Source organism: Collinsella aerofaciens (assembly GCF_015554145.1).
Classification (GTDB): domain Bacteria; phylum Actinomycetota; class Coriobacteriia; order Coriobacteriales; family Coriobacteriaceae; genus Collinsella; species Collinsella aerofaciens_AA.
In genome coordinates this window covers 1-56565 of the sequence record NZ_JADNHZ010000020.1, presented here as the reverse complement: position 1 = coordinate 56565, position 56565 = coordinate 1, and the positions used below count along the sequence as shown (strand labels likewise).

The following is a 56565-nucleotide window of genomic DNA, read 5'->3' as shown; positions in this document are numbered from 1 at the left end:
GCCCGTTCGTCTAGCGGTTTAGGACGCCGCCCTCTCAAGGCGGAGATCACCAGTTCGAATCTGGTACGGGCTACCACTTCTTTTCTGCTGAGGCTTATGGCCCGTTCGTCTAGCGGTTTAGGACGCCGCCCTCTCAAGGCGGAGATCACCAGTTCGAATCTGGTACGGGCTACCACGCATCTGATACCCGGACTTCCTATGGAAGCCCGGGTTTTTATTTTCAAACAACCGTCTGCAATTCCCGTTTGAACCAGAGCTTTGCGTTCTGCCTATGGCCCTTACGGGTACAATATCCAAGATACTTTGACTGTTAGAAGGAGTCTCATGACGGAGTCCTCTCAGCATACGTCTAAGCCCCAGGTCGAGGTTGAGGCCTCGGGCGGCGATGACAATAAGAGCGCACGCCGCGGCGCAATCTTTATCGGCGTTGTGCTGGTGGGTTATATCGTCTATCTGGTGGTAACCGGGCAGATGGGGCAGTTCTGGGCTGCTATGTCGAGCGTCCAGGCGCCCTGGCTCCTCGCTGCATGCTTCTGCATGTTTCTATACCTCTTTTTTGGTATCGTGGCGTACGCGATTGCCGTTTGGCTCGATCCCAATTCGCCCGTCGGTATCCGCGACCTCATTTCGGTCGAGGCGAGTGGCATCTTCTTTGGTAATCTGACACCCATGATGATGGGCTCTACGCCTGCCCAGATCTACCGCCTGACCAAAGCGGGCCAAAATGTCGGCGAGGCCGGCGCCACGCAGTTCACGCGTTTTATCGTGTATCAGTTTGGCCTTGTTGCCTGGGGCGCTATCCTATTGCTTGCTCGCATGCCGTTTTTTGCCGAGCGCTATGGCGACATGACGCTGCTGTGCGTCTTTAGCTTTGGTGGGCACTGCTGCATCTTGCTGGGCATCTTCGCCGTCGCGCTCATGCCTAAGACCGTCACGCGCGTCGCCCATTGCATCATCAATTGGCTCGAGCGCATAGGTGTCTCGGCCACTAAGATCGAGGGATGGCGCACGTTTGTCGACGGCGAGATCTACTCCTTCTCCGAGAAGTTCAAGCTTTCGGCCGGACATTTTTCTTCCATGCTGCTCACCGTGTTTATCACCATGCTGCAGCTCGCGTTTTTCTATCTGGTGCCGTATTTCCTGATGCTTGCCTTTGGCCATCACGAGGTCGACTTTTTCTCGGTCATGGCCGCGAGTGCCTTTGTCCAGCTGCTGAGCTCTGCGGTTCCCTTGCCCGGTGGAACTGGTGGCGCTGAGGGCGGCTTTGCATTGTTCTTGGGTCATTTCTTTGGGTCGGCTTCGACCGCCGGCTATCTGCTGTGGCGCCTCATTACGTTTATTGCGCCGACCATTTTGGCTGCGCCCCTGCTGGGACTTAAGAGCGCCCACAACGAGAGCATCCATGCGCGCTGGGATCGCGTGATGCGCAAACTCGGCCGCACGTCTCAGACGCCCTCTGCGCCCACTAAGCCGCACCCCACGAATGCGGTTACCGTTGATCCCAAGAAGCACGCTCAGAAGGCTTCTGGGACCGCTAAGCCGGCTCATAAAGCCTATGTGCGCCAGACAGGCGACGGTATTCGCGTATCTCCGTCGGCACTCAATAAGAAGAAGCACCCTAAGTCGCAGTAGGGCAGTCGTGCGTTCTTCATGATGCGGGGCATATTTGTGCTGTATGGGGGATAATCCTCTTACGTAGATTATCTCTCATCTGTTGATGAATGCCCGCATATCGAAGGGACGCGCCCATGGCCACCAGCAAACCGCGTATTGATCGCCGCATCGTTCGCAGCCGCAATGCCATCCTTTCCGCTTTCGAGCGCCTGCTCATGGAAAAGCCGCTGGCAGACATTACGGTGAGTGCCATCGCGCGCGAGGCCAATGTCGACCGCAAGACCTTTTACGTTCACTTTGGTACGGTTGACGGCCTGCTCGATGCCATTGCCGTCGATGTGGTGGAGATGATTGTCGACTCGGTCGAGAAAACGCTTGCTTCCATGAACGGCGACACCAACGAGCGCGCCCTGGGCGCGGCGGCGACCTTCTTTAAAACCATTAACGAGGCGCTATGCAACAACCTGGTGCTCAATCGTCAGCTGATCGAGAATATTCCGCTCGATGATTTTATGGCTCGTCTTCGTGTGCCGCTCGAGCATGAGATTGCCGAGCGCGACTTGCTGCCCCACGGCCTCAAGGACGAGATGTTCGATTACTATCTGGCGTTTTTGCTGTCCGGTATTATCGGTATCTATCGCACGTGGGCGCTGTCTGACGGTTCGGTTCCTATCGAGCGTGTCTCGGAGGTCGCCAACGACCTGACTCTCAATGGCCTTTCGAGTTTGGAATCTCGCTTGGATTAGGCGCAGGCTCGAGTTCGCGAGGCGCTTGTCGGGGTGCAGCCCGATCGACCAGGCGACGAGCATCCCGCCGAAGCAGTCGATGACCGGGCTCAGGTAGACCTTCTCGCCGCCCGGGAGCCTGAACTCGGTGATGTCGGTGAGCCACAGCAGGTTGGGCTCGTCGGCGTGGAAATTCCTGTTTACGAGGTTCTCCGGCGCCTTGTAGACCTCGCCGGCGTAGGAGCTGTAGCCTGAGGATCCTTAAAAGAAAGTCCAGTTTATCCTTTCCACCCCAATTGGGAATCCTCCGATGCGCCTTCGCACGCTCGCATGACCTCGATACCGTGCGAGCGTGCGAACTCGACGAGCTCTGCGTTGCGGGCGTTAATGGTGCCGAAGGCGGCGGGGCACACGATAAGGCGCGCGCAGTGGACGAGGAGCTCTTTGGCGCGGGCTATGGTTTTATCCCCGATCGGCTCGAAGGCGCGCTCGGCCACGCATTCCGCCGCCAGGTCGCGCGCGAGCTCGCAGTCGATGTCCCCTTCGTGCAGAACGCCCGTGTAGAACGCCTTGCCCTGCCGGATGAGCTGGCGAAACACAGCCGACCCCGTACCTGCGCCGGCGATGACGAACGTGTGCGCATCGCCGTGCGGGCGCCCAATTTCCACGCTGCCGAAGCGCTCGTTGAAGGTGCCATGCTGAAGGCCGTAGAGCTCGCCAATCGTCTCGCGCGTGAATATGTCCTCGGGTACGCCGGCGCGGAAGACCCGGCCGTCCTTCACGCAAATCACCTTGTCGGCGCTTTTCTGCGCGAGCTCGAGTTCGTGGATGGACATGATGACAGCCACATTCCGCGATTTCGCAAGGTGTCGAAGTATTCGCAGCAGGTCGATCTGGTAGCGGATATCGAGATACGACGTGGGCTCGTCGAGCACGAGCACACGCGGATCCTGCGCGATGGCGCGTGCGAGCATGACGCGCTGGCGTTGCCCGTCGCTTATCTGCATGAAGTCGCGCTCGGCGAGCTCTTCCACATGTGCGGTTTTCATGGCCTCGTCGACCCGACTATGGTCGTCGGGCGAGAGTGTGCCCATTCGCCCGGTGTAGGGATGCCTTCCCGCCTCTACGATATCGCGGCAGGTGAGGAGCTCGGTCCGGGGGCGATCTGTCAGCATAACGGCAAGGTTCCTTGCGAACTCCGCCGTCTTCCATCGGGAAATCTCCCGCCCGTCGAGCTCGACCGCGCCGGCAAGCGGTGCCAGATGGCGTGTGATGGTTTTCAAGATGGTCGACTTGCCCGAGCCGTTCGGCCCGATGAGCGCCACAACGTCGCCCGCGCGAACCTCCAGATCGACGCCTCCGACTACGACCTTCTTGTCGTAGCCCGCCGACAGGTCGCTTATGCGGAAAAGCGGAACCCCGTCAGCCTGCGTTTCGACCGGGGCTTCGAGGTTCGACTCCGCTCGGAGGAGTCGTTCCGCGCGCAGTTCCGCACGAGCCGAAAGTGCCTTCTGGCGCTTTCGTGCGAGCTCAGGACTGTCTAAGCATGGAATGTTCCCTCCGAGCTTTTTGGGCCGCGGCACGAATTCCCCCATCTACCTCACCCGCTTCTTCAACATGAGCGCGATAACCACCGGCGCGCCGAAGATGGCGGTGACGGCGCTGATGGAAAGCTCAACGGGAGAGAACAGCGTACGTGCGATCAAATCGCAGCCCGCGCAGAAGATGGCGCCTCCCAAGAAGCACGCAGGAATCACGCGGATGGGTTTCGACGACTTTAGCGCCGACTTCACGAGATGCGGAACCGCGATGCCTACGAACGACACCGGACCAGCGAACGCGGTCACGCAGGCGGAGAGCATGCTCGCTAGAAGGACGAGCACCACGCGGAAGCGTGCGACGTTCACGCCGACGCTTTTCGCGTAGGCTTCTCCCAGCTGGAAGGCGGAAAGGGGCTTCGATATCGCGAATACGCATGCGCTCACGGTGATCACCACGACCGCGATGACCGCAACGTCGTCCCAGCTCGAACCCGAGAAGCTACCCAAAGACCAGTTGTGCAGGTTCACGATGGACTGGTCGTCGGCGAAGGCGATGAGGAAGTTCGTCGCCGCCGAGCAGATGTATCCCACCATGACGCCCGCCACGATGAGCATGGCCATGGAACTTATGCGCCGTGCGATGAGGAGCACGAAGCCGATGGTGATAAGCGAGCCCAGAAACGCTGCGGCCACCATGGCCGGCGAGGACATGGCCTGGTTCGCGCCTAGAAGCACGATCATCGTAAGCGCGACAACGAACTTTGCGCCCGAGGAGACGCCCAAGATGAACGGGTCGGCGATGGGGTTGTTGAAAAACGTCTGCAGCAGGAACCCGGAAAGCGAAAGTGCCCCGCCGAGAAGCACGGCTGAAAGCACGCGCGGCAGGCGAATCTCCCAGATGACCTGGCTTTCCATGGAATTGGCCGCGCCGCCCGAAAGGATGCCGGGGATGTGGTCTGCGGGCACGAGCACGCTCCCGATGCACAGGTTGGCCCCGACGAGCACGATGAGGGCAACAGCGAGCAGCGCCGTCACGACGCGACACCGCGCGGCGCGCCCCGATTCGTCGTATGCCATGGAAAACCGGCTTCTCATGGCGCTAACCGAGCTTCCTCAGATAATGGAAGTCGCTCGCGTCATTGCCGGTGAACGCCCCGTGCAGCTCGTCGATAATGTCGGCGGTAGAAGTCATCTGCTGGTACATGTCGGCGCTTGTGACCCAGACGTTGCCGTTCTTCACGGCTTTGAACTGCGACAATAGCGCGTTTTTGCCTACGAAGTCGTTCAAGGTGGTAACTGACTCGTCGATGGTGCCGTTGTAGACGATAATGTCGGCATCCTTCGCCGTCGCGTAGAAGCGCTCCATTTCGAGCGTTACTGACGAACCTGACGTCGACGACGCCTGCGCGTCATCGAGCGCGTAGCTGCCGCCTGCAAGCTCGATCATCTGCGCCACGTAGTCGCCCGCCCGCCGCGTGACGGCGGCCCCGTTCGAGTTAATGTAGAAATACGCCACGGTTTTACCTGACGACGCGAGCCCCGACGTTTGCTCGACGCGGGCCTTCTGCTCGTTGAACAGGTGCGCGGCCTCGTCTTCCTTGTCGAACAGGACGCCGAAAAGCTTAATCCACTCGACGCGCCCGAGTGCTTCGGGCTCGCTCGACGACTGTTCGGTGAGCACGACGAGCCCGAGCTTCTGCAGCTTTTCCTTCACATCGGGCGTGTGGTTGATCATGGTGTTCTCGATGGCGAGCGTGCAGCCCGAGGCCGATATTCGCTCGTAGTCGGGCGCGCTGTACTTGCCGCCGTAGGCGATCGCCCCACTTTCGAGCGCGCTTTTGAAGCCTGCGACCGAGCAATCGTCGGCCTTCGTGCCCGACATGATGATATTGTCGTTCGCATCGAGCGCGTCGACCAGGCACATCGTCGCCGACGACACGAGGTACACCTTGTCGGCGGGGCGCCTTATGACCGCGATGTCGGAGCTCAACCCATCAGGTACCTTCGCATCTTGCGGCACTACGAGGAAACGCTCCCCATTCGAAACGCAGATAAGCCGCAGACCGCCTTCGAACTCGTCGACAGTGAAGTGCTCGGCGTATTCAAGCTGAAGCGCTCCCGTCGGCTCCCAGCCGCAGCCCAAATCGGCGTTGTGGAAGTCGGCCGCGGCGCTTGAAGCCGTTCCCGCAGGGGAGCCGCCGCTTGCATCGTCGCCCGATTTCTCCTTCATGGTGGATGAGTCGAAGTGGAGCGTGTAGTCGATGGTGTGCGGCGTCGACATGGCGACGGTCTCGGCCGACACGGCGATGTCCTCGTCGAGCGTGACGGGTATCTCGAACGTGGAGTTGCCGCCGTCGTTTACGGGCGCGTAGTCCACGCCGTCGACGGTCATCTTGTCGTAGTTTGAACTCGACCAGGTGATGGTCGCGGTGTAGGTGTCGCCATCCTTCACAATTGTGGTGGGTGAGGCGATGCTTGCGCGCCCTGACCCGCCGGAAAGCGAGACGCTCACCGTGTATTCCTGAGAGCCCGCCGTGCCACCGGTCGCGTTCGGGCTCGCACTGCACCCCGCGAAGGGAAGCGCGAGCAGGGCGACGAGAACGCAGGCGATCGCGCGCGCCGCGATGCTGTGGAGCTTCCTGTTTTCCCCCTTGGGAAGAATCGACCGCATGGCGTTACTTCAGTGCGTCGGCGCGCAGATCGACGCCGGCGGATTCGAACACAAGTGTGCGGTCGTACCACTGCTCTTTTCTAATACTCCACGCGGCACAGGCGGTGTCCTCGTCGAGCGCATCAACGGGCACGTCGTAGGTGTACTTGCCTTCCGCGTTTTCCACATAGGGGATGAAGTCGGCCTCGCTCGCGGCGGCAGCCTCGTCGCCCGTGCCCATGAAGAGCTTGCCGTAGCCCGTGCCGGAAAGCGTCATCACGCAGTGCATGGAGCCGTTTTCCACGATGAGCTGGGCGTCCACGATCCTGAACATGTTCGAGCTGGAATCTACGGTGATTGGATAGGTGCCGTCGGCCACCTTGTCGGCGGTGATGGGGGCAGCGCTTGCGCCCGCGGGCGCATCGGCCGCCTGTTCGGTCTTTTCCTGGGAATCGGCATCGCTTGCCTTTGCGCTGTCGATTGAATTTCCGGCGCAGCCGGCGAGCGAGAACGCGAAAAGCGCCGCCGACAGGGCGAAGACGAGGGTTTTCTTCAACATGGAGGGGGTTCCTTTCAATCGCTTCGACCGCCCGTGCCGTGCGGTGGGCGGTCGGGATGCGAATGCAACGGGCATGCGTCGTCAGTCGGGGAAAGGCGCATGCCCGTTGCACGGGGACGCGACCGGCGCCCCCGTGCGCGGCGAGTTTACAGCTTGGCGATGGCGTCGTCCACGTGCGAGACGTAGATGTCGTCGACCGCGACGTTCTGTCCCAGACCCTGGAGCAGGCACGTCACTTCGAAGCCGGCGGCCACGAACTTCGCAGCCCAGCTGTCGGGGTCGGTCTCGTCTGCCATGTCGTTGTTCGCGTGGTCGCCCGCGACCACCATGAACGGCGCGAGCACGGCCTTCTTGTAGCCTGCGGCGCTCGCGGCGGCGATAACATCCTCGCAGGTCGGTTCAGCCTCGACGGTGCCGACGAAGAACTGCGTCAAACCCTCGTTCTTGAACACTTCCTGCATCTTGGCATAGTCGGCGTTGGAATCGGCTTCGGTGCCGTGGCCCATGAGGCACAGCGCCGTCTCGCCGTCGTCGAAGGACGCCATGTTCTCCTTAATGGCTGCGGCCACCTTTTTGTAGTCGTCGTCGGAGGTGAGCAGCGGGTCGCCGAGCGAGATCTTGTCGAACTTGTCGGCGTACTTGTCGAGCTCGTCTTTCACGTCGGCGTATTCCAGGCCAGCCATGAGATGCGTCGGCTGCACGACGATTTCCTTCACGCCGTCTTCCACGCAGCGGTCAAGCGCCTCGGTCATGTTGTCGATCGTGATGCCGTCGCGCTTCTTCAGCTTGTCGATGATGATCTGCGCGGTGAAGGCGCGGCGGATGTCGTAGTCCTGCCAGTACTTCTCGCGGATAGCGTCTTCGATGGCGCCGATGGTGATGTGGCGCGAGTCGTTGTAGCTCGTGCCGAAGCTCGTGACGAGGATGACCGGCTTCGCGGCCTTCTCCTTTTCACTAGATTTCTCGGAACTCGCGGAGGTGTTGGAGCAGCCCGCGAGCGCGACTCCGGCGAGCGCGACGGCTCCGGTTGCTGCGGCGCCCATGAAGCCGCGGCGTGACATCTGGTCGGACATGGTTTTTCCTTTCCTCGGTTTGCCGGTCCCCCGGCGACAGTTGCTTGTCGGCACAAGCGAAAGAAAAGCGCACCCCTCGGGGTTCACAAGGAGCTAACGCCACGGCGATGCCGTGAGGAAAAGGCGAAGCAGTCTGGCTTGGGGCGCGAGGCGGTTCGCTCGCGCGTCCTATACAGTAATGTCCCTTGCCCAGGATTCCCACCTGGTTCCCTCCGCAAGCCAGCGCGGGCTGTGCAGGCGCCGCGCCGGTCATTTCCTTTTATCCGATTGTCATATGCTCGTTGCCGAAACTTTTACTATGATAGTGGGCACTTGTGAACGTGTCAAAGCCAGCGCGGGCGGCATTGCGCCTCCTGCCTGCGTATTTGCGCCGATTGCTGCCGCAGGCGCCGTGTTTTGCCCGCTGCGCGAATGGCGGCGTAAACGGTTGCGATGAGAAACGGGAAGGGAAGGCTCGGATGATTCATATCGTTGGCGCAGGTTCGGGCGCCGCCGACCTTATCACGCTGCGCGGGGCGCGTCTTCTACGCGCGGCCGACGTGGTCGTTTGGGCGGGGAGCCTTGTGAACCCCGAGCTGCTCGCCGAGTGCAAGGAATCCTGCGTCGTCTACGACAGCGCGCACATGACCTTGGAGGAAGTGCTCGACGTGATGTGCGCGGCGGATGCGCGGGGCGAGGAAGTGGTGCGCCTGCACACGGGCGACCCGTGCCTGTACGGCGCCATCCAGGAGCAGATGGACGCGCTCGACGCGCGCGGCGTGGTCTACGAGGTGGTGCCCGGCGTGTCGAGCTTTTGCGGTGCCGCGGCGGCGCTTCGCCAGGAATACACGCTGCCGGGAATCAGCCAGTCGGTCGTGATCACGCGGCTTTCCGGGCGCACCCCCATGCCCGCGGGCGAGGGCATGCGCACCATGGCGGAAAGCGGCTCGACTATGGTCATCTTCCTGAGCTCGGGTATGCTCGCCGAGCTTTCCGCCGAGCTTTTGGCCGCGGGCCGCAGCTCCGACGAGCCGGCCGCGCTCGTGTACAAGGCGACCTGGCCTGAGGAGCGCGTGGTGCGATGCACAGTGGGCACGCTCGCCGACGCGGGCGCGCGAGAGGGCATCGACCGCACGGCGCTCGTGGTGGTGGGCCGCGTGCTCGGAGCTCGCGGCGGGCTTTCGCACAACGGCGCGCAAACGGAGTCGTACGAGCGCAGCAAGCTTTACGACCCTTCGTTTGCCACGGGGTATCGGAAGGCGAGCAGCTAGCGTGGCCTTCGAGCATTACATATATACCGGGACGACCCGCCTGCGCTGCGGCTACACCACGGGGAGCTGCGCCGCGCTCGCGGCGAAGGCAGCCTGCGAGATGCTCTTGTCACGAAAGCCTGTCGGCCTCGTGTCGATCGTCACCCCCGGCGGGCTGCCCGTCGAGGCGAACGTGATCGACGCATGCATCGGCGAGGGGTGCGCCCAGTGCGCCGTGCGAAAGGACGCAGGCGACGATGCCGATGTGACCGACGGCGTGCTTGTGTACGCGCGCGTGGAACATGCGGGGTCGGGCACGGGTGCTGCGGGCGGCAAGGACGTGCCCGCGCGCGAATCGGAAGTTTCCGTCGATGGCGGCGTGGGCGTGGGGCGCGTGACGTTGCCCGGGCTCGAGCAGCCGGTTGGGGCGGCCGCCATCAACGCGACGCCGCGCGCGATGATCACTTCGGCGGTGCGCGAGGTGTGCGCCGCGCACGGCTTTTCTGGAAATATTGCTGTGACGATTTCGGTACCCGAGGGCGTTTCCCTTGCCGAAAAGACCTTCAACCCGCACCTGGGGATAGAGGGCGGCATCTCCATCCTGGGCACGACGGGCATCGTCGAGCCGCGCAGCCTCGCTGCCTTGCGCGACAGCATCGAGCTCGAGATCCGGCAGCATGCGGCTATGGGGCGGCGCGGAGTCGTGCTCACGCCCGGCAACTACGGCGGGCAGTTCATCTCGGGGCATTTCCACCTAAACGGTGCGCCGGTGGTCTTCATCTCCAACTTTGTGGGCGATGCGATTGATTGCTGCGTTCGCGAGGGATTCACCAATGTCCTTCTTGTGGGACACATCGGCAAGCTGGTGAAGGTCGCTGGCGGCATCATGGACACCCATTCGCGTACCGCCGACTGCCGCGCGGAGATTCTGGCCGCCCACGCGGCCTTGGTCGGCGCGGGCGCGAAGACCGTGCGCGAGATCATGTCGTCGGTCACGACCACGGCGGCGCTCGAGGTAATCGAGGCCGCCGGCGTGGGGGACGCTGCGCGCGCCTCGCTCGCCGCGGCAATCGAGGACAGGTTGCGCCGCCGCGCGGCGGGCGCATGCGACATCGCCGCGGTCGTGTTCGACGCCGAGCGCCGCGAGCTTTTCCGCACGTCGGGCGCCGATGCAGTCATCGGGGAATTGGGGGCGACGTATGAGTAAAGGCGTGCTGCACGGGGTGGGTACGGGGCCTGGCGACCCCGAGCTTCTCACGATCAAGGCCGTCCGCACAATCGAATCGTGTCCGGTCATCGCCGCACCGCAGACGGCGGACGGGGCCATGGTCGCGCTCGACATCGTGCGCGGCGCCGTCGACTTTACAGGCAAGACGGTGATCCCCGTGCGATTCTCGATGACGCGCGATCTCGAGCGCCGCGCGGCCGAGCATGCCTCGCTTGTTCGCGAGCTTGTCGCGCACCTGGATGCGGCCCGCGACGTCGCGCTGCTGAACCTGGGGGACCCGAGCATCTACGCCACCTTCCAGCGCATAGCGCCCGACGTGCGCGCCCACGGGTTCGAGGCGCGCGCCATTCCCGGCGTGCCGAGCTTCTGCGCGGTCGCCGCGGCGCTCGAGCGCGACCTCACGCCCGAGATGTCGTCGCCTCTGCACATCGTGCCCGGCGGCTACGACGACGTGCGCCGCGCAATCGGCTGGCCGGGGACGAAGGTGGTCATGAAGGCGCGCCGCTCGCTTGCGGACACGAAGCGCATCCTTCGCGAGGAGGGCGCCTTCGACGGTGCCGAGCTCGTAGAGGATTGTGGGCTTCCGGGCGAGCGCGTGTACCGCTCGCTCGACGATGTGCCCGATCGGGGTAGCTACTTCTCGACGATGGTGGTGCGCTAGATGAGGGTTTCCTGCATAGCGTTCACTGAGAGGGGGTATGCGTTGGCTGAGCGCACCGCACGCGCGCTTTCCGATTGCGCGCAGACAGGTGAAGATGACCCTGGCTGGGACGTTTCCGTTTCGCGCGGATTCGGCGAGGGGAAGGCCGACCTGCGCGCATGGACGGCGCACGCGTGGGAAGCGTCGGACGCGCTTCTGTTCGTGGGCGCGGCGGGCATCGCCGTGCGGGCGATCGCGCCGCATGTCGCCTCGAAGACAAACGATCCCGCGGTTGTGGCGATCGACGAGGCGGGGCGCTTTGCCGTCCCGCTTTTGTCGGGGCATTTGGGTGGTGCGAACGAGCTTGCGCAAACTGTGGCACGCGCGGTAGGCGCCATCCCCGTCATCACCACGGCGACCGACGTCCGCGGCGTGTGGGCGGTAGATACGTGGGCGCGCCGTGCGGGGCTCGCCGTTTCGAATCCCGAGGCCATCAAGCGAGTGTCGGCGCGGCTGCTTTCGGGCGGGCGCGTGACGCTCTATTCCGACATGCCGATTTCGGGACAGCCGCCTGAGGGGGTTGACATTGCGTCCGACCGCGCTCGGGCCGATATCGTCGTTTCGCCGTTTGCTGGCGCGAATGCAGGTGCGTCCGTTCGCGCGGCGGAGACAACGGGCAAGGTTGTGCCCGCCGCTGAGACGGGGAAGCCGGCGGGCGTGCGGGCGCAGGCGCCTGCGCCCGAGCCACTTCGCCTTGTCGTGCCCTGCATCGTTGCGGGTATAGGGTGCCGTCGCGGTGCGTGCGCCGAAGCGATTGAGGAGGCGTTTTTTCTCGCGTGCGGGCAGGCGGATATCTCGCCTTCGGCCGTGCGCGAGGCGGCGACGATCGACGTGAAGGCGCACGAGGAGGGTCTGCTCGCTTTCTGCCGCGCGCGGAATATCCCGCTCGCGACGTATTCCGCAGAGGAGTTGTCGCAGGTCGAAGGCAGCGTTTCGCCATCTGATTTCGTGCGCGCGACGGTGGGGGTCGACAACGTGTGCGAGCGTGCGGCGCTCGCGGACGGGGGCAAACTTATCTTCCCGAAGCTCGCTCACGGCGGCGTGACCGTCGCGTTTTCCAAGGTAACTATCAAACTTTCGTTTAAGGAGCGGTGATGGGAAAGCTCTTCGTGGTGGGGATCGGCCCGGGCGGCCCCGACGGCATGACGATTGCGGCTCGGCGCGCGCTCGAGGCGGCCGACATCGTTGTGGGGTACACGAAATACGTGGAGCTCGCGCTCGCCGCCGTGCCCGACGCGGCGCATCTCGCGACGCCGATGATGCACGAGGTCGAACGGTGCCGCCTGGCGCTTTCGCGCGCGCAGAGCGGAGAAGCCGTGGCACTTGTGTGCAGCGGTGACGCGGGCGTGTACGGCATGGCGAGCCCCGTGCTGGAGCTTGCGGAGGACTACCCCGATGTAGACGTGGAAGTTATCGCCGGGGCCACCGCGGCTCAGAGCGGGTCGGCGGTGCTCGGCGCCCCGCTTGCCCACGACTTCGCGGTCGTGTCGCTCTCCGACTTGCTCACGCCGTGGGAGGTCATCGAGCGCAGACTCGCCGCCGTGGCGAGCGCCGACTTCTGCATCTGTTTGTACAACCCACGCAGCAGAAAGCGCGCTGACAGGCTCTCGCGCGCGGCGAAGATTATGCTCGAATGGAAGGCCCCCGACACGCTCTGCGGCTGGGTACGCAACATCGGGCGCGAGGGGCAGCAGTCGGGCATGTGCAGGCTCTCCGAGCTGGGGGAGCTCGATGCTGACATGTTCACCACCGTGTTCGTCGGCAACGCGGGCACGAAGCGCGTAGGCGGCCGTATGGTCACGCCGCGCGGGTATCGGGAGATTCCATGCGAAAGGTAACGATCATCGGGGCGGGTCCCGGAAACCCCGACTTGCTCTCGCGCGCGGCGCTCGACGCGATCGACATCGCCGACGTGGTCATCGGCGCTCATCGCGCGCTTGTCGGCATCGACGTGCCGCCCGACGTGGTGAGATGCGAGCTCGTGAAGACGGCGGACATCGTCGCCGCGCTCACCGATGCGGCGTCGTGGCAGCGCGCCGTGGTCGTGATGACGGGCGATGTGGGGCTGTTCAGCGGCGCGCGCCGCCTGGTGGAGGCGCTCTCCGGCGGCGCGCAGGTGGACGTGCGCATCATTCCCGGCATAAGCTCAGCGTCGTATCTCGCCGCGCGCCTCGCGCGTCCATGGCAGGATTGGCGCTTCGCGAGCGCTCACGGCGTGGCGTGCGACATCGTGGCCGAGGCCGAGCGCGCAGGTGAGCTCTTTCTCGTCACGTCGGGCGGGGAAGACCCCTCGCGGCTTTCGGGCGAGCTTGTGCAGGCGGGCTTCGGGGACGCGCGCGTGACGGTGGCCGAGCGCCTGTCGTACCCCGACGAGCGCATCACCTGCGCGACCGCAAGTGAAATTGCAGGTCAGACGTTCGACGACTTGAACGTGATGCTTATCGAGTTCGCAGGCGGCGCCGCGAGCTCCCGCTGGCCGTACGCTTCCTCGGGCATTCCCGACGAGCTCTTCATCCGCGGCGACGTTCCCATGACCAAGCTGGAGGTGCGCGCCGTCGCGCTCGCAAAGCTGCGCCTTACCGCAACCGACACCGTGTGGGACGTCGGCGCCGGCACGGGGAGCGTGTCGATCGAGGCGGCGCTCGTCGCGCGAGCGGGGTCGGTATGGGCGGTCGAGCGCAACGCGGCCGGCGTGCGGCTCATCCGAGAGAACGCGGATGCATTCGGGTGCGGCAACGTGCATGCTGTCCCCGGTGTCGCCCCCGAAGCGCTCGCGAAACTGCCCGTCCCCGACGCCGTGTTCGTCGGCGGGAGCGCGGGCGAGCTTCCCTCCATCGTGGAGGCGGCGCTCGAGAAGAACTCGCAGGTTCGCCTGTGCGTGCCATGCGTCACCGTTGAGACGCTCACCGAGGCGTGCGCGCTCCTCTCGGGTTCGCGCTTTAAGGGGTTCGAGGCGTGCCAGGTGTCGGCCGCCCGTGCCGAGGCTGTAGGCTCGCACCATCTTATGAAGGCGCAAAACCCCGTGTTCCTCGTCAGTGCGCATGGTACAGGTTGGGAAGGCGGCGCCCGGTGAGCACGTCCATCCCGCGCTTCATGATCGCTGCGCCCTCGAGCGGGAGCGGCAAGACGGTCGTTACGTGCGCGCTCCTGCGCGCGCTCGCGCGCCGCGACCTCGCATGCGCGGCCTTCAAATGCGGCCCCGACTACATCGACCCGCTCTTTCACCGCCGCGTCGTGGGTGCGCGCTCGGGCAACTTAGACGGCTTCTTCACCGACGCCCCGACGCTGCGCGCCCTGCTCGCACGCGGCGCCGCGGGCGCGGATGTCGCGGTACTCGAGGGGGTTATGGGCTTCTACGACGGCATGGCGCCCGGCGTGGCCGACGCGAGTAGCTACCAGGTTGCGCGCGACACGGAAACGCCGGTCGTTTTAGTGGTGAACGGGCGCGGGGCGTCTTTATCGCTCGCCGCCGTAATCCACGGCATCGCCGAGTTCCTGCCTTGTGCGAACGTGCGCGGCGTCGTGCTGAACAAGACGAGCGCCGCTGCCTGCGCCTACGCGGCGCCTGCGATCGAGAAGCACACGGGCGTCGCGGTTTTGGGGAATATCCCCGCCGCCGAGGCGTTCTCGCTCGAAAGCCGGCATCTGGGGCTTGTGACCGCCGACGAGGTCGAGCAGCTCTCCGCGCGCATCGACAAGATGGCCGAGCTGGTGGAAAAGAGCGTCGACGTCGACCGCTTGCTCGAAATAGCTGCGACGGCCCCCGATATCCGCGAGGAACCTTACCGGTTGGAGCCGATCGCGGGAGCGCGGCCCATCGTCGGCGTCGCGCGTGACGAGGCGTTCTCGTTCTACTACGAGGAGAACCTGCGCGCGCTCGAGGACCTTGGTTGCGAGCTGGCCTTTTTCAGCCCCCTGTGTGATAGCGAGTTGCCCCGGGGGACAAGCGCCCTCTATCTGGGGGGCGGCTACCCGGAGCTCCATGCGCGGCAGCTCTCCGAGAACGCGCCGATGCGCGAGGCGGTGCGGCGCGCGGTGGAATCCGGCATGCCGACGGTCGCCGAATGCGGTGGGTTTCTGTACCTGCAGCGCGAAATCGCCGATAGCGAGGGGCGGCGCTGGCCTGTTGCGGGCGCCCTTGAGGGCGCAAGCGAGAACGGGGGAAGGCTGTCCCATTTCGGGTACGTGGAGCTCACTTCCCAACGCGACGGGCTCTACGGGCCGCGCGGCACACGCATCCGCGCGCACGAGTTCCACTACTGGCAGTCCACCTGCCCGGGCGGCGACTTCTGGGCGCAGAAGCCCCGGCGCGACAAGGGCTGGCCGTGCATGACGACCATCCCGTCCCTGGTGGCGGGCTTCCCGCATGTGTACTATCCCGCGAACCCCGACGTTGTGCGCGCGTTCGCATCTGCCGCGGCGTCGTTCGCAGAGAGGAGACGGCATGGCTGAAACAATCGAAACCGCGCTTGCCTGCATTCGCGAGGAAGTTGAGCGCGCGTTCTCGTCGGCGCCGGGCGCCGTGCTCGAAGCCGCGCTTTCCCGGATCGCGCCTGCAGACGAATGCGCCCGCGCCGCCGCGTACGCCGCGTGGGACTCCATCGCGCACCCCTTGGGGGGATTGGGCGACTTTGAAGACGCCGTCGCGCGTATCGCCGCAGCTCAGGGGAGCGCCGAGGTGGCCGAGTTCCCCCGCGCGCTCGCGGTATTCTTCTCCGACAACGGGGTCGTTGCCGAAGGCGTGTCGCAAAGCGGGCAAGACGTGACGCGAGCCGTCGCGCACAACATGTGCGAGGGGGCCACGAGCGCCTGCCGCATGGCGGCGTTCGCGGGTGCCGAGGTCGTGCCCGTCGACGTGGGTATGGCCCGGGGCATAGAAGACGCGCGCATGGTGCGCGCGAACGTGCGGCGGGGGAGCGGCAACATCGCGCACGGCACCGCTATGTCTCGCGATGGGGCCGTGCGCGCGATCGAGGTCGGAATCGCCGTCGCGTGCGGGCTCGCCCGCGCCGGCGTGCGCCTTCTCGCCGCGGGCGAGATGGGCATCGGCAACACAACCACCTCGGCGGCGGTGGCCGCAGTGCTCATCCGGGCGGACGCGCGGAGCCTCGTCGGGCGCGGCGCGGGGCTCTCGGACGCCTCGCTCGCGCGCAAGCGCGACGTGGTCGAGTGCGCTATCGACGCGAACTCGCCCGATCCCGCCGACCCGATCGACGTGCTCTCGAAGGTGGGCGGCTTCGACATCGCGGCGATGTGCGGCTTCTACCTGGGGGCCGCGGCCTCGAAGGCGCCGGCGCTCCTCGACGGGGTCATATCCTGCACGGCGGCCCTGTGCGCGGCGCGCCTGTGCCCCAACGCCTTGGGCTACCTTGTGGGCACCCACGCATCAAGCGAACCCGCTAGCCAGGAGCTCCTTCGCGAGCTCGGCATAAAGGCACCCCTCGTCGCAGGCATGCACTTGGGCGAGGGCGCGGGCGCCATGGCGTATCTGCCCCTTCTGGATTCGGCGCTGCGCGTGTACCGGGATGGGAAGACGTTCACGGCGACTGGCATGGCTGCTTACGAACATTTCGAGGCCGGGATATGACGGTGACGCTCGTTATCGGCGCCGCCGCGAGCGGCAAGAGCGCCTACGCTGAGTCCCTGTGCCTCGGGCACGACGGCCCTCGCGTGTACCTGGCAACGATGGAGTCCTTCGGGGAAGAGGGCGCCCGCCGCATCGCGCGCCATCGGGCGCTGCGCGAGGGCAAGGGGTTTTCCACCCTCGAGCGCACGCGTGACGTGGGCGCCGCAGCGCCCGGGCTTCCGCGCGGCTGCACGCTTCTTTTGGAGGACGTGGGCAACCTGGTTGCGAACGAGCTCTTCGCGGAAGGCGGCTTGTCCCCACATGACCCCGACGCTGCGGCGCGCGAGGTGCTCGGAGGCATCGAACGGCTCGCTCAGGCCGCTGCGTATACGGTGGTGGTCACCGTCGACGTGTTCGCCGATGGGATGCGCTACGATGAAGGGACCGAGGCATGGAGGCGCGCGCTCGCGCGCGTGAACGCGGGCGTGGCGGCGCTGGCAGACCGCGCAGTCGAAGTGGTATGCGGGATTCCCGTGTGGATGAAAGGCGAAGGACCTACAAGGTGAAGATAGTAGAGGCAATCTGCGCGGCGTTCGGAACGTTCTCGCGCATCCCCGTCCCGAAATCGGCTTGGACCGATTTCGGGTCAACCCATGCTCTTGCCGCGTTTCCCCTGGTGGGCCTTGCGGAAGGCTTACTCATGACGGCGTGGGGGCACGTGGCGAACCTGCTCGGCGTGCCCGCGACCATCGTCGCGGCTGTGCTCGTGGCGCTGCCTGTGGCGGTGACGGGAGGCATCCACCTAGACGGGCTCTGCGACACCTCCGATGCGCTTGCAAGTTGGGCCCCGCGCGAACGAAAGCTCGAGATCATGCACGACCCGCGGGCGGGCGCCTTCGGGGTCATCGGTGTTGTCGTGTACCTTATTCTGCAGTTTTCCCTGTTCACCGCGCTGCCGCTTACGGCGGGGACGTTCCTCGCGCTTCTGTGCTCGCTCGTGTTCTCCCGCGCGCTTTCGGGGCTCGCCGTTGAATGCTGGCCTGCCGCGCGGGCGGACGGCATGGCCGCGGGGCTCTCGCCTTCGAAGAAGCGCGCGGCGATCGTTGTGCCGCTTTGCGCTTTCGCTGCGGCTTCGGCTGCAGGGATGGTCGCGTGCGCTCAGGCCGTCGGCGCCCTTATGGCGGTGGCGGGGCTTTTGGCGCTCGCGTGGTACCGCCATGTTGCCCTGTCCCGCTTCGGCGGGGTGACGGGGGATTTGGCCGGATGGTTTCTGCAATGGGCCGAGCTCGCGATGCTTGCCATGCTGGTGGCGGGGGGCATGCTCCTATGATGCTCGTGGTAGGTGGCGCGCATTCGGGGAAGAGGACCTTCGTGCGCGAAAAGCTCGGGTTCGCGTCGGACGATTTCGTCGACGCGGCGCAGTTTGCGGAGGGCGGCGTGCCTGCGGCTTTTGCCGGCCGTGTCGCGTACCGTGTTGAGGATCTCGTACGCGCGCTCGACGCTGACCGGGCCCTCGAGCGGCTGATCGGCTTCGACGTAGTGATTCTGCCCTTGGTCGGCTCGGGGGTCGTCCCTATGCGTGCGGAAGACGCCCAATGGCGCGAGCGCGCGGGGCGCCTGGGATGCGCGCTCGCTGCGCGCGCCGACGTCGTCGTGCGCATGACGTGCGGGATACCCCAGGTCATCAAAGGAAACCTTGCCGATGCGCCTCGAGGGACGCAGGGCGCGGGCGCGCCTTTGGAAGTCGTCTTCGTGCGCCATGGTGCCACGGCGGGCACGGAAGACCATCGCTACAGCGGGGCGGGCACCGACGAGCCCCTGTCGAGCGCGGGCGAGCGCGCTTTGCGCGACCTCGCGTGCTATCGTGACGTGTTCCGTGTTATCACGAGCGGCATGGCCCGCACCGACCAGACGGCGCGCATCCTCTTCCCGAACGCGGAGCTTATGGCGTGCCCCGGTCTGCGCGAGATGGATTTCGGCGACTTCGAGGGGCGAAGCGCCGCCGAGCTTAAAGAGGATGCGCGCTATCGCGCCTGGGTAGACTCCTGGTGCGAGACGCGCTGCCCGCATGGCGAGGGCAAGAGCGATTTCACCCGCCGCGTCATCGCGGCGTTTCGGGAGGCGTGCGAATCGGAGCGCGCCCAGGGGAGTGGGCGCGCCGTCTTCGTCGTTCACGCGGGTACCGTGAAAGCGCTGCTCTCTGAGCTAGCTGTCCCGAAAATGGGATACTTCGACGTGCATACCGAGCCGGGCGGCGCATGGGCCGCCACTTGGGATGGGCGCTGCCTTCGCGACGTTCGCCCCGCTTGGGGGGGCGATGCCCGGTGATGACGATTCTTGCCGTCGCCGCCGGGTTCGCGGCCGACCTTGCCTTCGGCGACCCGCGCTGGCTTCCCCATCCCGTCGTCGCCATGGGGCGCGCGATCACGTGGGCCGAAGGCCGCCTGCGGGGCGCATTCCCGCAAACGTCCGCGGGCACGCGCGCCGCAGGGCTTGTGCTCGCCGTGGCGCTTCCGCTTGCGTGTGGGCTTTTGACCTGGGGAATCCTGCATCTTTGCGGCATGGTTCACTCCGGCTTGCGCTTCGTGGCCGAGGCATGGGCGAGCTATCAGATTCTCGCGGCATGCGAGCTGCGCCGCCAGAGCCTGGCCGTTGCCCGCGCGTTCTCGAAGGGCGGACTTGTCGCGGCGCGCGAAGCCGTCGGGCTCATCGTGGGACGTGACACGTCTGTTCTCGACGAGCAGGGCGTCGCGCGCGCCGCCGTGGAAACGGTGGCGGAGAACGCGAGCGACGGTGTCATCGCGCCGCTTTTCTACCTTATGATCGGGGGTGCGCCCTTGGGCATGGCGTACAAGGCGGTGAACACGCTCGACAGCATGGTGGTCTACAAAAACGAGCGCTACATCGACTTCGGCTGCGCCTCGGCGCGCCTCGACGATGCTGTGAACTGGATTCCCTCGCGGTTATCGGCCCTGTTCATGATCGCCGTGTGCCCGATCGTCGGGCTCGACGCGCGCGGGGCGGCGCGCATCTGGCGCCGCGACAGGCGTCGCCATGCGAGCCCGAACGCGGCGCAGACCGAGTCGGCGTGCGCGGGTGCGCTCGGACTGCGCCTGGCAGGACCCGCGGTGTATTTCGGCAAGCTCGTTGAGAAACCGACGATAGGCGACGCGTCCCGCGAAATCGAGTGGGGCGACATCGCCCGGGCGACAAGGCTCATGCTCGCCGCGTCCGTATGCGCGCTCGTCGTCTTCGGCGCCGCGCGCGCGGCGGTCGTGCTCGCCGTGGGGGCGATGGCATGAGGAAAGACCACGCCGCGCCCCGGGCTGCCGGGGGAATCCTGCGCGCCCGCACGCATGGGGGCAGCGCGCAATCGCTCGGCATCGCTTGCGAGGGGGGTGCCTCCGACCTCATTGACTTCTCGGTGAACGTGAATCCGGCAGGCCCCTCGCCGCGCGCCGTCGCCGCAGCTTGCAAGGCGCTTTCTCGAATCGACGCCTACCCCGATAGGGAAAGCCTCGCCCTCGTTCGCGCGCTAGCGCGCGACCAGGGCATTCCCGAAGATACTATCGTCTGCGGCGCGGGCGCGTCCGACATCATCTGGCGGCTCGCCACGGCGGTGCGCCCGAAACGCATCGTCGTGTGCGCGCCGACGTTCTCTGAATATGCGGAGGCGGCATCGTACTACGGCGCATGCGTGCAGGAGTTCCCGCTCTCCGAAGCGGACGACTTCGACGTGCCCGCCTCCTTCGCCCGCGCGATCGAGGGGCCGGGAGACGTGGCGTACCTCTGCAATCCGAACAACCCGACGGGGCGCCTCGTCGACCCCAGCGTGATCGAGGCCGCGGCTTGCCGCTGCGAGCAGGTGGGCGCGCTGCTCGTCGTGGACGAGTGCTTCCTCGGATTTGCGCCCGACGCCCGCGAAAGGAGCGTGGCCGCACGCGCCGCGTGTTCGCGCCATGTGGCCGTGCTCTCCGCGTTCACCAAGCTCTACGGAATGGCGGGGTTGCGGTTGGGATATCTGATCAGCGGAAACGCCCAACTCATCGAGGGGATTCGCCGGGCGGGGCAGGCGTGGCCCGTCTCCTCGGTCGCCGAGGCCGCGGGCATCGCCGCCTTGGAAGACGTTGAATACGTCTCGCGCACGCGCGACGTATTGGCGGGCGAGCGAGCGTGGCTTTCCCACGAGCTCTCCTCGCTCGGGCTTTCCGTCGTGCCGTCGGATGCGAACTTCCTTTTAGTCCGCACGCCGGCGAAAGACATCCCCGAGCGCCTGTATAATCAGGGTGTTTTGGTCCGCACGTGCGACTCGTTTTCGGTACTGTCCCGTTTCTGGTGCCGCGTCGCGGTGCGCACGCACAGGGAGAACGCCCGGCTTGCGATGGCGTTCAGCCGCGTGCTTCGGGCGGAAGGTGCGTCGGGCGAAGGCGAACCCGACGAACGGGGCGGCGCTTCTTGCGGCGGCGCTATGGCGGGCGCGGATGGCCGAGGCTTGGCGAAGGAGGTCGATACCCGTGGGTAGGGCCAAGCCCATCATGATCCAGGGCACCATGTCGAACGCGGGGAAGAGCCTGCTTGCGGCGGGGCTGTGCCGCGTGCTTTCGCAGGACGGCCTGCGCGTGGCTCCCTTCAAGAGCCAGAACATGGCACTCAACAGCGGTGTCACGGCCGACGGGCTCGAGATGGGGCGCGCCCAGATCATGCAGGCCGAGGCGTGCGGCATCCCGCCCGACGTGCGCATGAACCCCATCCTGCTCAAGCCTGAAAGCGGCCACCGAAGCCAGCTCATCGTGGCCGGCAAGGCGCAGGGAGCCTTCGCTGCGAGGGACTACTTCGCGCGAAAGAAGGCGCTCATGCCGCAGATTTTGGAGGCGTTCGATTCGCTCGCGGAGGAAAACGACGTCATCGTCATCGAGGGCGCCGGCAGCCCCGCCGAAATCAACCTTGCCGAAAATGACATCGTCAACATGGGGGTCGCGCGCGCCGTGTCCTCCCCCGTGCTGCTTGCGGGCGACATCGACCCGGGCGGGGTATTTGCCCAGCTCTACGGCACGGTCGCGCTCCTTGCGCCCGAGGACCGCGCGCTTTTGCGGGGGCTTGTGGTGAACAAGTTCCGCGGCGATGTGGAAATCCTGCGCCCGGGTTTGGCCCCGCTCGAGAAGATGTGCGGGGTTCCCGTCGTGGGGGTCGTGCCGTATCTTACGCTCGACCTGGACGACGAGGACTCGCTCGCGCCGCGCCTATCTGCCCGCGAGGCGCGCGGCGTCATCGACGTCGCCGTCGTGCGTCTTCCGCATCTTTCGAACTTCACCGACTTCGACCCGCTTTCGCGCGTGCCCGGCGTGGGCGTGCGCTACGTTTCCTCGACGACCGATCTGGGCCGACCCGACCTGGTGGTGCTCCCCGGCTCGAAGACCACGCTCGACGACGCGCGCTGGCTTGCGGCTAGCGGCATCGGAGCCTGTGTACGCGCGCTTTCGGGCGCGGGCACGCCGGTGCTCGGCATATGCGGAGGCTACCAGCTTTTGGGAGACGAGCTTTCCGACCCGCACGGCAGGGAAGGCGCTGGCACCGCGCGCGGGCTCGGGCTCATCCCTGCAAGTACGGTGTTCAAGGAGGAAAAGCGCCTCGCCCAGTCGGCACTGCGCATCACGGGCGCCCAAGGCGCGTTCTCGGTGTGGAACGGCATGACGGCGCGCGGGTACGAGATTCACGACGGCGAAACGACCGTCTCCTGCGCTCCTGCGGGCACGATTGGCGGCAAACCAGAAGGCGCGGCCTGCGGAAACGTGTTCGGAACCTATCTCCACGGCCTGTTCGACGAACCGGGGGTGGCGCTCGCCCTCGCGCGCTCGCTCGCGCGCATGCGCGGCCTGCCCGAGAACGTCGTGGGTGCTGCGGGCGCGGCGTCCGCGGCCGATCACCGTGCGCGCGAGTTCGACCGCCTGGCCGACGTCGTGCGCGGGGCGCTCGACATGGAGTATGTCTACCGCATTATCGAGGAGGGCGTATGATCCACGTGTATCATGGCGACGGCAAAGGCAAGACCACGGCGGCGATGGGCCTCGCCCTTCGCATGCTCGCTGCAGGCCGCCGCGTCGTCGTCGTGCAGTTCCTGAAAGACGGCGAAAGCGGGGAGGTGCGCCTGCTCGCCGAGCATTTCGGCGTGCCCGTGTTCGCGGGGAAGGTGTCGGACAAGTTTACCTGGTCGATGACGTCGGAAGAACTTGCCGCGACGTGCGAGCTGCACGATGGGAACCTCGCTTCCGCGCTCGCCGAGCTCGAGGGCGCGCAAGAGGGACTGCTCGTGCTCGACGAGGCGCTCGACGCGCTTTCGAAGGGGCTTGTCGACGAGGCGCTCGTGGACCGTGCGCTCGATATGTCCGCGCGCGGCGTCGAAGTAGCGCTCACCGGGCGCGCGCCTTCCCACAAGATCGTGGAGAAGGCCGACTACATAACCGAGATGCGGTGCAAGAAACATCCCTACGAGCAGGGGATATGTGCAAGGGAAGGAGTGGAGTACTAGATGGATTCCAAGGAGATGGCGCCCGGCGACATCGAGCGGCGCAGCTTCGAGATCATCACCGAAGAGCTCGGCGGCCGCACGTTCCCGCCGCTCGAAGAGCCCGTCGTGAAGCGCGTCATCCACACCACTGCCGACTTCTCGTACGCCGATTCCCTCGTGTTTACCCATGACGCCGCGCACTGTGCGCTCGACGCACTGCGCGCAGGGGCCACGGTGCTCACCGACACGAACATGGCGCTCGCAGGCATAAGCAAGCCCGCGCTCGAGAAGCTCGGCTGCAAGGCCGTGTGCTTCATGGCCGCCCCTGATGTCGCCGCGGCTGCGCGCGCCGCGGGCACGACTCGCGCCGTTGCGAGCATGGACAAAGCTTGCGGCATCGAGGGTCCGCTCATCGTGGCCGTCGGCAACGCTCCCACAGCACTTCTGCGCCTCGCCGAGCTCATGGACGCGGGGAAGATCGCGCCCGCGCTCGTCGTTGGGGTGCCGGTCGGGTTTGTGAACGTGGTCGAGGCGAAAGAGGAGCTACTCGCACGACGCGTTCCGGCCATCGTCGCGAGGGGTCGCAAGGGCGGTTCGACCGTGGCGGCCGCCATTATGAACGCGCTGCTCTACCAGATCACGCGCACAGGCGGCCCGAAGTGACGGCCCCCGCATCCGCGCTGGCGCTGCGCATCTTCGCCGGCACCACCGAGGGCCGCCTTCTGTGCGAATGGGCGAGCAGGGCGGGCATCCCCGCCCGTGCCTACGCGGCAACCGAGTACGGAGGCGAGCTTTTGGGCGAGCTTCCGGGCATCGAGGTGCATGCGGGCAGGCTCGACGATGCCGACATGGAGCGCGAGCTTTCCGGCGCGTACATCGTTGTCGACGCCACGCACCCCTTCGCTACGCTCGCAAGCGGCAACATCCGGGCCGCTTCGCTCGCCGTGGGTGCACGATGCCTGCGCCTTGCGCGCCCGGTCGAGGCGCTGCCCAAAGGCGTCGTGCCGGTCGCGTCGATCGCCCGCGCGGCGCGCTTTCTCTCCGAGAACCCGGGTCGCGCGCTTCTCACGACGGGGAGCAAGGAGCTTGCTCCCTACACGCGCGTCGCCGATTTCGCGGAGCGCTTCTTCGTGCGTGTGCTCCCGCTGCCCGGTGCTATAACGAAGTGCATCGACGCGGGGTTTTCGCCGTCGCACGTCATCGGCATGCAGGGGCCCTTCACCCGCGAGCTCAACGAGGCGATGCTTCGGCAGGTGGGCGCCCAGTGGCTTGTGACTAAGGACTCGGGAACCGTAGGCGGCACGGCCGAGAAGCTCGCCGCCGCGCGCGACGTGGGAGCGCGCTGCATCGTGGTCACCCGTCCCGCCGAGGGAAGCGGGGCCCTTTCGCTTCGGGAAGTGGAAGACGCGCTCTTACGGGAGTTCGCGCGCTAGGCGCTTGCCGCGCCTGCGCGCCCTCCCGCCCGCGAGGAGGAGCGTCCCGAGCAAGCTCGACCCGTACAAGCCCGTCATCCATCAATAGCTCGAGGACGACGCCCAGAACTGGCGCAAACAGCCCTTCAATAAGTTGCGGTGAAATAGTGTCTGTTTTTGCTGCTAGATAGCATATTCAGTCCCTAATTCACCGCAACTTGTTGGTGGTGGCTTACTGGTAGCTGGTGGTGGCTTACTGGTAGCTGGTGGTGGCTTACTGGTAGCGTAGGCACTCCACCGGGTTGAGCTTTGCCGCGCGGCGAGCGGGGTAGAAGCCAAAGATTACGCCGATGCCGACGGAGACGGCGAAGGCCAGCAGCACCGTGGCGATTGAAAAGCTCGGTGTGATTTGCCCGCTGGCGCCGAGCTCGCTGAGAACCCCTGATCCTGCGGCAAACATCGCGAGGCCCCAGGCCAGCAGATAGCCAATCAGGATACCCAGCAGGCCACCGGTGACGCACAGCGCCGAGGACTCGGCCAAAAACTGCGCGGTGATATCGCGGCGACTGGCGCCCAGGGCACGGCGAATACCGATCTCGCGGATGCGCTCAGTCACGTTGGTGAGCATCATATTCATAATGCCGATACCGGCGACAAGCAGCGAGATACTGGCGACAGCGCCCATGATGAGCGAGAAGGCGCCCATAAACGAGTTGAGTGCATCGATGGCGCTTTTCATGGAGGTCGCCGATACGCTGTCGTACTCATCATCCTCCGAGATGCCCTTCATCGCGCGCACCTTAGACTCGATGGTCTTGCAGAGCTCGTCCATGTCTGTGCCCTCGGCGGCAAGTGCCGTCACGCTGGGGAATGAAGGATTCTCGTCGCCAAACAGGCCGGAGATGGTTTCGCGTGGCATATACAGCGTGAGCGAGCCCATGGAGTCGCTGCCGCCATCAATCACGCCTACAATCTGCACCTCGCCGTTGGACACCTTGATGGTTTTCCCCAGTGCGTCCTGTTCGTTGCCGTAAAGCTGATCGGCGCCGCCGCGGCTGATGAGCGCCACGCGCGAGCCTGATTGAGACTCTGCCTGTGAATAAACACGTCCCGCAACGAGCTTGCTGGCGCACACGGCATCGAGCATGTCGCTATCGACGCCGTGTGCCATGACGGTATAGCTTTTATCCCCGACCTTGTACTCGGAATAGGCGCTATCGACGATGCCGATCTGCTCAATCTGCGGCACCAGTTTGCGAAGCTTTTCCACATCCGAATCGGTGAGTTCTTGGGACGAATAGATCTCTACCATGCGGGCTGCATTGAGGCCCAGGCTTTTGACCAGGCTGTTTTGGATGCCGCCGATGAGCGAAGTCATGGCGATGACCGAGGCGATGCCAATGACGATGCCAAGGATGGTGAGCAGGCTGCGTCCCTTGTTGGCCTCGAGCGAGTGAAGGGCTTCTTGGACAAGATCGCGGGTGCTCATGCCTTCGCTCCTTTCGGCTGATTGGTGGTTGCAGAAATCGCGGGCAGGTTTTTGACGGCCCCGCGTAACGTATTCGGTGTATGCGCGACATATGCGCCGTCATGGATTCGCCCGTCACGGATGGTTACGGCTCGATCGGCCTCGGCGGCGATGCCGGGGTCATGCGTGATGAGTACGATGGTCTTGCCGCGTTTCTGGAGCTTGTGGAAGGTTTCCATGACGAGCGCCCCGGTTGTCGAGTCTAGATTTCCCGTTGGCTCGTCGGCCAAAATGATGGGCGGGTCGTTGACGAGGGCGCGCGCGATGGCGACGCGCTGCATCTGTCCGCCCGAGAGTTCCGATATGCGGTGGTCCCAATGGTCGACCGGCAGTGTGACGGCTTGCAGCGCGTGCACGGCGCGCATCTCGCGCTGGCTACGCGGCACATTGGTGTAGGACAGCGGCAGCATGACGTTTTCGATCACCGTCAGACGCGGCAGCAAGTTAAAACTCTGAAAGACAAAGCCGATGCTCAGCGCGCGCACCTCGGTGAGCTCATCATCGTCGAGCTCGGCGACGTTGAGCCCTTGCAGGAAATAATCACCCGCCGTCGGCTTGTCCAGGCAGCCCAGGATGTTCATGAGCGTCGACTTGCCCGAGCCCGAGGGGCCGGTGATGGCGACGAACTCACCGGGGTTCACCGCCAGGCTCACGTTGTGCAGGATGTGGGCGCAACCGGCCTCGCTCTCAAAGATGCGGTGCACGTTGCGGATGTCGATGACGGGACGCATTACTTGCCCTCGTCGGCAGACATATTGTCGCCGCCGTCTGCCGTCATGCCTGTGCCGGTATCCGTCACGATGGTGTCGCCGTCGCGTAACTTGGTAACCGGGACGTCTGGGTTGATCTCGTTGCCCTGGTCGTCGCGCTTGACCTGCGTCTTACCGACTACAGCCTCGTTGTCGTTTTGCGTCACGACGGTCACCTTCACGCGGCGCGTCTTCTTGCCTTCCGAATCGGTGGCCTGATTGACGTAATAGTGCTCGCCATCTTCGGTCATCAGCGCCATGGTCGGCACCATAACCACGTCGTCGAGCTTCTCGGTCACTACCGAGACCTCGGCAGTCATACCCGGCTTAAGGCGACTGTCGGGTGCTTCGATGAGGATGTCGACGTTAAAGGTCACGCTGCCGCCGCTACCGGAGCCGGAGTCAGAGTTTGCCACCGAGGCGATAGCCGTGACGGTGCCCTGGCTCACGATATCGGGAAACGCGGGATAGGTCACGTTGGCGCTTTGGCCCACGGCAATTTTGGCGATATCCTTTTCGCCCACCTGAACCGTCACCTTCATCTTGGACAGGTCGGCGATTTGCATGCACTGCTTGCCGCCGCTCGTGTCGCTTTCACCCATGATCATGCCGCCTGTTACCGTAGCGCCCACCTTGGCGTTGAGCTCCACGATGCTGCCCGAGCTGGGGGCCTTTACGGTGCGCTCGGCCGCCTTTGCAGTTGCCTGTTCCAGCGCTGCCTGGGCCGAGGCGAGGTTGCGCTGGGCGGTCGAGACGGCATTTGCGTTGGCGTTTGCGTCCGATGGACCGGTCGATCCGTCACTGTCCGTTGTCGGTGCGGCCTGTGCGGCCGCGAGTGCCACCTTTGCATTGTTCAGGTCTTCCTGGGCGGCCGCGACCGCGCGCTGCGCCTCGGAAACAGCGCTATCGAGCGCGTCGTTCTTAATGGTCATGAGTACGTCGCCCTCGTTGACGCTCTGTCCGGCCTGCACGTTGATCTTTTCAACTGTACCGTCGACAGAAGGGGAGACGACCGATGCCGAGATGGGCTTAAGCTGCCCCTTGGCTTCGACTGTGGTGGTAAACGTGCCTTCGGTGACCATGTCGGTCACCGGTCCGTTGGTGCCTGCGGGTTGCGCGTTGATGACCAGCGTTGCGATGATGGCAATGAGCGCGATGGTAACAACGACACCGACGGCGATACCGCGTCGGATGAGCTTTTTGCGCCGACGCTCGGCACGCTTTGCCTTGAGCTTTGCATAGGCTTCTTCATCGGAGATATCGGTCGAATCGTCGAGACTCGTTTGGGGCTGCTTGGTGCCTGCAGCGCTGATAATCGGCAGGGTCTCGGTGGCATCTTGGGGCATGCGATCGGAATCGTCAGGACCCGGATTGATCGTGGGGACCTTGGACATAGCGTCTCCTTTATTGATATGGCTCCGATAAGTATATACGCCCGTCGCGATAGGCGGGCGTATAGAAGTTGCGGATGACGGTACTGTAAGTTTTGTCGCCGTGCTGTTTACTTGTTGTAGACGTTAGCTGCGTTACGAGTGCACGACCACGCAGAGGCCGACTTTGATGCGCTCGTGGAGCGACTTGGCATCGGCCAGACGCAGGTTGATACAACCGTGGCTACCGCACCACTTGTACGATTCGGCGTTATCGAAACTCGAATCGTTTTGCCAGGTGGCGTCGTGGAATCCGACCATATTGCCCTCGAACGGCATCCAGTAGCTTACCGGGCTCTCGTATTTGGGCTTGCCGGTCTCGGGGTCCTTGGCACCGATGAGTTTGCTGGCGCCATCGTTGCTGTTGATCTGCCATACGCCCTCGGGGGTGGCGTCTTCGCCCGGTTTGCCAGAAATAAAGTTGGCCTCCCACACGATGTTGCCGCTCTCGTCGTAGTAGCGCGCATGCTGCTCGGACAGGTCGACGTCGATATAGGCCTTCCAGTCGGGCTCGCCCTTGGCGGTAAATGTGTCGGCCTTCTGGGAGTACTTGATCTCGATTTCGCCGGTCTGCTTGTTGTTAATGGCGTCTTCGACCTGCTTGGCGAGCGAGCTGCTGTCGATGGACCAACCAAAGTCGCCGCCTTCGACGGCGCACTGCTTGCCATCGGCGCGCGTCCACCAGCGAGTGGAGCCCACGGTATTAAAGCCGTTGGCGAGCTCGGCTGCCCAGCTGCTGATCTGCGACGTATCGAGCGTGGGGTTGGCCGGATCGGCAAAGCTGATCCACTGCAACACGGAGCTGCCATCAACCTTGCCGGCATCCTCGCCGTTGAGCTTGAGGGTCACGTTGACGCCCAAGAAGTTGTTGGCGGCATCGCATGCAGACTGAATCTGATCATCGGTCAGCGTTCCATTGAGCGGCTCATAGGCATCGTTGCCGAGCTTGGAAAGATCTACGGTCTCGGCCAGCGAGGCAAGCTCGAGCTCGGCATACTTAATGACATGCTCGCGGTTGAGTTTTTCGTTGGAGCGCGCCTTCTCGACGGTAAACTTGCCGGCCTGCTCGTCATAGGAGCTATTGGCCTCGAACGCGCCCGAACGCCCCTCGTTAAACTCGTCGATGGCGGCGCCCAGATCCTTCTCAAACTGCTTTTGGTCAAAGGTGTCGGAGAGCATGGACAGGTCGACGTCTTGATCAAGATCGACTTCGTTGGAGCTAGCGGTTGTTTTGGTCTTGCCGCTTAAGGATTCTACAAGGCGAACCGGCCATACAATGGCTTCGTTGCGGCTGATAATCTCTTTTGCGGCAGCTTCGCCGTCGACAATGGGCTCATCGGACTCGGGCTGATAGGTCCAGCTAAAGTCATCGCCTGTCACGGTGAGCTTATAGTGCTTCCAAGCCGAGTTGACCTTGGTGGCGGCAGACGAAGCGTTGGAGAACGAGACATCGACGCCGGCGATAGTGGTGTTGGGGTAGGCTACCTGCGAAAACGCTACAACGCCTACGATATAGACAATGACGATAAGACCCAGAACGACAAAGAGCGTCGTCTTTTTGCCCGACTTATTGTTCTCGGCGGGTTTGCGTGCGGGGCCGCGATCGCCTCGAGCGTGCGTGGGGGGCTGCTTGGGCGCATTGCCATTTGCCTGGCGCTGCTGATGCTGCTTGTTCGGACGTTGGGAAACGTTTGCCGCACCTCGCTGCTGACCGCGGCTCGGCGCGATAGGACGCGGCGACTGAACGCCGCCGGTGTGCCTGCTCGGCTGCTGCGGATCGGGAATCAGTTGAGTTCGATCGTTTTGCGACATCGTATGCATATCCTTCGGATTTCGCCTTGCGGCTCATCGTGTTTTTACTGGGCTTGCATTATAGCGATTACCCAGTTGTTTGTGGTATGGAAACGGTGGCATTCAAAAGAGGTGGGACATTTGTCCCACCTTCGAGTCTTTCTTTGTCGCTATCCGCACACACCGCATTTTGCACAGGCCGAAAGTGCGGCCGGAGCCTGCGCGATGCCACCCTTTGCCGTCTCGCGCAGCGTGGCCGGCAACGCGTGGCCCACGGAGAGCATGACGTGCGCCATCTGGTCAAACGGCACCAGGCTCTTGATACCGGCAAGTGCAAGCTGCGCCGAGCTAAAGGCGGCTGCCACGCCGATGGCATTGCGGTTTTGGCACGGCACCTCCACGAGGCCGCCCACCGGGTCGCAGACCAGGCCCAGCAGGTTGCTCAGGGCGATGGAGCTGGCGTCGAGTGCCTGCTCAGGCGTGCCTCCGAGCATCTGCACCAGCGCGGCGGCGGCCATGGCGGCCGCGCTTCCCACCTCGGCTTGGCATCCGCCCTCGGCGCCGGCGACGCAGGCGCTCGTGGTGAGGTTGAGGCCGATGGCGGCGGCGCAGTAGAGGGCGTCCATGACTTGCTCATCGTCCAGTTGCAGATGGTCGGCGAGCGCCAGCACGCAGCCGGGCACGACGCCTGCGGAGCCGGCCGTGGGGGCGGCGACGATCACTCCCATTGTGGCGGAGCGCTCAAGGACGGCCATGGCGCGGGCCACGGCATCGGTCTGGACGGCGCCCATCAGGCTTACGCTCAAGTCGTTGCGGCCGGTGGCATCAACGAGCTTGGCCTCGCCGCCGATAAGCCCGCCGAGCGAGCGCTGAGGATTGGCGATGGGGGCTGTGGTCTCCTCGCGCATGACGTCGAGCACGCGGCGCATGGCGGCGACGGCGTGGGCCTCGCCGGTCAGGCGCGCCTCGCGAACGGCCATGACGGCGCCGATGTTGAGGCCGAGTTCGGCGCAGGCGTCGAGCAACTGCGCACCATCGTCAAAGATTTCCTTGGCCGAAACGCCGGGGGAGAGCGACGAGGCCGAGCCCGGGAGCTCGATAAAGGTGGCGTAGTTTACATTGTCGAGCTTGCGCAGCATGGGGATGACGGTGTCGTCGGGGGCGCCATCGGTTTCAAAGACGGAGTATGCCTGGCCGCCCACCTCGGTGCGGTAGGTGCGGCAGAAAGCGATGTTTACATGTGCGTAGGCGAGCAGGTTCGTGAGCGCGGCGAGCACACCGGGGACGTCCTGGTGTGCCACGAAGAGCGTGGAATACATGCCCGAGATATCGACGCCGACGCCGTTGATGCGGCTGATGCGCATCTTGCCGCCGCCGAGGCTCTCGCCGCGGACCTGCGCCGTGGCGCCCGTATCGTCGGCCATGTCGATGTCGACGGTGTTGGGATGGATGGAGGCGTCGTCGCCCTTAATTTCAAAGTGGTAGTCGAGGCCCTGCTCGCGTGCGAGGTCGAAGGCCTGCTTGATGTTCTCGTCGTCGGTGTCGAGGCCCAGGATGCCCGCGACGAGCGCACGATCGGTGCCGTGGCCGCGGTAGGTGTGGGCAAAGGAGTTCCACAGGCCAAAGGTGACCTTAGTGATGCGGCCTTCCAGCAGGCTGGCGGCAACTTGGGCGCACCGCAGGGCGCCGGCGGTGTGCGATGAGCTGGGGCCGACCATGACGGGCCCCAAGATCTCGAATGCCGAGGTCGTAGCTAGTGTTTGCGGCTTGCCTGCCATATGCGCTCCTGTTCTATCCCGTCGTTCCGAGGGCTTTGGTATTTGGTCGCCTGCTCTACAGTCCTGACTCGCACGGAGGCCACATTAAGTGGCCTCCGGCTCGTGCGGAACTCGCGATCGACCAAATACCAAAGCCCTCGGAACTTAGGATACATGGTAGGGGCACGCTTGCTGCAAAATTCATCAGCTGGGAACCTATTCTGCGTCCCATGTCGACTCATCTTCGCCACCGGTTAATAAAAAAGAGGTACCGGTTGTTCCGGTACCTCTTTTTGGCGTGTTTCTATTTGGCTGTGGCTTTTCTCGTAAGCCTACAGGCCACAGGCTGCTTTGAGTTCTTCGACTCGGTCGGTCTTCTCCCAGGTAAAGTCGGCGTCTTCTCGGCCGAAGTGGCCGTAGGCTGCCGTCTTTTCGTAGATCGGTCGACGCAGGTCTAGGTCGCGGATGATTGCGCCCGGGCGCAGGTCGAAGGTCTTCTCGACGGCCTCGACGATCTTGTCCTCGGCAACATGCGCGGTACCGAAGGTGTCGACCATGATTGAGAGGGGCTTGGAAACGCCGATGGCGTAGGCAAGCTCGACTTCGCAGCGGTCGGCCAGACCGGCGGCGACCACGTTCTTAGCGACCCAGCGCGCGGCATACGCGGCGGAACGGTCGACCTTGGTGCAGTCCTTGCCGCTAAAGGCGCCGCCGCCGTGACGGCCGTAGCCGCCATAGGTGTCGACGATGATCTTGCGGCCGGTGAGGCCCGTGTCGCCCATGGGGCCGCCTACGACAAAGCGACCGGTGGGGTTCACATAGATGTCCGCGTTGTCCCACGGCATGTTCTCAGCGGCCATGACCGGGGTGATGACGTGTTCGATGAGGTCGGCCTTGATCTTGCCCATGTCCTCGATCTCGGCGGCGTGCTGCGTGGAGATGACGATGGTCGTGACCTCGACTGGCTTGCCTTCCTCGTAGCGCACGGTGACCTGGGTTTTGCCGTCGGGACGCAGATAGGCGAGGGTACCGTCGTGACGCACGGCGGCCAGGCGCTCGGCCAGGCGGCTTGCCAGGTAGTGTGGCATGGGCATGAGGGTCTTGGTCTCGTTGGAGGCATAACCGAACATCATGCCCTGGTCGCCGGCACCGATCAGGTCGATCGGGTCGGTGGTAGCGCCGGTCTGTGTCTCGAAGGACTCGTCGACGCCCTGGGCGATATCGGGCGACTGCTCGTGGATGAGGCTCATAACGCCGCAGGTGTCGCAGTCAAAACCGAACTTGGCACGGTTGTAGCCAATGCGGCGGATGACGCCGCGGGCGATTTCCTGTACGTCGACGTAGGCCTGGGTGCGAATCTCGCCGGCGACGATGACCGTGCCGGTGGTCACGAGGGTCTCGCAGGCGCAGCGGACGTTCTCCACGTTGGCAGGCACGCCGTTGGGGGCGATGTAGCCCTGCTCCTGGAGCTCTATTTCTTTGGCGAGGATTGCGTCGAGGACGGCGTCGCTGATCTGGTCAGCGATCTTATCGGGATGACCTTCGGTCACCGACTCCGACGTAAAAACAAAGGACCCGTGTTGGGGTGGGATGGAACGAAGTTCTTCTGACATGATTGTCCTTTCAAAAACGTGTCCCGGCGACCGTTACCATTCCGCCGGGCTCTCTATGCTAGGGCACATCATAGCGCGTAAATCAAACATTCACACCCTTTCCGCACCCTTGCGGCACTTTACTCATTGGGGACAGACTTAAATGACCAGTCTTAAACCAAGAATGTCCCCAATGACTACAACGATTGGTCATTTAAGTCTGTCCCCAATGAGTAGTCCCCAATGAGTGGGTCGGTGCCCTTTGTGCGGAGGTTGCTTTGATGCTTTATACTGGTGCGGTTAGACATCCATCCTGCAACCGAGGAGATTTCCATGGCATCAGACGTTCGCGTCCGCTTTGCACCCTCACCGACGGGCAAGCTGCACATCGGCGGCGCCCGCACCGCTATCTATAACTGGGCTTTCGCCCGTGCTAACGGCGGCACGTTCATCCTGCGCATCGACGACACCGATCCCACCCGCTCCACCGACGAGAACACGCAGATCATCCTGCGTGCCATGCGTTGGCTGGGCCTGGACTGGGACGAGGGTCCCGAGGTAGGCGGCGACTTTGGCCCCTACGCCCAGACCGAGCGCCTGGACCTGTACAAGCAGGCCGCCCAGAAACTTTGGGACGAGGGCAAGGCCTATCCCTGCTTCTGCACCAAGGAGCAGCTCGACGCCGACCGCAAGGCCGCGCAGGAGCGCAAGGACCCCTTCCAGGGCTATCAGCGTCGTTGCCGCGATCTTGATCCCGAGGAGGCCCGCCGCCGCATCGAGGCCGGCGAGTCCTACGTCCTGCGCATCAAGGTGCCCGAGGACCGCGGCGACGTCGTCATCCACGACGCCGTTCACGGCGAGGTGACCTTCGACGCCAAGGAGCTCGACGACTTTGTCATCTTCCGCTCCGATGGCACGCCCACGTACAACTTCGCGACCGTCGTCGACGACGCCATGATGAAGATCACCCATGTCATCCGCGGCGACGACCACCTGTCCAACACCCCGCGCCAGGTCATGGTCTACGAGGCCCTCGGCGCGCCCGTGCCCACGTTCGCCCACATCTCCATGATCCTGGGCGCCGACGGTAAGAAGCTCTCCAAGCGCCACGGCGCAACTTCGGTGGAGGAGTACCGCGACGCCGGCTACCTTTCCGACGCCTTCGTCAACTACCTGGCGCTGCTCGGCTGGTCGCTCGACGGCGAGACCACGATCATCCCGCGCGATGTTCTTGCTAGCAAGTTCTCGCTCGACCGCATCTCCAAGAACCCGGCGACCTTCGACCCCAAGAAGCTCGACTGGGTCAATGCCGAGTACATCAACGGCATGTCCGATGCCCAGTTTGCCGACGAGATCATGGTCCCCGAGCTGCACGAGGCGGGTCTCATCGAGGGCAACGTCGAGTACGGCGAGGACTGGATCGACGCGCTTGCCGCCATCGTCAAGCCGCGCACCAAGATGCCGGCCGACGCCGTGACCGTCGCCGCTCCCATCTTCGCTACGGCCGAGACGCTCGAGTATGACGAGAAATCCGTCAACAAGGGCCTGGCTAAGGAAGGCATGGGCGCCATTCTGGATGCCGCCAAGGCCGCGCTCGAGGGCGTGGACAAGTGGACTGCCGAGGCCATCGACGCCGCGCTTGAGCCGCTGCCCGAGCAGATGGACCTTAAGAAGCGCGTGGTGTTCCAGGCCGTGCGCGTCGCCGTCTGCGGCAACATGGTGAGCCCTCCGCTGGGCGAGACCATGGCGCTCGTCGGCCGCGACGACTGCCTGGCGCGCATCGACCGCGCCCGCACGATGGCGCTGTAGTAGACGCGCAAACGCATGTATCCGAGCCCCGTTCCCTCGAGCGGGGCTCTTGTTTCTGTACCGATGAGTGGGTTGCTGGGACAAAATAATCAGTAGTGTTTGTCCCATGTTCGAGTGACGCAACGAGCTCGACACTCGTATCGGCCATGGGACAAACTCTACTGATTATTTTGTCCCACCCCTTTCAGGTCCGTTCGTTAGAGGTGGTGTATGGCTCAACAACTGTCGCTGTTTGGTTCGCCGGAACCGGAGGAGACTCCGGTGAAGCCTAAGCCTGCACCTGAGCCCATCGCCGCCTACGCGAGCGTTGTCCTTGACATTCCCACCCGCGCGCTGTCCGAGCCGTTTGCTTACGGCATTGCGCAGTCCCTTGCTAATGAGGCCCGGATCGGGTCTACGGTCCTGGTCCACTTTGGTAACCGTGCCGCCGCGGGCTATATCGTCGACATTGCGCCTGAGCTGGGCGACCTGCAGGGCAACAACGCCCTCGACCCTGCGCGCATCAAGCCCATCGAGGCCTTCCTCAGCAAGCCGCTCTTTACCGCCGATGCTGCCCGTATTGCACGCTGGATGAGCCGCGAGTATGTCGCGACGCTTTCCGAGTGCCTGCGCCTGTTTTTGCCCCCGGGCGGCAGCCCACGTGTAGTCAAGGGCGACGACGGCGTGTGGACGGTTGAACGTCCAGCCGTCAAGCCCATCCAAAACCGTTGGGTGATGCTTACGCCCGAAGGCTTTGATTACACGCCGCCCAAGACCGCGGTCCGTCAGCGCCAGCTCATCGAGGCGCTCCAGTGTGGTCCTGTCACGACGCGCGACCTCAACCTGCTCTACAACAGTATGTCGGCGACCATCAAGGCGCTCGAAAATCGCGGCGTCGTGGTGGTGGAGGAGCGCCGCGCCTGGCGTGGCTGCAGCGAGCAGACCACGCTGTCCTCGGCAAGCGGCAAAGCGCCGGTCTCCCTTACCAACGGCCAGCAACGGGCACTCGCGCAGATTGAGCGCGCCCGCCTTGACGCCCATGGCGACGTGGTCCTGGTCGACGGCGTCACCGGCTCCGGCAAAACCGAGGTTTACCTCTCCGCCATCGAGCGCGTGCTCGCGGCAGGCCGCTCTGCCTGCGTGCTCGTGCCCGAGATCTCGCTGACGGCCCAGACCGTCGGCCGCTTCCGCTCGCGCTTTGGCGAGACGGTCGCGGTCTTCCACTCGCGCCTTTCGGCCGGCGAGCGCCTGGACCAGTGGGACATGGTTGCCAGTGGTGCTGCCCGCGTTGTCGTCGGCGCGCGTTCGGCGCTCTTTTGCCCGCTCAGCGACCTGGGTCTCATCATCATCGACGAGGAACACGAGACCAGTTACAAGCAGGGCTCCAGCCCGCGCTACCATGCGCGCGAGGTTGCGGCCGAGATGGCGCGCCGCTATCGCTGCCCACTTGTGCTGGGCTCGGCCACGCCTTCTGCCGAGGCCCTCGACCGCTGCCGCCGCGGTACATGCAACGGTGCTACCTGGACGCGTGTCGAGATGCCTGAGCGCCCAGGGCATGCCGTGCTTCCCACCGTCCGCATCGCCGACCTGCGCCGCGAGTTTTCGCACGGCAGTCGCTCCATGTTCTCAAAACCGCTGATGGAGGGCTTGGAGCGCGTGGTCGAGCGCCGCGAGAAGGCCGTGCTGCTGCACAACCGCCGCGGTTTTGCGCCGTTTTTGATGTGCCGCGAGTGCGGTTGCGTCCCCACCTGCAACCACTGCTCCACGGCGCTCACGTATCACGAGCGTACGCACACGCTGCAGTGCCACACCTGCGGATCGTCCTGGCGCGTGCAGCCCTATCCGGCCCCCACGAGCCGCTGTCCCAAATGCGGCAGCCGCTACCTGGCAAAAATGGGCCTGGGCACGCAGCAAATCGAGGATGCGCTGCATCAGATGCTGCCCGAGGACGTGGCCGTTATCCGCATGGACGCCGATTCCACGCGTGGCAAGGACGCACACAAAAAGCTACTTGAGCAATTCGACGCCGCCGACTGCGCGGTGCTGCTGGGCACCCAGATGATCGCCAAGGGCCTCGACTTTCCCGAGGTCACGCTCGTGGGCGTGGTCAATGCCGACTTTGCGCTCAAGCTGCCCGATTTTAGGGCAGGGGAGCGCGCCTACGATTTGCTGGAGCAGGTCGCCGGCCGTGCCGGTCGCGGTGATCGTCCCGGCGAGGTGATTATCCAGACTTACCTGCCCGAGGATCCAGTCATTCGCGCCGTCGCCGAGCACGACCGTTCGATCTTTACCGATTACGACCTGGACCAGCGCCGCGACGCACTGTATCCGCCGTTCGTGCGCCTGGCCAACATCTTGGTATGGTCGACGAACGCGGATGACGCGCGGGACTACATCGGCCGCATTGCAAAGCTTCTTAAGCGTCGCTGGCATGCTGCCGCGCCCGACTTTTTGCGGGCGGGATGTGCCGTGCCGCAGGTGCTGGGCCCGGCTTCGTGTGTAATCGAGAGAGCCAAGGACCGTTACCGCTTCCATCTGCTTGTGAAGTCGCCCGTGGGGTACCATGTCTCTGATGATATCGACGCCTGCCTCAAAGAGGTGGGCTGTGTGCGCGGCGTGAGCGTGAGCGTTGACGTCGATGCCTATGATTTGATGTAACAACCTGAAAGGATGGCCATGGAAGCCAACGGAATCGTACTGTCGCCCGACCCCCGTCTGCGTCAGGAGTGCGCCGTCATCGAGGAGATTACCCCGGCGATCGAGGCGCTTGCCGAGAAGATGAAGAAGATGATGTTCGACAACGGCGGTTGCGGCCTGGCTGCTCCGCAGATCGGCGAGCTTATTCAACTCGTCACCATCGACTGCGACTACAGCGACAAGAACGACTACGACCCGTACGTGCTCATCAACCCTGTCATTGTTGAGCAGAGCGACCATCTGGTGCCGTTTAGCGAGGGCTGCCTATCCATCCCTGGCATTAGCTGCGAGATCGAGCGTCCCGACCATGTCGTCGTCGAGGCGTACGACTTGGACGCAAACCTGATTCGCTATGAGGCTTCGGGCGACCTGTTCTGCGTGTGCCTGCAGCACGAGATCGATCACCTGCACGGCAACACCATGTTCGAGCGCCTTAAGCCCATGCAGAGGCTCAAGGCCGTCAAGGAGTACCAGGACGCCCTGGCCCGCGGCGCTCGACCGGGCGAGACGGAGTAGGTCCCACCGTCCCCTTCCGCCGCAGGGCTTAGGTTTTGCTCCATGCTCAAACAGTCCTGCTCGCACGAAGAGCACATTAAGTGCTCTTCGGCTCGTGCGGAACTGCGCGTGGAGCAAAACCTAAGCCCTGCGGCGGAAGGGGACTGCGTTTTCGTGCTCCTTTTCGCCCGGGTGCCGTCGGGCCAGGGATGGGCGTCTTCGCTGATAATTGCTTTGTTGAGAGGGCTGCTTTTATGCGGCTCTTTCTTTGGTTTTGGGTATATTTGTTCTTGTTGAATTGTTATTGCGGATGGGCTGGGTACTTGGCTTTCCGCCGTTATTTGTAGCTGTCTCGGTTTTATTTGAGGGGAGACGTCCTTTATGCGTATTGTGTTTATGGGCACGCCTGATTTTGCTGTGCCCTCGCTGACTTCGCTTGTTGAGGCTGGGAACGATATTGCGCTTGTTGTTACTCGTCCCGATGCTGTTCGTGGGCGTGGTAAGAAGCTTGAGCCGTCTCCTGTTAAGGCTAAGGCGCTTGAGCTGGGGTTGCAGGTTATTGAGGCAAATCGTATGACCCCTGAGGTTGTTGAGGCGCTCAAGGCTGCCCAGGCTGATATTTTCTGTGTGGCTGCCTATGGTTGCATTTTGCCTGATGAGGTGCTGCATATGGCTCCGCTTGGTATTGTGAATGTTCATGCTTCGCTGCTGCCTCGTTGGCGTGGGGCTGCTCCTATTCAACGTGCCATTCTTGCTGGTGACGAGGTCGCCGGCGTTTCTATTATGCGCATTGGGCATGGCGTGGATACCGGCGCCTATTGTGCGCAGGCCTCGACCTCTGTTGCCGGTAAGCATGCCGAGGCGCTGACTATGGAGCTCGCTGAGCTCGGCGGCAAACTGCTTGCCGATATGCTTCCTTCTCTTGCCGATGGCATCGCCGTGTGGATCGAACAGGACGAGGCGCTCGTTACCCATGCTGCCAAGATTTCTAAGCAGGAGATGCGCTTGGATCCGCAAATGTCGGCGCTCGATTGCGTGCGTCATGTGCTGGCCTCGTCCGATACCGCGCCTGCTCGTTGCGTGATTGCCGGCAAGACCGTGCGTGTGCTCGATGCTGCGGCGGCTGATGTGTCGCTTGGCGAGGGTCAGGTTCTCGTTCAGGCTAAGCGTGTTTACCTTGGCCTTTCCGATGGCTCGGTTGAGTTGCTCGAGGTTAAGCCTGATGGCAAGCGTGCTATGGTCGCTTCTGCTTGGGCTGCTGGCCTGCAGGGTGCCGATCTTATCTGGGGTGTTTTGTCATGAGCAAGCTGTCTCCCGCGCGCAAGCTTGCGCTCGATGTGCTGATGGAGGCCGATCGCCGCGGCATGTATGCGCGCGACGTGCTGTCCTCTCGCGCATCGGCCAAGGCTATTGACCAGCGCGATTCCGCTTTTGCCGCCCGCTTGGCGCTGGGTGTGGCCGCCACGCAGGGTATTTTGGACGAGCTGCTCGATCAGTTTCTCGATAAGCCCAAAAAGGTTGCGCCGCGCGTTCGCATGGCGCTTCGTATCTCGGCCTTCGAGATGCTCTACCTGCATACGCCGGGCCGTGTTGCCGTAAGTCAGGGTGTTGAACTGGTTCGTTGCGGTGCTAAGTCCGCCGCCGGCTTGGCCAATGCTGTACTGCATAAGGTTGCGGACAATGTTGAGGACTTTGCCACGGCATCCGACATGGATGAGTCCGAGCGACGCTTGGTTCGTCTGTCGCGCCTTATGGGTCTTCCTCGCTGGCTGTGCGCTCGCATTATGGCGTCGTTTGACACGCCCGAGGGTGCGCTTAACTTTGCCGGCAATCTGGCCCCCGCGCCGCTGGCCCTGCATGAGAACGCCTTTGCGACTAAGCTCGATCCGTATATTTCGCAGCTTGTGGCACCCGTGTTCCCGGGCTGCCATGCCCCGGTTGATGCCCAGGTTACCGTTGCTTCGGGTGTGTTTGAGCGTGCTGCCGCGGTGGCATCTGATCTCAACGCGCAACTTATCGCCACAGCTGCCACGCGCCCTGGTAGCTGCCTTGAGATTGGTGCTGGTCGTGGCACCAAGACCTATGTGATGATGTGCCAGGCCAAGCGTGCGGGCTATGAGCGTCAGCATACGGCGCTCGATCTGCATGATCGCAAGTGCGATCTGAATCTCGCTCGCCTGCATAAGGCCGGCATTCAGGGCGTTCGTACGGTTTCGCGTGATGCTTGCGAGCTTGATGAGGTGCTCACATCGTTTGATGCCATGCTTGGCGAGCCGGTTAAGTTCGACACGGTCTTTATCGACGCGCCGTGCTCTGGCACCGGCACTATGCGCCGTCATCCCGAGATTCCGTGGCGTCTGACCGAAAAGGATGTGACGGTTGAGCTGCCCAAACTGCAGCTGACGATGCTCAAAGAGGCTGCCGCGCGCGTGGCTGCTGGCGGCGAGCTCATCTATGCGACGTGCTCGGTCTTTGACGAAGAGAACACGCAGGTCGTGGATGCTTTCCTAAACTCTCCCGAGGGCACCGGTTTTAGCCTGGAGCCGCTCTCCGAGGCGCAGATCCTGCAACTGCCCGATTTCGAGCAGGCCAAGAAGCTGGTAGCCGTCCGTCAAAACGACCGTGGCCTCTTCCAAAGCGTCCCCGTAAACGCCGACTCCTACGACGGCCACTTCTGCGCCCGCCTGGTCCACAAGTAATAACTAAGTTGCGGTGAAATAGGGATTGAAAAGCGGCTTCTACCTGCTAAAGAGTCCTTATTTCACCGCAACTCATAGAGATGCCTGGGTTGCTAAAGAATCAGCCCCGCGATCGGCGTTGATCGCGGGGCCGAATTGTTCCTAGTGGTTATGCGGGCAGTTGGCGCAGCAGCCGTTGGTGGCGCTGGTGCTGGAGCCGCCGCTTCGCTGGTCGGTGTTGTAGAAGCCGCTGCCCTCAAACTTGATGCCGCTAGCCGAGAACGTCTTGGCCGCCGGGGCACCGCAGCTCGGGCACACGACCTCGGGGGTCTCGGACATGGGATGCTCAACCTCAAACACGTTGCCGCAGCTCGAGCACTTGTAATCGTAGCGCGCCATAATACTTCCTTTTCAGCACAAAGCGGGCAGATCACTCTGCCCGCAAAAATTCAAACGTCTGTAACTGTACCCTATATCGGGCGTTTTATCACGCTTCGCCCCAGAATCTATGCGTGTTGCGCAGGAGCTGTGCGGTTTTGCCCTCAGCGGCCGCAACGTCGGCCTCGTCAGCCTGCCAGGTCCAGTTGCCCGTGGCCACGCCCGGTACGTTCATGCGCGCGTCGTCGCCCAGCCCCAGGACATCCTGCAGCGGCATCATCACCAGGGGAGCGTCGCTTGCCAGCGCGTCGCTCATCAGCTTGGCCGCCACCTCAACACCGCTTGGTTCATCGCCGCCCGCAAAGGAACGCGTGCTCCAACCGGCCAATGTCGACGTATCGTGCGTCGAGGTGTACAGGATCTTGCCCGGCGTGGGGTGCACGCCGTTGCGGACGTCGTAGTCGCTAAACTCCAGCACGTCCATGCCGGGAAAGCCGCAGGTCGAAGCCATGGCGCGAACGCCGGGCGTCAGGTAGCCCAGGTCCTCGGCAATAAAGTTGAGCGGCCCCAACTCGTCATAGGCGGTCTGGAAAAGGTCCTTGCCCGGGCCTGCCAGCCAACGCCCGTCGGCGCAGGCCTTACCTGCGGGAATGCTAAAGTAGCTGTGGAAGCCCAGGAAGTGATCCAGGCGCACGCGGTCGTAGAGCGAGAACGCACGACGTAGGCGATCCATCCACCAGCGGTAGCCGTTCTGCTTCATGTGGTCCCAGCGGAACGTCGGGTTGCCCCACACCTGGCCCTCGGGCGCAAAGTTGTCGGGCGGCGCACCGGAGATCTCGATTGCCTTACCGGTATCGGACAGCCAGAAGTTCTCGGGTTCGCTCCACGCATCTGCCGAATCGTCGGACACGTACATAGGAATATCGCCGATGACCTCGATGCCCTTCTTGTGCGCATAGTTCATAAGCTCGCACCAAGCCAGGTCAAAGCGGTACTGCATGTACGCCTGAAGCTCGGCCTCGTCGTGGAAACGCTTGTCGTCGATCAGGTGCTCGTTGTAGCGCGCGACATCCGCCGGCCAATCGTGGCGCGACTCGCCCTCAAAGTATTTCTTGACGGCCATGTAGACGCAGTACTTCTCGAGCCAATCGGCGTTGCGATGCTTAAACGCCGTGTAGAGCGGATCGGCATCCTCGCCGCCACGGGCCTTCCAAGTTTCAAAGTCGGCGGCTAGCTCCTTGTGACTCTCGGGCAGCAGGTCGATATTGCCAGCAAAAGCCGAAGGACCGGCGTAAGGGGAGCGGAAGAAGTCCGTGGGGTTGACGGGCAGGACCTGCCAGTAGCGCATGCCCATTGCGGCCAGATGGTCGATAAAACGACGCGTTGGCGCGCCGATCGTTCCGGGCTTACCGTCGTCGGTCGGCACCGATGTGATATGGCACACAACGCCCGCACCATGATCGAGCGGCTCTTGCAGACGCTGCTCGGCGTGGTGATAGATGATCGATGAACCCAGCGGATACAGATCGAGCGTGACGGTGCCGTTGTGAATCTCGCACTCGTGGCCACTAATCACGTCGCTTGCACATTCGCCGAGCGCCGGAATTGTCACGCGGTGCGAGTTGCGCAGGCTGCGGTTGATGATAACCGTCGCGGACTCGCCATCCTTGCCCGTGCGGTTGTATGCCAGCACCTCGTCGTTGAGCGCGAAGGCCTTGATCTCGCCGTCGATCATAAACGGCAGTGCGCGGCGTACGGCGGAGGCGTTTTTGACAATAGCCAGCGTGTCGAAGTCGTGCAGTTGGTCCTTGGTCGGCAGGGTGCGGCGGTTGCCCGGATCGGTTAGACCCTCCAGGCCGTATTCGTCGCCGTAGTAGATCGAAGGCACGCCGGGGAAGGTCATCTGCATGAGCGTGGCGAGCCAAAAACGGCTCTTGGCCAGGCCCATCGAGTTCTCGTCCAGGCGCCATTTGCTGCGTTCACACTCGGGCAGCTGCGACTCGTCGGGGCCGCCGCCGAGCACCGAGATGATACGCGGGCGATCGTGGCTCGACAGCAGGTTGAGCGCGCAGGACAATGCCTCGCTCGGGTAGTTCTCGCGCAGGGTCTCGATATCCTCAGCGGCCTCGTAGGCGTTCTTGTAGCCCATCAAAAAGCCGATGACCATGTCGCGGAAGGGGTAATCCATAGCAGAGTCCAACTCGGAGCCCTGTAGGTAGCGACGCAGATGGCCGTAGCTGATCTTGTTGGAGGCGTCTTCCCAGACTTCGCCGAGCAACAGAGCGTCAGGCTTTTCGGCAAGTACGGCCTTCTTGATCTCGGTCAGGAAGTCGTCCGAAAGCTCGTCGGCCACGTCTAGGCGCCAGCCATGAGCGCCGGCACGTAGCCATTTACGGATCACGCCGTCCTTGCCCAGGAGCCGCTCGCGTACCAGCTCAGAGCTCTCATTGATGGCGGGCATATTGCCCACGCCCCACCAGCAGTCGTATGAGCCGTCCTCATGGAAATAAAACGCATCGCGCCATGGCGAATCCTCGCTCTGCCACGCGCCCACGCCGGGGTAGTTGCCGTAGCGGTTGAAATAGATCGAGTCATCGCCCGTGTGGTTGAAGACGCCGTCGAGAATGATGGAGATGCCCAGCTTCTCGGCCGCCTGGCACAGCTCGGTAAAGTCCTGCTCGGTGCCCAGGATCGGGTCGATCTTGGTGTAGTCGGCCGTGTCGTAGCGGTGGTTGCTCGCGGCTTCAAAAATGGGGTTGAGGTAGATGGCTGTAAAGCCCAGCTCCGCGATGCGAGGCAGGTCTTCCTGGATGCCCTTGAGCGACCCGCCGTAGAAGTCCCAGATTTTGATGGAGCCGTCTTCGGCGCGCTCGTACACGGGCGGCTCGTTCCAGTCCTCGACCATGCGGCGCTGGATTCCGTTGCGTGGTTTTTCGACCTCGGCCAGCGTGCGCACGCGCCAGTTTTCATCTCGGGCGTAGCGATCGGGGAAGATCTGGTAGACCATACCACGTTCGTACCACTCGGGACGCACTTCGCGGTGCTTATAGACGGTAATCTGGAAGGACGGCACCTCGGCGTAGTCGTAAGTTACGCCCTCGCCACCGGTGCGACCCTGCGGTGCGCCCAAGCGGACCTCGGGCTGGCCCTCGATATTGCAGATAAAGCTGTACCAGATAAGACAGGGCTCGGTGCACTCAAGCTCTACAGTAAATATGCCGTCGCCCTCGTGCGTCATGGGATACCGAGACTCACCGATCTCGTCAACCCAGGTACGCAGCGTAAGCGTTGCTTGGTTGGGATCGGCATCCTCCAGAATCACGGAGAGTGAAAGGGTAGTTCCTGTGGTCACAGCGCCAAACGGAGTGCGAAACTGCGGCAGACGGCTGTTGTGTATCAATCTCATAGTACGGTCCAGTTCAATAGAATCACGGCCTGCGGGCCATGGGCTTTACGCACAGGATGTAAGTATATCTGTTGTACACAGGCTGTATAAACAACATCCGTTTACCATCGGCGAACGGTTGTCCTAGAAAATCGTTTTACCAACTATCAACAGAGAAGGGGCGCCCGGTTGGAGCGCCCCTTGCTTAGGGTTTGATAAGGTTTTGGATCGTCTGGATTAGCGGCGCTTGCGGGTGGCCATTGCCTTGCGGACGGAAGTCTTCTTCGACGGCGCCTTTTTCTCGGTTGCGGCGGCGGGGGAGACCGGGGTCTCCATTGTGGGCTCGGGCTTGGCCTTTACCTCGGCCTTGGGCTCCTCTTTGGCGGCAGCGGGCTTGACCTCGGCGGCCTTCGGCGCAGGCTTGGCCTTTACTGCGGGTTTGGCCTCGGCCTTAGCTTCCGCCTTAGGAGCAGCAGCCTTGGTCGTGGTCTTTTTGGCCGTCGTTGCAGTGCGCTTGGGCGTGGTGGTCTTGGCGGTCGGCTTGGCCTCGACGGCTGCTTCGGCCTTGGGCTCGGCAGGCGTCTCCTCGACCTTGACGGCGGGCTTTGCGGCAGCCTTCGGAGCGACCTTGGTCGCAGTAGCCTTGGCGGCCGTCGACTTCGTTGCCGTGGTCTTCTTGGCAGCTGTTGCCTTCTTGGCAGTCGTGGTCGTCTTCTTGGCAGCGGCGGTCGTGCGCTTGCGCGTGGTCGTTGTCTTGGCAGCCGTTGTTTTAGTCGCGGCAGCTTTGGTCGTCGTTGCCTTCTTAGTGGTCGTCTTGCGGGTCGTGGTCTTCTTAGCTGCGGGCTTTGCAGCGGGCTTGACCTCGTCCTCTGCCTCAAGAGCAACCTCAGCCTTCACCTTAGGCTCGGCCTTTGCAGGCTCAGCCTCAACCGGCTTCTCTTCGGCCTTGGGTTCCTCAGCAGCCACCGGCTCAGCAACAGCCTCAGGTTCGTCGACAACAGCCGCCGGCCTCTCAATCTCCGGGTGCATAAAGAAGTACAGGTCCAGATACTTATCGGCCGAGCGCGTCCAGCTAAAGTCCTGGCTCATGGCCTGCGTGACCAGCTGTTTCCAGGCGTCGCGGTTGTCCCAGAACAGGCGTGCCGCGCGGAACACGGCGTCGCCCATCTCGTCGCCGTTAAAGTTGCTAAACGAGAAGCCCGTACCCTCGCCGGTAAACTCGTTGTACGGGATCACAGTGTCCTTCAGGCCACCGGTCTCGCGCACGATGGGCAGGGTACCGTAGCGCATGGCGATGATCTGCGACAGGCCGCAGGGCTCAAACTTCGAAGGCATCAGGAACATGTCGGCTGCGGCATACATACGCTGCGACAGCGCAGGATCGAACTCGATGCGTGCGGCCATGGTGCCGGGGTACTTGTCCTGGAAGTAGCGCAGTCCATCCTCGTAGTCGCGGTCGCCAGTGCCAAGCACGGCCACCTGCACGCCGCCTGCCAAAATGCGATCGAGCGCGTACATTACCAGATCCAAGCCCTTCTGGCGCGTCAGACGCGTGACCATGACCATAAGCGGACGGTCGTCGCGAACCTCGAGTCCCAGCTCTTCCTGCAGCTTGGCCTTGCACACGGCCTTGCCAGAACGGTCCTCGACGGTGTAGTTGGCGGCAATGCGCTTGTCGGTCGCCGGGTCAAAGCCTGCCACATCAATGCCATTAAGGATGCCCTGCAGCGCGTACGAACGCTCGCGCAGCACGCCATCCAGGCCCTCGCCAAACTCGGGCGTCTGGATCTCGTTGGCATAGGTGGGGCTCACCGTGGTGATGGCATCGGCATAGCGCAGGGCACCCAGCATGTAGTTGATGCTGCAGGCGTCGCAACGCAGCTGCGAGGCGGCCGCCGGAATGTGCGCCACGCCCAGGATGTCCTCCATCACGGTGTCGCTAAACTGGCCCTGGAACGCCACGTTGTGGATCGAGAACACGGTCTTGACGCGGTCATACAGCGGCAGGCCCTGGTAGAACTCGCGCAAGAACACGGGCGCCATAGCCGTCTGCCAGTCATTGCAGTGCAGGATGTCGCACTCAAAGCCGGCCGGCAGGTGCTGCAGGCTCTCGGTGATGGCCTTGGAGAAGAACGCAAAGCGCTCGCCGTCGTCAAAGAAGCCGTACGGATAGTCGCGCGCAAAGTAGCGCTCGTTGTCGATGAACATATAGGTGACGCCGTCGTGCTCGAGCTTCTCGAGCCCGCAGTACTCGTTGCGCCAGCCCAGGCTCACGTAAAAGTCGGAGAAGTGCTCCATTTGCGCCTTGTACTCGTCCTTGATGGTGGCGTACTTGGGCACCATCACGATAACTTCGGCGCCGGCGCGCACAAGCGCCGCAGGCAGCGAGCCCGCCACGTCGCCCAGGCCACCGGTCTTAACAAACGGTGCGCACTCGGCCGAGGCAAACACGATCTGCATCTTTTTGCTGGAATCAGCCATATTGTCTCCCATGTTGCAATTCGAGAATAGCCGCCTGGCGCTAACCGGGCGGCTATTCTACATGTTACGAGCGATGTTGCGGTGCCAACGTTAACGTACGATGGTGGTGTCGGAAGTTAACGGAGCCTTGCCCAGCACCAAGATGTTCTCGGGCGTGCCGCGAAGCTCGGTGTTGGTGGGGACCACGTTGTTCTTGTCCAGAATGGCATTCTCGACGCGGGCGCCGCTCTTGATGATGCAGCTCTGGTTGATGATCGAGTTGGTGACCGACGCGCCCTCCTCGACCACGACGCCGCGCGACAGGATCGAGTTGCGCACGGTGCCCTTGATGATGCAGCCGGCCGAGATGATCGAGTTGCACGCGTGGCTGCCGGTCGCATAGCGCGAAGGCGGCACGTCGTGAGCCTTGGTCAGGATTGGGCGCTCAGGATCGAAGAGCTGGTCGGCCACGGTCTGGTCGAGTAGGTCCATACTGCGGCGATACAGCGACTTCTCGCTAAACACGCCCACGACCTCGCCCTTGTACTCGTAGCTGCACACGTCGATGTTGCCAAAGTCGCCCTGGAGTGCCTCGAGCAGGTCCAGATAGTCGGCGGCCTGGTAGTGGTCGATGATCTCGAGCAGCGTCTCGCGGTTGACGATGCAGCAGTCCATAGAGGCGTTGTCGCCGTACACGACGCCGGCGCTGACGCCCGTCAGGCGGCCGTTCTCGTTAATCTCGAGCTTGGTCTCGTCATCGACGTTGCGCGTGGCCTTGCAGTACACCACGGTCATCTGGGCACCGGAGTTCTCGTGCGCCTCGATGATGGTGTTGAGGTCCATGTTAAAGATGATGTTGGTGCCCATCATCACGACATAGGGCTTCTCCGAGCGCTGGAACAGCGTCTTGTTGGAGATGATGTCGCGCAGCAGGAAGCGCATGCCGCCCTTGGTGGTGCCATACGCGTTGCCGGGCACCATGAACAGGCCGCCCTTCTTGCGGTCCAGGCCCCAGTCCTTGCCAGAGCCCACGTGGTCGATCAGCGAGCGGTAGTTGCCCGGCATGACGACGCCAACGGTCTTGATGCCGGCATTCATCATGTTGGACAGCGGGAAGTCGATCAGGCGGTAGCGGCCCAAAAACGGAACGGACGCGATGGGGCGGTCCTTGAGCAGCACGCTGCCGTAGGTCGAAGAGTAGTTAGCGGTGATGTAACCGATGGCCTTACGATTGATCATCGGATCATTCCCCCTTCCCGATAACGACGTCATTTCCAACGACGGCCGTATCCTTGGTGGTATCGACAGAGCCGAGCTTCACGCCCTCTTCGACCGTGGAGTTCTCGCCCAAAATAGCGCGGCAGATGTGCGCGCCGCTCTTAACGTGCGCACCCGGCAGCAGCACGGAGTCCTCGACCACGGCGCGCTCCTCGATGATGACATCGGTCGAGAGGATCGAGTGGCGAGCGGTGCCGTAGATCTTGCAGCCGTTGGAGACCAGGCAGTCGTCCAGGCGGCCGTCCGGGCCAATGTAGTGCGGCGGACGCGTGGTGATGTTGGACATGATGGGGAAGTTCTTGTCAAACAGATCGAACTCGGGGTTGTTACCCAGCAGGTCCATCGAGGTCTCATGGAAGCTGGCGATGGTGCCGACGTCCTTCCAGAAGCCGTGGAACTCGTAGCTGTACAGGCGCTTGTTCTCACCGAGCAGCTTGGGGATGATGTCCTTGCCAAAGTCGTGGCTCGAGCGCTGGTCCAGGGCGTCCTCCTCGAGCGCCTCGATCAGCACGTCGGCCGAGAAGATGTAGATGCCCATGGACGCGAGGTTCGAATCGGGCTTCTCGGGCTTCTCGGTGAACTTGGTGATGCGGCCGTCCTCGGGGTCGGTGGTCAGGATGCCAAAGCGGCTGGCCTCCTCCCACGGCACGGGCATAACGCTTACCGTGAGGTCGGCATTGTTCTCAATGTGCGTCTTGAGCATCTTGCGGTAGTCCATGCGATACAGGTGATCGCCCGAAAGAATCAGGACGTACTTGGGGTCGTTGGCCTTGATGTAGTCGAGGTTCTGCGTGATGGCGTCTGCCGTGCCCGCATACCAGGCGCCGCCGGTCTGCGTCTCGTACGGCGGCAGGATCGACACGCCGCCGTCGCGGCTGTCCAGATCCCACGCCTCGCCGGAGCCCACGTAGGCATGCAGCAGGTAGGGACGGTACTGCGTCAGAACGCCCACCGTGTCGATGCCCGAGTTGGAGCAGTTGGAGAGCGAAAAGTCGATAATGCGGAACTTGCCACCAAAGCTAACCGCCGGCTTGGCGATCTTTTGGGTGAGTGCCCCCAATCGGCTGCCCTGTCCTCCTGCGAGGAGCATCGCGATGCATTCTTTCTTACTCATCGTTTTCCCCTTCTGTCATCGATGTTCCTAAACCCATTAGCGACGGGCGCAGCGCAACGTCGCGCCCGTCGAATAATGCCGTGCGGCAAAGGGAGCTCGCGCGCCTTTACGCGTGCCAGATCTCGTCGCGGTACTCGCGAATGGTGCGGTCGCTCGAGAACCAGCCGGAGGAGGCGGTGTTGAGCAGGGCCTTGCGGTTCCAGGTCTCCTGGTCGCCGTAGCTGCCGGTGAGCTTCTCCCAGGCGTCGACGTAGCTGCGGAAGTCCGCCATGACCAGGTCGGGGTCGTTGTTGTTCATGAGCTCGTTGTAGATGCTCTCGAAGTTGCCCGAAAGACCCGCAAAGGTGTTGTCCTTGAGCTCGTCCATCACGCGGCCCAGACGCTCGCGGTCGCCGTTGAGCGTATCCCACGCAAAGTAGCTGTTCGATGCCCAGAGCTGCTCGACCTCGGGGGCAGTCAGGCCAAAGATGGCCTCGTTCTCGCGGCCGGCCAGGTCGGCGATCTCGATGTTAGCGCCGTCGAGGGTGCCCAGCGTAATGGCGCCGTTCATCATGAGCTTCATGTTGGACGTGCCCGAGGCCTCCTTGCCGGCCGTGGAGATCTGCTCCGAAATCTCGGCGGCGGGGTAGATGAGCTGGGCGTTGCTTACGCGGAAGTTGGGGATAAAGCAAACCTTCATGACCTCGTTGACGCGGGCGTCGTTGTTGATGACGTCGGCCACGGAGTTAATGAGGCGGATGGTCTCCTTGGCAAAGGTATAGCTCGAGGCAGCCTTGCCGCTAAAGATGAAGGTCGTCGGCGTCACGTGGAAGTTGGGATTGGCGATGCGACGGTTGTAGATGTCCATCACCTTCATGATGTTCATGAGCTGGCGTTTGTAGGCATGGAAGCGCTTCACCTGGACATCGAAGACGGTGTTTGGGTCGATGATTAGACCGGTCTCGGCCTTAACGTAGGCGGCCAGACGCTCCTTGTTGGCGCGCTTGGAGGCACCCACGGCCTTCAAGAACTCGGTGTCGTCCTTAAACTCCTTGAGTTTCTCCAGCTCAAAGGCGTCCTTGAGCCAGCCATCGCCAATGGCCTCGGTAACGAGCTTGGCGTAGGTGGGGTTGGCCTCGGCAAAGAAGCGACGGTGCGAGATGCCGTTGGTCTTGTTGTTGAACTTCTCGGGCGTTAAGGCATAGAAGTCCTTGAGCACGATGTTCTTGATGATGTCGGAGTGGATCTTGGCGACGCCGTTGACGCTATGGCTGCAGATCACGGACAGGTTGGCCATGCGAATCTCGCCGTCCCACAGAATGGCGGTCTGGCGCAGACGCTCCTGCCAGCCCTCCTGCGTGGTGTCGAAAGACTCGTGCCAACGACGGCTGATCTCGTCGATGATCTGGTACACGCGGGGGAGGAGCTTGGAGAACGTGCCGATGGGCCACTTCTCCAGAGCTTCGGGCAGGATGGTGTGGTTGGTGTAACTCACGACCTGCGTCACGATGTTCCAAGCGTCATCCCACTCGAGCTTCTTCTCGTCGATGAGGATACGCATAAGCTCGGGGCCGCACATGGCGGGGTGCGTGTCGTTGGTGTGGATGGCCACAAACTGCGGCAGCAGCTCCCAGTTCGCGCCATGCTCCTTCTCAAAGGTGTCGAGCAGGCTGTAGATACCGGCCGAGACAAACAGGTACTCCTGCTTCAGGCGCAGCAGACGGCCGTGCTCGCCGGCGTCGTTGGGGTAGAGGATGGCGCTGATGGCCTCGGCCTCGGCGCGCTCGGCGTCTGCCAGGGCATAGTCGCCGCGGTTGAAGGCCTCCAGATCGAAGTGCTCCTCGACCGGCTCGGCAGCCCAAACGCGCAGCTTGTTGACGGTCTCCCCGGCATAGCCCACCACGGGGATGTCATAGGGGACGGCCAGGATATCCTGCGTGTCCACCGTGCGGTAGAACGTGCGGCCGTTCTCCTCAAAGCCCTCAACATGGCCACCAAACTTAATGGTTACGGCCTTGTCCTGACGACGGACCTCCCAGGGATAGCCGTGGGTGAGCCACTCGTCGGTGGCCTCGACCTGGCTGCCGTTGACGATCTCCTGCTTAAACAGGCCGTAGCGGTAGCGCATGCCGTTGCCGTAGCCGGCAATGCCCTCGGCTGCCATGGAATCCAGGAAGCACGCGGCCAGACGACCCAGGCCACCGTTGCCCAGGGCCGGATCGGGCTCCTGGTTCTCGATGACGGACAGGTCGAAGCCCATGTCGTCGAGTGCCTCGGCGACCATGTCGCGCACGCCAAAGTTGAGTAGGTAGTTGTCGAGCAGGCGACCGATCAAAAACTCGATCGAGAAGTAGTACACGCGCTTTTTGCCCTCGGCGGTGGCGCGGGCGTCGCTCTTGGTGGCAACGGTGCGCGCCTTCTCGGCCACGAGCTTGGCCAGGGCGTTAAAGCGGTCGAGGTCGCTGGCGGCCTCGACGCTCTTGCCGCTAATGCTCATGACGGCATCGCGATAGAGCTCGGTAAACTCCTGCTTGTTGTCGAAGATCTTATTCATACGTTCCTTTCCCCCGGGGATGGTTCCCCCGGAACGGTTATGACCTACATCCTACGCCCCGACGGGGCGGGTAATTACACGTGTAACGACTTTGTTACGCATCCTTGCCAGATGCCTTAACAGCGCCTGTCTTGGCCTTGGGAGCAGCCTTTTTGGTGGCTGCCTTTTTGGCCGTGGTGGACTTGGCCGAAGCCTTGGCAGCGGGCTTGGTAGCCTTCGCCTTAGCCGGAGCCTTCTTAGCAGCCGCAGGCTTGGGCTTTACCGAGGACGTGCGCTTCTTGGGCGCAGCCTTGGGTTCCTCGACCACCGGCGGCTTGTAGCTGCTGGGACCGCGGCGCTTAAGCACCACGCCTGCCAGGCCGGGCACCTTAATCTCAATGGAGTCCATCTGCCCGTTCCAGGGATAGGGCTCGCTCGAGCAGGCGTAGGGCTCCTCGCCGGCATAGCCGCTGCCGCCAAACTCGGGACGGTCGGAGTCGAAGATGACCTCCCAGTCGCCCTCGCGCGGCACGCCCACGCGGAAGCTCTCGTAGCTCGCGGGGTCAAAGTTGATCAGGATCACCAGGTCGTCATCGACGTCCTCGCCCTGGCGCACAAAGCTCACGATGGACTGCTTGGAGTTGTCCGCATCGATCCAGGTAAAGCCGTCGTCGGTGTAGCCGCGCTCGTACAGGGCCGGCTCGGCAGTGTACAGGTGGTTGAGCGCCTTGATAAACGCCTGATGATGACGGTGAGTCTCGTACTCCTCGGTCAGGAACCACTGGATGGACTCGTAGTAGCGCCACTCAATAAACTGGCCGATCTCGTTGCCCATAAAGTTGAGCTTGGCACCGGGGTGGGTCATCTGGTAGAAAGCCAGCGTGCGCAGGCCGGCAAATTGGCGCCACCAGTCGCCCGGCATGCGGCCGATCAGCGAGCACTTGCCGTGTACGACCTCGTCGTGGCTCAGCGGGCAAATAAAGTTCTCGGTAAAGGCGTACATGATGGAGAACGTGAGCAGCCCGTGGTTGCCGGGGCGCCACGGAAAATCGGTCTGCATGTAGTGCAGGGTGTCGTTCATCCAACCCATGTCCCACTTGTAGTGGAAGCCCAGGCCACCGTCCTGCGGCGGATAGGTCACGAGCGGCCACGCGGTGGACTCCTCGGCCATCATCATCACGTCAGGGAAGTGGGCCTCCACGGCGCAGTTGACCTGGCGGATAAAAGCGCTGGCGTCCAGGTCCTCCTCGGTACCGTACTTATTGAACTTCTTTTGGCCGGGATCGTCGATGCCAAAGTTGAGGTACAGCATGCTGGACACGCCGTCCATGCGAATGCCGTCAACATGGAAGTTCTCGAGCCAGTACAGCACGTTGGAGACCAGAAAGGAGCGGACCTCGCCACGGGCGAAGTCGAACTTGTGCGTGCCCCAGTTGGGGTGAATCTCGTGCTCAAACAGCATGTGGCCGTTAAAGGTGGCAAGGCCGTGGGAGTCGGCGCAAAAACCGCCGGGCACCCAGTCCATGATCACGCCAATGCCCGCCTTGTGACACGCATCGATAAAGTGCATGAGCTGCTGCGGGTCGCCATAGCGCGACGTGGCGGCATAGTAGCCGGTCGTCTGGTAGCCCCAGGAGCCATCGAAGGGATGCTCCATAAGCGGCATGACCTCGATATGCGTGTAGCCCATGTCGTGCACGTAGTCCACGAGCTCGACCGACAGGTCGTCGTAGGTGTAGAACTCGCCGCGCTGCGCGGGGAAGGGGTCCATGGGACCGGGGTAGTTGCCGTACTCGTCCGGCTCGCCCTGTGGCGCGTCGCCGTGGCGCTTCCACGAGCCAATATGCACCTCGTAGATGTTAAGGGGCTGCGACATGTGGTTATGACTGGCGCGGCGCTTGAGCCATGCGGCGTCGTTCCACTTGTAGCCATCGAGGGTCCACAGCACGCTTGCCGTTCCCGGAGGGCACTCGGCCTTGAAGGCGTACGGATCGGCCTTGTAGAGCTTCTCGCCCTCGTTGGTCTCAATGAGATACTTATAGAGCTGACCTTGTTCTGCGCCAGGAATAAAGCCTTCCCAAATAGCGCTCGTATGCACGGGCACCAGCGGGTTGGCTTCTTCATCCCAGTCGTTAAATTCGCCAATGACATGCACGCTCTTTACATCGGGCGCCCAAACGCAAAAGCGCCAGCCGCGCGTGCGGTTCTGCGTGTCGGGGTGCGCGCCCATCTTTTCCCAGCTGCGCTCCCACGTGCCGATGCCAAACAGGTAGACATCGTCCTTGGAGAGTTCCGGTGCGTGCGGGGCGGCTTTACGGGTAGCGGGCTTTTTAGTTGCTGGCTTTAGCTTTGTATCGCTCACGTTTGATCCCATCATGACGCGGCAGCGTGTTGCCTTGGTGACTAGATGCGAAAGGTCCAAGGCTGCACGAATCGAAGGGACGGCGATAGTTCTATGATTCGTTCCACCTCGCGTGCTCGGTGGAACTTTCGGCACGAAATACGATAACACCTGTTCGTTACTTTTATGGAGAAAAGTGGATTTGCGGCGGTGTTTAATCGGCGAGCGCCATGTTTAGACCACTGGCAGAATTGCAATGGTAAAACTCTTGACAGTTTTACCAATTGGGGTTTCAAGATTGTTAGTCTGACGCTTGGTAAAACGTTTTTAGCAGGATGTTTACCATTTGACATTGAAAGGTTCGTTTATGTCCCAGACCGCCGCCCCCAACGTTGCTTTTATTTTCGATTGCGACGGCACACTGGTTAATAGCACCCCCGTTTGGGCTTATGCCCAGCCCGAGTTATTGCACCGCCACGGAGTTGACGTGATGGTCAATGATTTTGCCCAGTTTGAGCATCTTTCGCTGGAGGACGAGTGCCAGGCCTACCACGATACGTGGGGTATTGGTGCGAATGGTGAGGAGCTGTATCGCGAGCTGGGCGACATCCTGATCGATGGCTACTCCAAGGTGCCGCCGCGCGAGGGGCTCCTGGCATTTTTGGAGCAGGCGAAGGCGGCGGGCATTGCCATGTGCGTTGCCACGTCCACGCCGGCCGAGCTGGTGCAGTCCGCGCTCGCTGGTGCCGGGCTCGACGCTTACATGGAGTTTGTTACCACGACGGGTGAGGCAGGACGCTCCAAGCAGTTCCCGGATGTGTACGAGCTGGCGCTGCGCCGCCTGGAGGAGCGCCATGGGTGCAAGTTTGAGTGCGCTTGGGTGTTTGAGGACGCCGTTTTTGGCCTTAAGAGCTCTGGCGCCGCGGGCTTTAAGCGTGTAGGTATCTATGACCCGCACGGCCGCATGAAGCGCGACGACGTACGCGCCAACTGCGATATCTTTATCGACAGCTACGAGGAGCTTGACCTGGCCCGCGTGCTTTCGTTTGAGGGGTAGGCGAGGGTCGTGGTTTGCAAGGTATTAGTGGTTTGCGGCTCGCCCGTGGTGGCGAGCGCGGATTTGTTGCGTAGGCTAGCGGGGGAGTGCGATCACGTTGTCGCCGTGGACCGCGGACTCGACGCGCTGCTGGGCGCGGGACTGGGCTGCGACGTATATGTGGGAGATGCCGACACAGTGAGCGACGCCGGCCGCGCACTGGTCGATGCCGCTGAAGCCTTTGAGGTAGAGCGCCACGACCCGTACAAGGACTATACCGATCTGGCACTAGCGCTCGATTCCGTCCGCCGTCGCTGGCCGGGTGCCGAGGTTGTGGCAACCTGCGCCACCGGTGGCCGCCCGGATATGGCCCTAAGCGTCCTAGGCTTACTAGCCAACTACAAAGACGCCCCCGTCTGGATTGCCGAGGACGAGATCACGGCCCGCATTCTGCATGAAGGCGAATCGTGGACCATCGAGGGCGTCGTGGACAAGACGTTCTCTATCATTGCTATAGCCCCTGGGACGGTGGTAAGCGAACGCGGCCTAGAGTGGGAGCTAGATCACGCTTCGTTAGGTCTACTAGCCGACACGGGCATCAGCAACGTCGTTAGGTCAACAGCCACGATCCAAGTCCACACCGGCACCGCCATCGCTTACTTATATCAATAGGCATTGGTTGATTTTCAATCTCAGCGCAACAGCCTGAACGGACCCCGCGTTTCCGCAGCTAGCGCAACGCGGAAATAGCCCC

44 protein-coding genes, 1 tRNA gene and 1 pseudogene are annotated in these 56565 nt (G+C 63.1%); 27 read left to right on the top strand and 19 right to left on the bottom strand.

The window, feature by feature from the left end:
- Positions 1-98 precede the first annotated feature (98 nt).
- The 3 genes from I2E13_RS08460 (at position 99) to I2E13_RS08450 (ending at position 2360) form a co-directional block, all read left to right on the top strand.
- Positions 99-175, top strand: a tRNA-Glu gene (locus I2E13_RS08460).
- 149 nt (positions 176-324) lie between these two features.
- Positions 325-1632 carry a lysylphosphatidylglycerol synthase transmembrane domain-containing protein gene (locus I2E13_RS08455; RefSeq protein WP_195404814.1) on the top strand — a complete coding sequence of 436 codons (1308 nt, stop codon included), beginning with the start codon at positions 325-327 and terminating at the stop codon, positions 1630-1632.
- 116 nt (positions 1633-1748) lie between these two features.
- Positions 1749-2360, top strand: a complete 612-nt coding sequence (locus I2E13_RS08450) for a TetR/AcrR family transcriptional regulator (protein ID WP_195404813.1) — start codon at positions 1749-1751, stop codon at positions 2358-2360.
- 3 nt (positions 2361-2363) lie between these two features.
- Here the strand turns inward: I2E13_RS08450 and I2E13_RS10975 are convergent.
- The 6 genes and pseudogenes from I2E13_RS10975 to I2E13_RS08420 all read right to left on the bottom strand — a co-directional run.
- Positions 2364-2588, bottom strand: a pseudogene (locus tag I2E13_RS10975) (DDE-type integrase/transposase/recombinase); the annotation flags it as partial.
- Positions 2589-2617: 29 nt separating this feature from the next.
- Complete coding sequence (locus I2E13_RS08440; RefSeq protein ID WP_271817613.1) at positions 2618-3922, bottom strand: ABC transporter ATP-binding protein; 1305 nt, start codon at positions 3920-3922, stop codon at positions 2618-2620.
- Between the two features lie 12 nt (positions 3923-3934).
- Positions 3935-4957, bottom strand: a complete 1023-nt coding sequence (locus tag I2E13_RS08435; RefSeq protein ID WP_114620020.1) for a FecCD family ABC transporter permease — start codon at positions 4955-4957, stop codon at positions 3935-3937.
- 22 nt (positions 4958-4979) lie between these two features.
- Entirely contained in the window at positions 4980-6551 is a 1572-nt protein-coding gene (locus I2E13_RS08430) for an ABC transporter substrate-binding protein (protein ID WP_195404812.1), read from the bottom strand.
- Between the two features lie 4 nt (positions 6552-6555).
- Positions 6556-7089, bottom strand: a complete 534-nt coding sequence (locus I2E13_RS08425; protein ID WP_195404811.1) for a hypothetical protein — start codon at positions 7087-7089, stop codon at positions 6556-6558.
- A 146-nt stretch (positions 7090-7235) separates the two neighbouring features.
- Positions 7236-8162 carry a sirohydrochlorin cobaltochelatase gene (locus tag I2E13_RS08420; protein WP_117583469.1) on the bottom strand — a complete coding sequence of 309 codons (927 nt, stop codon included), beginning with the start codon at positions 8160-8162 and terminating at the stop codon, positions 7236-7238.
- 458 nt (positions 8163-8620) lie between these two features.
- Between I2E13_RS08420 and cobM the strand changes: the two genes are divergently transcribed.
- From cobM to cobK, 17 genes are read left to right on the top strand one after another with little or no spacing between them, the layout of a single operon-like run.
- Entirely contained in the window at positions 8621-9412 is a 792-nt protein-coding gene (gene cobM / locus I2E13_RS08415) for a precorrin-4 C(11)-methyltransferase (protein ID WP_195404810.1), read from the top strand.
- A gap of 1 nt (position 9413) precedes the next feature.
- Entirely contained in the window at positions 9414-10598 is a 1185-nt protein-coding gene (cbiD, locus tag I2E13_RS08410; RefSeq protein WP_271742760.1) for a cobalt-precorrin-5B (C(1))-methyltransferase CbiD, read from the top strand.
- The gene (cobI, locus tag I2E13_RS08405; protein ID WP_195404809.1) at positions 10591-11280 is read left to right on the top strand and encodes a precorrin-2 C(20)-methyltransferase; all 690 of its coding nucleotides are present in this window, start codon (positions 10591-10593) and stop codon (positions 11278-11280) included. Before cbiD ends, cobI begins: the two co-directional genes overlap by 8 nt.
- Before the next feature lie 42 nt (positions 11281-11322).
- Positions 11323-12414 carry a cobalt-precorrin 5A hydrolase gene (locus tag I2E13_RS08400; protein ID WP_229057901.1) on the top strand — a complete coding sequence of 364 codons (1092 nt, stop codon included), beginning with the start codon at positions 11323-11325 and terminating at the stop codon, positions 12412-12414.
- A gap of 17 nt (positions 12415-12431) precedes the next feature.
- Complete coding sequence (cobJ, locus tag I2E13_RS08395; protein ID WP_324249384.1) at positions 12432-13157, top strand: precorrin-3B C(17)-methyltransferase; 726 nt, start codon at positions 12432-12434, stop codon at positions 13155-13157.
- The gene (cbiE, locus tag I2E13_RS08390) at positions 13145-14392 is read left to right on the top strand and encodes a precorrin-6y C5,15-methyltransferase (decarboxylating) subunit CbiE (protein WP_195404806.1); all 1248 of its coding nucleotides are present in this window, start codon (positions 13145-13147) and stop codon (positions 14390-14392) included. The genes cobJ and cbiE overlap by 13 nt, the downstream gene beginning before the upstream one ends.
- Complete coding sequence (locus I2E13_RS08385) at positions 14389-15771, top strand: cobyrinate a,c-diamide synthase (RefSeq protein ID WP_271817611.1); 1383 nt, start codon at positions 14389-14391, stop codon at positions 15769-15771. The genes cbiE and I2E13_RS08385 overlap by 4 nt, the downstream gene beginning before the upstream one ends.
- Complete coding sequence (locus I2E13_RS08380) at positions 15764-16906, top strand: nicotinate-nucleotide--dimethylbenzimidazole phosphoribosyltransferase (protein WP_082435472.1); 1143 nt, start codon at positions 15764-15766, stop codon at positions 16904-16906. Before I2E13_RS08385 ends, I2E13_RS08380 begins: the two co-directional genes overlap by 8 nt.
- Positions 16903-17451 carry a bifunctional adenosylcobinamide kinase/adenosylcobinamide-phosphate guanylyltransferase gene (locus I2E13_RS08375; RefSeq protein ID WP_195404805.1) on the top strand — a complete coding sequence of 183 codons (549 nt, stop codon included), beginning with the start codon at positions 16903-16905 and terminating at the stop codon, positions 17449-17451. Before I2E13_RS08380 ends, I2E13_RS08375 begins: the two co-directional genes overlap by 4 nt.
- Positions 17448-18215: an adenosylcobinamide-GDP ribazoletransferase gene (locus tag I2E13_RS08370; RefSeq protein ID WP_195404804.1), complete on the top strand. Its 768-nt coding sequence runs from the start codon at positions 17448-17450 to the stop codon at positions 18213-18215. The genes I2E13_RS08375 and I2E13_RS08370 overlap by 4 nt, the downstream gene beginning before the upstream one ends.
- Positions 18149-19213 carry a histidine phosphatase family protein gene (locus tag I2E13_RS08365; protein ID WP_229057899.1) on the top strand — a complete coding sequence of 355 codons (1065 nt, stop codon included), beginning with the start codon at positions 18149-18151 and terminating at the stop codon, positions 19211-19213. Before I2E13_RS08370 ends, I2E13_RS08365 begins: the two co-directional genes overlap by 67 nt.
- Positions 19213-20187: an adenosylcobinamide-phosphate synthase CbiB gene (cbiB, locus tag I2E13_RS08360; protein ID WP_195404803.1), complete on the top strand. Its 975-nt coding sequence runs from the start codon at positions 19213-19215 to the stop codon at positions 20185-20187. Before I2E13_RS08365 ends, cbiB begins: the two co-directional genes overlap by 1 nt.
- Positions 20184-21407 carry a pyridoxal phosphate-dependent aminotransferase gene (locus I2E13_RS08355; protein ID WP_195404802.1) on the top strand — a complete coding sequence of 408 codons (1224 nt, stop codon included), beginning with the start codon at positions 20184-20186 and terminating at the stop codon, positions 21405-21407. The genes cbiB and I2E13_RS08355 overlap by 4 nt, the downstream gene beginning before the upstream one ends.
- Positions 21400-22899, top strand: coding sequence for a cobyric acid synthase (locus I2E13_RS08350; RefSeq protein WP_271817610.1), 1500 nt, complete (start codon positions 21400-21402; stop codon positions 22897-22899). The genes I2E13_RS08355 and I2E13_RS08350 overlap by 8 nt, the downstream gene beginning before the upstream one ends.
- Positions 22896-23411, top strand: a complete 516-nt coding sequence (locus I2E13_RS08345; protein WP_195404800.1) for a cob(I)yrinic acid a,c-diamide adenosyltransferase — start codon at positions 22896-22898, stop codon at positions 23409-23411. Before I2E13_RS08350 ends, I2E13_RS08345 begins: the two co-directional genes overlap by 4 nt.
- Positions 23412-24053: a precorrin-8X methylmutase gene (locus I2E13_RS08340; protein ID WP_195404799.1), complete on the top strand. Its 642-nt coding sequence runs from the start codon at positions 23412-23414 to the stop codon at positions 24051-24053.
- The gene (gene cobK / locus I2E13_RS08335) at positions 24050-24823 is read left to right on the top strand and encodes a precorrin-6A reductase (protein WP_195404798.1); all 774 of its coding nucleotides are present in this window, start codon (positions 24050-24052) and stop codon (positions 24821-24823) included. The genes I2E13_RS08340 and cobK overlap by 4 nt, the downstream gene beginning before the upstream one ends.
- Positions 24824-25076: 253 nt before the next feature.
- Here cobK and I2E13_RS08330 read toward each other — a convergent pair whose 3' ends face one another.
- The 6 genes from I2E13_RS08330 to metK form a co-directional block, all read right to left on the bottom strand.
- Complete coding sequence (locus I2E13_RS08330; protein ID WP_195404797.1) at positions 25077-26291, bottom strand: ABC transporter permease; 1215 nt, start codon at positions 26289-26291, stop codon at positions 25077-25079.
- Positions 26288-27061 carry an ABC transporter ATP-binding protein gene (locus I2E13_RS08325; RefSeq protein ID WP_055250391.1) on the bottom strand — a complete coding sequence of 258 codons (774 nt, stop codon included), beginning with the start codon at positions 27059-27061 and terminating at the stop codon, positions 26288-26290. The genes I2E13_RS08330 and I2E13_RS08325 overlap by 4 nt, the downstream gene beginning before the upstream one ends.
- Positions 27061-28473, bottom strand: a complete 1413-nt coding sequence (locus I2E13_RS08320; RefSeq protein WP_195404796.1) for an efflux RND transporter periplasmic adaptor subunit — start codon at positions 28471-28473, stop codon at positions 27061-27063. The genes I2E13_RS08325 and I2E13_RS08320 overlap by 1 nt, the downstream gene beginning before the upstream one ends.
- A gap of 132 nt (positions 28474-28605) precedes the next feature.
- Complete coding sequence (locus I2E13_RS08315; protein ID WP_055250387.1) at positions 28606-30321, bottom strand: L,D-transpeptidase; 1716 nt, start codon at positions 30319-30321, stop codon at positions 28606-28608.
- Between the two features lie 149 nt (positions 30322-30470).
- Complete coding sequence (gene sdaAA / locus I2E13_RS08310; protein ID WP_195404795.1) at positions 30471-32078, bottom strand: L-serine ammonia-lyase, iron-sulfur-dependent, subunit alpha; 1608 nt, start codon at positions 32076-32078, stop codon at positions 30471-30473.
- A 311-nt stretch (positions 32079-32389) separates the two neighbouring features.
- Positions 32390-33670 (bottom strand): methionine adenosyltransferase, encoded by a 1281-nt coding sequence (metK, locus tag I2E13_RS08305; protein WP_022094972.1) that lies wholly within the window; start codon positions 33668-33670, stop codon positions 32390-32392.
- A 312-nt stretch (positions 33671-33982) separates the two neighbouring features.
- Here metK and gltX point away from each other — a divergent pair, with 312 nt between their 5' ends.
- From gltX to I2E13_RS08280, 5 genes are all read left to right on the top strand, one after another.
- The gene (gene gltX, locus I2E13_RS08300) at positions 33983-35458 is read left to right on the top strand and encodes a glutamate--tRNA ligase (RefSeq protein ID WP_118334373.1); all 1476 of its coding nucleotides are present in this window, start codon (positions 33983-33985) and stop codon (positions 35456-35458) included.
- A gap of 210 nt (positions 35459-35668) precedes the next feature.
- Complete coding sequence (gene priA, locus I2E13_RS08295; RefSeq protein WP_195404794.1) at positions 35669-38095, top strand: replication restart helicase PriA; 2427 nt, start codon at positions 35669-35671, stop codon at positions 38093-38095.
- An 18-nt stretch (positions 38096-38113) separates the two neighbouring features.
- Positions 38114-38650, top strand: a complete 537-nt coding sequence (gene def / locus I2E13_RS08290; RefSeq protein ID WP_117767144.1) for a peptide deformylase — start codon at positions 38114-38116, stop codon at positions 38648-38650.
- Between the two features lie 360 nt (positions 38651-39010).
- Positions 39011-39931, top strand: coding sequence for a methionyl-tRNA formyltransferase (fmt, locus tag I2E13_RS08285; protein WP_195404793.1), 921 nt, complete (start codon positions 39011-39013; stop codon positions 39929-39931).
- The gene (locus I2E13_RS08280) at positions 39928-41328 is read left to right on the top strand and encodes an RsmB/NOP family class I SAM-dependent RNA methyltransferase (protein WP_195404792.1); all 1401 of its coding nucleotides are present in this window, start codon (positions 39928-39930) and stop codon (positions 41326-41328) included. Before fmt ends, I2E13_RS08280 begins: the two co-directional genes overlap by 4 nt.
- A gap of 141 nt (positions 41329-41469) precedes the next feature.
- Here I2E13_RS08280 and I2E13_RS08275 read toward each other — a convergent pair whose 3' ends face one another.
- The 7 genes from I2E13_RS08275 to glgB form a co-directional block, all read right to left on the bottom strand.
- Positions 41470-41706 carry an FmdB family zinc ribbon protein gene (locus tag I2E13_RS08275; RefSeq protein WP_118225759.1) on the bottom strand — a complete coding sequence of 79 codons (237 nt, stop codon included), beginning with the start codon at positions 41704-41706 and terminating at the stop codon, positions 41470-41472.
- An 88-nt stretch (positions 41707-41794) separates the two neighbouring features.
- A complete protein-coding gene (locus I2E13_RS08270) occupies positions 41795-45091 on the bottom strand; it encodes a 4-alpha-glucanotransferase (RefSeq protein WP_195404791.1) in 3297 nt (1098 codons plus the stop codon).
- Positions 45092-45307: 216 nt separating this feature from the next.
- Entirely contained in the window at positions 45308-47551 is a 2244-nt protein-coding gene (gene glgA / locus I2E13_RS08265; RefSeq protein WP_195404790.1) for a glycogen synthase GlgA, read from the bottom strand.
- A 90-nt stretch (positions 47552-47641) separates the two neighbouring features.
- The gene (glgD, locus tag I2E13_RS08260; RefSeq protein WP_099431724.1) at positions 47642-48769 is read right to left on the bottom strand and encodes a glucose-1-phosphate adenylyltransferase subunit GlgD; all 1128 of its coding nucleotides are present in this window, start codon (positions 48767-48769) and stop codon (positions 47642-47644) included.
- A gap of 4 nt (positions 48770-48773) precedes the next feature.
- Positions 48774-49922 carry a glucose-1-phosphate adenylyltransferase gene (locus I2E13_RS08255; RefSeq protein ID WP_035138263.1) on the bottom strand — a complete coding sequence of 383 codons (1149 nt, stop codon included), beginning with the start codon at positions 49920-49922 and terminating at the stop codon, positions 48774-48776.
- A gap of 106 nt (positions 49923-50028) precedes the next feature.
- A complete protein-coding gene (locus tag I2E13_RS08250) occupies positions 50029-52455 on the bottom strand; it encodes a glycogen/starch/alpha-glucan phosphorylase (protein ID WP_195404789.1) in 2427 nt (808 codons plus the stop codon).
- A 94-nt stretch (positions 52456-52549) separates the two neighbouring features.
- Positions 52550-54811: a 1,4-alpha-glucan branching protein GlgB gene (gene glgB, locus I2E13_RS08245; RefSeq protein WP_195404815.1), complete on the bottom strand. Its 2262-nt coding sequence runs from the start codon at positions 54809-54811 to the stop codon at positions 52550-52552.
- 331 nt (positions 54812-55142) lie between these two features.
- Between glgB and I2E13_RS08240 the strand changes: the two genes are divergently transcribed.
- Both I2E13_RS08240 and I2E13_RS08235 read left to right on the top strand, forming a co-directional pair.
- On the top strand, positions 55143-55832 hold the full coding sequence (locus I2E13_RS08240) for an HAD family hydrolase (protein WP_195404788.1): 690 nt from the start codon (positions 55143-55145) through the stop codon (positions 55830-55832).
- 9 nt (positions 55833-55841) lie between these two features.
- Positions 55842-56483, top strand: a complete 642-nt coding sequence (locus tag I2E13_RS08235; RefSeq protein WP_195404787.1) for a thiamine diphosphokinase — start codon at positions 55842-55844, stop codon at positions 56481-56483.
- The last annotated feature ends 82 nt before the right edge of the window (positions 56484-56565 follow it).

Bases quoted from the DNA above. Each gene is read 5' to 3' on its own strand.
- I2E13_RS08455 (WP_195404814.1), top strand. From the start codon at position 325: ATGACGGAGTCCTCTCAGCATACGTCTAAGCCCCAGGTCGAGGTTGAG.
- I2E13_RS08450 (WP_195404813.1), top strand. From the start codon at position 1,749: ATGGCCACCAGCAAACCGCGTATTGATCGCCGCATCGTTCGCAGCCGC.
- I2E13_RS08435 (WP_114620020.1), bottom strand. From the start codon at position 4,957: ATGGCATACGACGAATCGGGGCGCGCCGCGCGGTGTCGCGTCGTGACG.
- I2E13_RS08430 (WP_195404812.1), bottom strand. From the start codon at position 6,551: ATGCGGTCGATTCTTCCCAAGGGGGAAAACAGGAAGCTCCACAGCATC.
- I2E13_RS08425 (WP_195404811.1), bottom strand. From the start codon at position 7,089: ATGTTGAAGAAAACCCTCGTCTTCGCCCTGTCGGCGGCGCTTTTCGCG.
- I2E13_RS08420 (WP_117583469.1), bottom strand. From the start codon at position 8,162: ATGTCCGACCAGATGTCACGCCGCGGCTTCATGGGCGCCGCAGCAACC.
- cobM (WP_195404810.1), top strand. From the start codon at position 8,621: ATGATTCATATCGTTGGCGCAGGTTCGGGCGCCGCCGACCTTATCACG.
- cobI (WP_195404809.1), top strand. From the start codon at position 10,591: ATGAGTAAAGGCGTGCTGCACGGGGTGGGTACGGGGCCTGGCGACCCC.
- cbiE (WP_195404806.1), top strand. From the start codon at position 13,145: ATGCGAAAGGTAACGATCATCGGGGCGGGTCCCGGAAACCCCGACTTG.
- I2E13_RS08380 (WP_082435472.1), top strand. From the start codon at position 15,764: ATGGCTGAAACAATCGAAACCGCGCTTGCCTGCATTCGCGAGGAAGTT.
- I2E13_RS08375 (WP_195404805.1), top strand. From the start codon at position 16,903: ATGACGGTGACGCTCGTTATCGGCGCCGCCGCGAGCGGCAAGAGCGCC.
- I2E13_RS08365 (WP_229057899.1), top strand. From the start codon at position 18,149: ATGGTTTCTGCAATGGGCCGAGCTCGCGATGCTTGCCATGCTGGTGGC.
- cbiB (WP_195404803.1), top strand. From the start codon at position 19,213: ATGACGATTCTTGCCGTCGCCGCCGGGTTCGCGGCCGACCTTGCCTTC.
- I2E13_RS08355 (WP_195404802.1), top strand. From the start codon at position 20,184: ATGAGGAAAGACCACGCCGCGCCCCGGGCTGCCGGGGGAATCCTGCGC.
- I2E13_RS08345 (WP_195404800.1), top strand. From the start codon at position 22,896: ATGATCCACGTGTATCATGGCGACGGCAAAGGCAAGACCACGGCGGCG.
- I2E13_RS08340 (WP_195404799.1), top strand. From the start codon at position 23,412: ATGGATTCCAAGGAGATGGCGCCCGGCGACATCGAGCGGCGCAGCTTC.
- I2E13_RS08330 (WP_195404797.1), bottom strand. From the start codon at position 26,291: ATGAGCACCCGCGATCTTGTCCAAGAAGCCCTTCACTCGCTCGAGGCC.
- I2E13_RS08325 (WP_055250391.1), bottom strand. From the start codon at position 27,061: ATGCGTCCCGTCATCGACATCCGCAACGTGCACCGCATCTTTGAGAGC.
- I2E13_RS08320 (WP_195404796.1), bottom strand. From the start codon at position 28,473: ATGTCCAAGGTCCCCACGATCAATCCGGGTCCTGACGATTCCGATCGC.
- I2E13_RS08315 (WP_055250387.1), bottom strand. From the start codon at position 30,321: ATGTCGCAAAACGATCGAACTCAACTGATTCCCGATCCGCAGCAGCCG.
- sdaAA (WP_195404795.1), bottom strand. From the start codon at position 32,078: ATGGCAGGCAAGCCGCAAACACTAGCTACGACCTCGGCATTCGAGATC.
- metK (WP_022094972.1), bottom strand. From the start codon at position 33,670: ATGTCAGAAGAACTTCGTTCCATCCCACCCCAACACGGGTCCTTTGTT.
- gltX (WP_118334373.1), top strand. From the start codon at position 33,983: ATGGCATCAGACGTTCGCGTCCGCTTTGCACCCTCACCGACGGGCAAG.
- priA (WP_195404794.1), top strand. From the start codon at position 35,669: ATGGCTCAACAACTGTCGCTGTTTGGTTCGCCGGAACCGGAGGAGACT.
- def (WP_117767144.1), top strand. From the start codon at position 38,114: ATGGAAGCCAACGGAATCGTACTGTCGCCCGACCCCCGTCTGCGTCAG.
- fmt (WP_195404793.1), top strand. From the start codon at position 39,011: ATGCGTATTGTGTTTATGGGCACGCCTGATTTTGCTGTGCCCTCGCTG.
- I2E13_RS08280 (WP_195404792.1), top strand. From the start codon at position 39,928: ATGAGCAAGCTGTCTCCCGCGCGCAAGCTTGCGCTCGATGTGCTGATG.
- I2E13_RS08275 (WP_118225759.1), bottom strand. From the start codon at position 41,706: ATGGCGCGCTACGATTACAAGTGCTCGAGCTGCGGCAACGTGTTTGAG.
- I2E13_RS08270 (WP_195404791.1), bottom strand. From the start codon at position 45,091: ATGAGATTGATACACAACAGCCGTCTGCCGCAGTTTCGCACTCCGTTT.
- glgA (WP_195404790.1), bottom strand. From the start codon at position 47,551: ATGGCTGATTCCAGCAAAAAGATGCAGATCGTGTTTGCCTCGGCCGAG.
- glgD (WP_099431724.1), bottom strand. From the start codon at position 48,769: ATGATCAATCGTAAGGCCATCGGTTACATCACCGCTAACTACTCTTCG.
- I2E13_RS08255 (WP_035138263.1), bottom strand. From the start codon at position 49,922: ATGAGTAAGAAAGAATGCATCGCGATGCTCCTCGCAGGAGGACAGGGC.
- I2E13_RS08250 (WP_195404789.1), bottom strand. From the start codon at position 52,455: ATGAATAAGATCTTCGACAACAAGCAGGAGTTTACCGAGCTCTATCGC.
- glgB (WP_195404815.1), bottom strand. From the start codon at position 54,811: ATGATGGGATCAAACGTGAGCGATACAAAGCTAAAGCCAGCAACTAAA.
- I2E13_RS08240 (WP_195404788.1), top strand. From the start codon at position 55,143: ATGTCCCAGACCGCCGCCCCCAACGTTGCTTTTATTTTCGATTGCGAC.